General features: G+C 40.0%; 56 protein-coding genes and 1 other RNA gene (2 of these 57 running past the window's edge). 27 read left to right on the top strand and 30 right to left on the bottom strand.

The features are described 5' to 3' along the window. The 6 genes from SKC38_RS07050 to SKC38_RS07025 form a co-directional block, all read left to right on the top strand. Positions 1-679: the end of a DUF5916 domain-containing protein gene (locus SKC38_RS07050; RefSeq protein WP_377976370.1), read on the top strand. It extends 1,505 nt beyond the left edge of the window; only the last 679 of its 2,184 coding nucleotides appear in the window; its start codon lies beyond the left edge, outside the window; it ends in the stop codon at positions 677-679. Position 680: 1 nt separating this feature from the next. Further along, entirely contained in the window at positions 681-1,694 is a 1,014-nt protein-coding gene (locus SKC38_RS07045) for a threonine aldolase family protein (protein WP_377976368.1), read from the top strand. Between the two features lie 39 nt (positions 1,695-1,733). After that, entirely contained in the window at positions 1,734-2,048 is a 315-nt protein-coding gene (gene rhaM, locus SKC38_RS07040) for an L-rhamnose mutarotase (protein ID WP_377976366.1), read from the top strand. A gap of 1 nt (position 2,049) precedes the next feature. Continuing rightward, positions 2,050-3,162 carry a glycoside hydrolase family 88/105 protein gene (locus SKC38_RS07035; protein ID WP_377976364.1) on the top strand — a complete coding sequence of 371 codons (1,113 nt, stop codon included), beginning with the start codon at positions 2,050-2,052 and terminating at the stop codon, positions 3,160-3,162. A 1-nt stretch (position 3,163) separates the two neighbouring features. Next, positions 3,164-5,185 (top strand): hypothetical protein, encoded by a 2,022-nt coding sequence (locus SKC38_RS07030; RefSeq protein ID WP_377976363.1) that lies wholly within the window; start codon positions 3,164-3,166, stop codon positions 5,183-5,185. A gap of 126 nt (positions 5,186-5,311) precedes the next feature. Further along, complete coding sequence (locus SKC38_RS07025) at positions 5,312-5,860, top strand: hypothetical protein (protein WP_377976361.1); 549 nt, start codon at positions 5,312-5,314, stop codon at positions 5,858-5,860. A 32-nt stretch (positions 5,861-5,892) separates the two neighbouring features. On the opposite strand, the gene ssrA is transcribed toward SKC38_RS07025, so the two are convergent. Next, positions 5,893-6,262, bottom strand: a transfer-messenger RNA (tmRNA) gene (gene ssrA, locus SKC38_RS07020). 21 nt (positions 6,263-6,283) lie between these two features. After that, on the bottom strand, positions 6,284-6,757 hold the full coding sequence (locus SKC38_RS07015; protein WP_377976359.1) for an Lrp/AsnC family transcriptional regulator: 474 nt from the start codon (positions 6,755-6,757) through the stop codon (positions 6,284-6,286). A 204-nt stretch (positions 6,758-6,961) separates the two neighbouring features. Here SKC38_RS07015 and ald point away from each other — a divergent pair, with 204 nt between their 5' ends. Next, the gene (gene ald / locus SKC38_RS07010; protein ID WP_377976357.1) at positions 6,962-8,047 is read left to right on the top strand and encodes an alanine dehydrogenase; all 1,086 of its coding nucleotides are present in this window, start codon (positions 6,962-6,964) and stop codon (positions 8,045-8,047) included. Here the strand turns inward: ald and SKC38_RS07005 are convergent. The 3 genes from SKC38_RS07005 to SKC38_RS06995 are packed head-to-tail and all read right to left on the bottom strand — an operon-like array spanning position 8,042 to position 11,961. Then, positions 8,042-9,331 carry a TolC family protein gene (locus SKC38_RS07005; protein WP_377976355.1) on the bottom strand — a complete coding sequence of 430 codons (1,290 nt, stop codon included), beginning with the start codon at positions 9,329-9,331 and terminating at the stop codon, positions 8,042-8,044. The genes ald and SKC38_RS07005 overlap by 6 nt on opposite strands. A 4-nt stretch (positions 9,332-9,335) precedes the next feature. Further along, positions 9,336-10,919 (bottom strand): DHA2 family efflux MFS transporter permease subunit, encoded by a 1,584-nt coding sequence (locus SKC38_RS07000; RefSeq protein WP_377976353.1) that lies wholly within the window; start codon positions 10,917-10,919, stop codon positions 9,336-9,338. Positions 10,920-10,923: 4 nt separating this feature from the next. Beyond that, complete coding sequence (locus tag SKC38_RS06995) at positions 10,924-11,961, bottom strand: HlyD family secretion protein (RefSeq protein ID WP_377976351.1); 1,038 nt, start codon at positions 11,959-11,961, stop codon at positions 10,924-10,926. 82 nt (positions 11,962-12,043) lie between these two features. On the opposite strand from SKC38_RS06995, the gene SKC38_RS06990 reads away from it, so the two are divergent. Then, a complete protein-coding gene (locus SKC38_RS06990) occupies positions 12,044-12,538 on the top strand; it encodes a MarR family winged helix-turn-helix transcriptional regulator (protein ID WP_377976349.1) in 495 nt (164 codons plus the stop codon). Here SKC38_RS06990 and SKC38_RS06985 read toward each other — a convergent pair. From SKC38_RS06985 to alaS, 4 genes are read right to left on the bottom strand one after another with little or no spacing between them, the layout of a single operon-like run. Next, positions 12,531-13,964 carry an ATP-dependent DNA helicase gene (locus tag SKC38_RS06985; protein WP_377976347.1) on the bottom strand — a complete coding sequence of 478 codons (1,434 nt, stop codon included), beginning with the start codon at positions 13,962-13,964 and terminating at the stop codon, positions 12,531-12,533. The genes SKC38_RS06990 and SKC38_RS06985 overlap by 8 nt on opposite strands. Positions 13,965-13,973: 9 nt before the next feature. Continuing rightward, complete coding sequence (locus SKC38_RS06980) at positions 13,974-14,573, bottom strand: aminotransferase class IV (protein ID WP_377976345.1); 600 nt, start codon at positions 14,571-14,573, stop codon at positions 13,974-13,976. Between the two features lie 2 nt (positions 14,574-14,575). Continuing rightward, positions 14,576-15,547, bottom strand: a complete 972-nt coding sequence (locus SKC38_RS06975) for an aminodeoxychorismate synthase component I (protein WP_377976343.1) — start codon at positions 15,545-15,547, stop codon at positions 14,576-14,578. Position 15,548: 1 nt separating this feature from the next. Continuing rightward, positions 15,549-18,176, bottom strand: a complete 2,628-nt coding sequence (gene alaS, locus SKC38_RS06970; RefSeq protein ID WP_377976341.1) for an alanine--tRNA ligase — start codon at positions 18,174-18,176, stop codon at positions 15,549-15,551. A 113-nt stretch (positions 18,177-18,289) separates the two neighbouring features. On the opposite strand from alaS, the gene SKC38_RS06965 reads away from it, so the two are divergent. Then, complete coding sequence (locus SKC38_RS06965) at positions 18,290-18,613, top strand: MerR family transcriptional regulator (RefSeq protein ID WP_377976339.1); 324 nt, start codon at positions 18,290-18,292, stop codon at positions 18,611-18,613. A 32-nt stretch (positions 18,614-18,645) separates the two neighbouring features. Continuing rightward, the gene (dprA, locus tag SKC38_RS06960) at positions 18,646-19,749 is read left to right on the top strand and encodes a DNA-processing protein DprA (RefSeq protein ID WP_377976337.1); all 1,104 of its coding nucleotides are present in this window, start codon (positions 18,646-18,648) and stop codon (positions 19,747-19,749) included. Here the strand turns inward: dprA and pyrE are convergent. Further along, positions 19,746-20,384: an orotate phosphoribosyltransferase gene (pyrE, locus tag SKC38_RS06955; RefSeq protein WP_377976335.1), complete on the bottom strand. Its 639-nt coding sequence runs from the start codon at positions 20,382-20,384 to the stop codon at positions 19,746-19,748. The genes dprA and pyrE overlap by 4 nt on opposite strands. 94 nt (positions 20,385-20,478) lie before the next feature. On the opposite strand from pyrE, the gene SKC38_RS06950 reads away from it, so the two are divergent. Continuing rightward, positions 20,479-21,174 carry an NUDIX hydrolase gene (locus SKC38_RS06950; protein ID WP_377976334.1) on the top strand — a complete coding sequence of 232 codons (696 nt, stop codon included), beginning with the start codon at positions 20,479-20,481 and terminating at the stop codon, positions 21,172-21,174. Here the strand turns inward: SKC38_RS06950 and coaD are convergent. Together coaD and SKC38_RS06940 are read right to left on the bottom strand one after the other, a co-directional pair. Then, on the bottom strand, positions 21,153-21,611 hold the full coding sequence (gene coaD, locus SKC38_RS06945) for a pantetheine-phosphate adenylyltransferase (protein WP_377976332.1): 459 nt from the start codon (positions 21,609-21,611) through the stop codon (positions 21,153-21,155). The genes SKC38_RS06950 and coaD overlap by 22 nt on opposite strands. Then, on the bottom strand, positions 21,608-22,300 hold the full coding sequence (locus SKC38_RS06940; RefSeq protein ID WP_377976330.1) for a DUF3822 family protein: 693 nt from the start codon (positions 22,298-22,300) through the stop codon (positions 21,608-21,610). Before SKC38_RS06940 ends, coaD begins: the two co-directional genes overlap by 4 nt. Positions 22,301-22,416: 116 nt before the next feature. Here SKC38_RS06940 and SKC38_RS06935 point away from each other — a divergent pair, with 116 nt between their 5' ends. Continuing rightward, a complete protein-coding gene (locus SKC38_RS06935; protein ID WP_377976328.1) occupies positions 22,417-24,030 on the top strand; it encodes an ABC-F family ATP-binding cassette domain-containing protein in 1,614 nt (537 codons plus the stop codon). A 149-nt stretch (positions 24,031-24,179) separates the two neighbouring features. On the opposite strand, the gene SKC38_RS06930 is transcribed toward SKC38_RS06935, so the two are convergent. The 6 genes from SKC38_RS06930 to queA form a co-directional block, all read right to left on the bottom strand. Beyond that, positions 24,180-25,802: an NADP-dependent glyceraldehyde-3-phosphate dehydrogenase gene (locus SKC38_RS06930; protein ID WP_377976326.1), complete on the bottom strand. Its 1,623-nt coding sequence runs from the start codon at positions 25,800-25,802 to the stop codon at positions 24,180-24,182. A gap of 119 nt (positions 25,803-25,921) precedes the next feature. Continuing rightward, positions 25,922-26,107: a hypothetical protein gene (locus SKC38_RS06925; RefSeq protein ID WP_377976324.1), complete on the bottom strand. Its 186-nt coding sequence runs from the start codon at positions 26,105-26,107 to the stop codon at positions 25,922-25,924. Then, positions 26,097-27,278, bottom strand: coding sequence for an MFS transporter (locus SKC38_RS06920; protein ID WP_377976322.1), 1,182 nt, complete (start codon positions 27,276-27,278; stop codon positions 26,097-26,099). Before SKC38_RS06920 ends, SKC38_RS06925 begins: the two co-directional genes overlap by 11 nt. After that, the gene (locus tag SKC38_RS06915; protein WP_377976321.1) at positions 27,278-29,647 is read right to left on the bottom strand and encodes an efflux RND transporter permease subunit; all 2,370 of its coding nucleotides are present in this window, start codon (positions 29,645-29,647) and stop codon (positions 27,278-27,280) included. Before SKC38_RS06915 ends, SKC38_RS06920 begins: the two co-directional genes overlap by 1 nt. Positions 29,648-29,651: 4 nt before the next feature. Further along, positions 29,652-30,344, bottom strand: a complete 693-nt coding sequence (locus SKC38_RS06910; RefSeq protein WP_377976319.1) for a 2-C-methyl-D-erythritol 4-phosphate cytidylyltransferase — start codon at positions 30,342-30,344, stop codon at positions 29,652-29,654. Positions 30,345-30,363: 19 nt separating this feature from the next. Continuing rightward, complete coding sequence (queA, locus tag SKC38_RS06905; RefSeq protein ID WP_377976317.1) at positions 30,364-31,416, bottom strand: tRNA preQ1(34) S-adenosylmethionine ribosyltransferase-isomerase QueA; 1,053 nt, start codon at positions 31,414-31,416, stop codon at positions 30,364-30,366. A 152-nt stretch (positions 31,417-31,568) separates the two neighbouring features. Here queA and SKC38_RS06900 point away from each other — a divergent pair, with 152 nt between their 5' ends. After that, the gene (locus tag SKC38_RS06900; protein ID WP_377976315.1) at positions 31,569-32,870 is read left to right on the top strand and encodes a cryptochrome/photolyase family protein; all 1,302 of its coding nucleotides are present in this window, start codon (positions 31,569-31,571) and stop codon (positions 32,868-32,870) included. Here SKC38_RS06900 and SKC38_RS06895 read toward each other — a convergent pair. Further along, a complete protein-coding gene (locus SKC38_RS06895; RefSeq protein WP_377976313.1) occupies positions 32,867-33,607 on the bottom strand; it encodes a DUF3108 domain-containing protein in 741 nt (246 codons plus the stop codon). The genes SKC38_RS06900 and SKC38_RS06895 overlap by 4 nt on opposite strands. 230 nt (positions 33,608-33,837) lie before the next feature. Here SKC38_RS06895 and recA point away from each other — a divergent pair, with 230 nt between their 5' ends. Beyond that, positions 33,838-34,899: a recombinase RecA gene (gene recA, locus SKC38_RS06890; RefSeq protein WP_377976311.1), complete on the top strand. Its 1,062-nt coding sequence runs from the start codon at positions 33,838-33,840 to the stop codon at positions 34,897-34,899. A 46-nt stretch (positions 34,900-34,945) separates the two neighbouring features. On the opposite strand, the gene dnaA is transcribed toward recA, so the two are convergent. Together dnaA and SKC38_RS06880 are read right to left on the bottom strand one after the other, a co-directional pair. Next, entirely contained in the window at positions 34,946-36,382 is a 1,437-nt protein-coding gene (gene dnaA, locus SKC38_RS06885) for a chromosomal replication initiator protein DnaA (protein WP_377976309.1), read from the bottom strand. A 408-nt stretch (positions 36,383-36,790) separates the two neighbouring features. Continuing rightward, positions 36,791-37,645 carry a diacylglycerol/lipid kinase family protein gene (locus SKC38_RS06880; protein WP_377976307.1) on the bottom strand — a complete coding sequence of 285 codons (855 nt, stop codon included), beginning with the start codon at positions 37,643-37,645 and terminating at the stop codon, positions 36,791-36,793. Positions 37,646-37,697: 52 nt separating this feature from the next. Here SKC38_RS06880 and SKC38_RS06875 point away from each other — a divergent pair, with 52 nt between their 5' ends. After that, a complete protein-coding gene (locus SKC38_RS06875) occupies positions 37,698-38,102 on the top strand; it encodes a MaoC family dehydratase (RefSeq protein WP_377976306.1) in 405 nt (134 codons plus the stop codon). Positions 38,103-38,167: 65 nt separating this feature from the next. On the opposite strand, the gene SKC38_RS06870 is transcribed toward SKC38_RS06875, so the two are convergent. Continuing rightward, positions 38,168-38,347, bottom strand: a complete 180-nt coding sequence (locus SKC38_RS06870; RefSeq protein ID WP_315575309.1) for a histone H1 — start codon at positions 38,345-38,347, stop codon at positions 38,168-38,170. Positions 38,348-38,521: 174 nt separating this feature from the next. Beyond that, a complete protein-coding gene (locus SKC38_RS06865) occupies positions 38,522-39,760 on the bottom strand; it encodes an aminotransferase class I/II-fold pyridoxal phosphate-dependent enzyme (RefSeq protein WP_377976304.1) in 1,239 nt (412 codons plus the stop codon). 160 nt (positions 39,761-39,920) lie between these two features. On the opposite strand from SKC38_RS06865, the gene ggt reads away from it, so the two are divergent. Then, entirely contained in the window at positions 39,921-41,609 is a 1,689-nt protein-coding gene (gene ggt / locus SKC38_RS06860) for a gamma-glutamyltransferase (RefSeq protein ID WP_377976302.1), read from the top strand. Here ggt and SKC38_RS06855 read toward each other — a convergent pair. Together SKC38_RS06855 and SKC38_RS06850 are read right to left on the bottom strand one after the other, a co-directional pair. After that, entirely contained in the window at positions 41,603-42,241 is a 639-nt protein-coding gene (locus SKC38_RS06855; protein ID WP_377976300.1) for a VIT1/CCC1 transporter family protein, read from the bottom strand. The two genes, ggt and SKC38_RS06855, sit on opposite strands and share 7 nt — an antisense overlap. A 67-nt stretch (positions 42,242-42,308) precedes the next feature. After that, positions 42,309-43,892, bottom strand: a complete 1,584-nt coding sequence (locus SKC38_RS06850) for a peptide MFS transporter (protein ID WP_377976298.1) — start codon at positions 43,890-43,892, stop codon at positions 42,309-42,311. Between the two features lie 171 nt (positions 43,893-44,063). Between SKC38_RS06850 and SKC38_RS06845 the strand changes: the two genes are divergently transcribed. Genes SKC38_RS06845 through lepB form a run of 6 tightly spaced genes read left to right on the top strand, consistent with a single transcriptional unit; the run spans position 44,064 to position 49,050 of the window. Continuing rightward, positions 44,064-44,843, top strand: a complete 780-nt coding sequence (locus SKC38_RS06845) for a ParA family protein (protein ID WP_377976296.1) — start codon at positions 44,064-44,066, stop codon at positions 44,841-44,843. An 11-nt stretch (positions 44,844-44,854) separates the two neighbouring features. Then, on the top strand, positions 44,855-45,778 hold the full coding sequence (locus SKC38_RS06840; protein WP_377976294.1) for a ParB/RepB/Spo0J family partition protein: 924 nt from the start codon (positions 44,855-44,857) through the stop codon (positions 45,776-45,778). Between the two features lie 3 nt (positions 45,779-45,781). Then, positions 45,782-46,399, top strand: a complete 618-nt coding sequence (locus tag SKC38_RS06835) for a DUF5683 domain-containing protein (protein ID WP_377976293.1) — start codon at positions 45,782-45,784, stop codon at positions 46,397-46,399. A 4-nt stretch (positions 46,400-46,403) separates the two neighbouring features. Continuing rightward, on the top strand, positions 46,404-47,117 hold the full coding sequence (dapB, locus tag SKC38_RS06830; protein ID WP_377976291.1) for a 4-hydroxy-tetrahydrodipicolinate reductase: 714 nt from the start codon (positions 46,404-46,406) through the stop codon (positions 47,115-47,117). 5 nt (positions 47,118-47,122) lie between these two features. Beyond that, positions 47,123-47,905 (top strand): phytanoyl-CoA dioxygenase family protein, encoded by a 783-nt coding sequence (locus tag SKC38_RS06825; RefSeq protein ID WP_377976289.1) that lies wholly within the window; start codon positions 47,123-47,125, stop codon positions 47,903-47,905. Continuing rightward, positions 47,902-49,050, top strand: coding sequence for a signal peptidase I (gene lepB / locus SKC38_RS06820; RefSeq protein ID WP_377976287.1), 1,149 nt, complete (start codon positions 47,902-47,904; stop codon positions 49,048-49,050). The genes SKC38_RS06825 and lepB overlap by 4 nt, the downstream gene beginning before the upstream one ends. Before the next feature lie 38 nt (positions 49,051-49,088). Here lepB and SKC38_RS06815 read toward each other — a convergent pair whose 3' ends face one another. Together SKC38_RS06815 and SKC38_RS06810 are read right to left on the bottom strand one after the other, a co-directional pair. Then, positions 49,089-50,270 carry a class I SAM-dependent rRNA methyltransferase gene (locus SKC38_RS06815; RefSeq protein ID WP_377976285.1) on the bottom strand — a complete coding sequence of 394 codons (1,182 nt, stop codon included), beginning with the start codon at positions 50,268-50,270 and terminating at the stop codon, positions 49,089-49,091. A gap of 19 nt (positions 50,271-50,289) precedes the next feature. Continuing rightward, positions 50,290-51,147 carry a zinc dependent phospholipase C family protein gene (locus SKC38_RS06810; RefSeq protein ID WP_377976283.1) on the bottom strand — a complete coding sequence of 286 codons (858 nt, stop codon included), beginning with the start codon at positions 51,145-51,147 and terminating at the stop codon, positions 50,290-50,292. Between the two features lie 90 nt (positions 51,148-51,237). Between SKC38_RS06810 and rpsT the strand changes: the two genes are divergently transcribed. Beyond that, complete coding sequence (rpsT, locus tag SKC38_RS06805; RefSeq protein WP_315575331.1) at positions 51,238-51,495, top strand: 30S ribosomal protein S20; 258 nt, start codon at positions 51,238-51,240, stop codon at positions 51,493-51,495. Between the two features lie 73 nt (positions 51,496-51,568). Beyond that, positions 51,569-52,258, top strand: a complete 690-nt coding sequence (radC, locus tag SKC38_RS06800; RefSeq protein ID WP_377976281.1) for a RadC family protein — start codon at positions 51,569-51,571, stop codon at positions 52,256-52,258. Between the two features lie 149 nt (positions 52,259-52,407). Here radC and hisB read toward each other — a convergent pair whose 3' ends face one another. Then, positions 52,408-53,520, bottom strand: a complete 1,113-nt coding sequence (hisB, locus tag SKC38_RS06795) for a bifunctional histidinol-phosphatase/imidazoleglycerol-phosphate dehydratase HisB (RefSeq protein WP_377976279.1) — start codon at positions 53,518-53,520, stop codon at positions 52,408-52,410. A 92-nt stretch (positions 53,521-53,612) separates the two neighbouring features. Between hisB and SKC38_RS06790 the strand changes: the two genes are divergently transcribed. Then, positions 53,613-54,836, top strand: a complete 1,224-nt coding sequence (locus tag SKC38_RS06790; RefSeq protein WP_377976278.1) for a hypothetical protein — start codon at positions 53,613-53,615, stop codon at positions 54,834-54,836. A 170-nt stretch (positions 54,837-55,006) separates the two neighbouring features. After that, positions 55,007-56,794: a DEAD/DEAH box helicase gene (locus SKC38_RS06785; RefSeq protein ID WP_377976276.1), complete on the top strand. Its 1,788-nt coding sequence runs from the start codon at positions 55,007-55,009 to the stop codon at positions 56,792-56,794. A gap of 50 nt (positions 56,795-56,844) precedes the next feature. Here the strand turns inward: SKC38_RS06785 and SKC38_RS06780 are convergent, their stop codons facing one another. Together SKC38_RS06780 and apaG are read right to left on the bottom strand one after the other, a co-directional pair. Further along, positions 56,845-57,264: a hypothetical protein gene (locus tag SKC38_RS06780; protein ID WP_377976274.1), complete on the bottom strand. Its 420-nt coding sequence runs from the start codon at positions 57,262-57,264 to the stop codon at positions 56,845-56,847. After that, positions 57,264-57,590, bottom strand: coding sequence for a Co2+/Mg2+ efflux protein ApaG (apaG, locus tag SKC38_RS06775; protein WP_377976272.1), 327 nt, complete (start codon positions 57,588-57,590; stop codon positions 57,264-57,266). Before apaG ends, SKC38_RS06780 begins: the two co-directional genes overlap by 1 nt. Between apaG and SKC38_RS06770 the strand changes: the two genes are divergently transcribed. Continuing rightward, positions 57,579-57,671 carry the 5' portion of a uracil-DNA glycosylase gene (locus SKC38_RS06770; protein WP_377976270.1) on the top strand. 678 nt of this gene lie beyond the right edge of the window, so only the first 93 of its 771 coding nucleotides appear in the window; it begins with the start codon at positions 57,579-57,581; the stop codon falls past the right edge of the window. The genes apaG and SKC38_RS06770 overlap by 12 nt on opposite strands.

Below are 57,671 nucleotides of genomic sequence, written 5' to 3'. Positions count from 1 at the left end.
CCGGAAACCCTGGATGCCTTCGATGATTCGGTTTTGGGCTCCAGGAATTTATACCGAATTCTACCATAGTTTGAAAACCGGTAACTTGGTCGAACGGCGGATTATGGGTAGTCCCATGTGGCTAGGTTTGCAAAATGGAGGTGCCATCGGGATTTATGCAGAAGTCGCACAGCAACATTTGGAAGAAAACTTTACCCCGGTTGGTATTACCATTTTGCCCGGGAATTATTCTTATGTTCGGAAAGGGATTTTGCTTGCGAGCGATCCAAGTGCTAAATATTCAGGTTCGGCCGAATATGGTTGGGGTGGCTATTATAATGGGTCGTTGCAATCGTTGGATTCTAAAGTTCGCATTGCACCTATTCCACATATCAACCTTGGGTTATCTTGGAATTGGAGCAAATTTGAGCAAATGGGGGTAGCTCGTGAAACCAAAGAAGTGAATTTGTTGATGTTGGAAACGCGTCTAGCGATTAATCCCCGCGTCCAATTGATTGGATTTTACCAAAAGAATACCACCGATGATTTGAATGCCTTGAACTTGCGTTTTGCTTGGGAATACCAGCCTTTGTCTTATGTTTATTTGGTGTTTAATCAATTGAATTATACGGGTGCCGACTTGAGCAAGCAGCACGAGCAAACATTTTTGACTAAATTGTCTTTCCTTAAACAGTTTTAAGATGGAAATCGAATTACGCAGTGATACATTTACTTTACCTACACCAGGCATGCGGGAAGCTATGTTTCAGGCACCGCTTGGGGATGATGTTTTTGGGGAGGACCCAACTGTAAATGCGTTGGAGGAAAAGGTGGCCAAGATGTTTGGCAAAGAAGCTGCCTTATTTTGCGTTTCAGGAACTCAGAGTAATCAAATTGCCATTTCAGTTCATGTGAGCAAAGGGCAAGAAGTAATTTGCGATGAATTGTCTCACATTTATTTGTACGAAGGTGGAGGAATTATGGCGAATGCGGGAGCTTCTGTAAAATTGCTTAAAGGTGATTTAGGTCGATTAACCGTTCCCCAAATTGCTGCTTCGATTTCCCCAGATGATATTCATGCATGTGAGAGTCGCCTAATAAGTTTAGAAAATACGGTTAATAAGGGCGGAGGAAGTGTCTACAGTTCAGATGACTTGCAAGCGATATCGGATTTTTGTCGGCAAACGCAAATCCCTTTACACCTTGACGGCGCACGTATCTTTAATGCCATGGCTGTGACGGGTCAAACGCCTTTGCAGTTCGGTGCCTGGTTTGATACCATTTCGATTTGTTTGTCCAAAGGATTAGGTGCCCCCATAGGCTCCGTGTTAATAGGTTCGAAGGATTTTATCAAAAAAGCGCGCCGAGTTCGTAAGCGCTTAGGTGGCGGTTGGCGTCAAGCCGGTTTGTTAGCCGCGGCTGGAATCTTTGCTTTGGATCACCAAGTAGAACGTTTAAAGGAAGATCATGCACGTGCGGCAGCTGTCGCAAAGATTTGTGCGGATTTACCTTGGGTTGATAGCATTTTGCCGGTGGTGACAAATATTGTGATTGTTCGCTTAAAAGAAGGAATTCAAGCAAATGAGCAGGTGGCTGTTTTGAGGACTAAAGGAATTCGTTGTGCACCTTTCGGGCCGCAATACATCCGATTTGTGACACATTTGAATTTTGACGATGCGGCAATGGCTGCCTTTGAAACCCAAATTAATCAGTAAAATTTCTTCGGCTTAGCCTTTATTGGAAAATGATATTCCATGCAAAGAAAAGCCTTTAAAATGTTCTTGCTTCCGGGTTTCGAAGCGGAATACAAAAAAAGACATGATGAAATTTGGCCTGATTTGGCCAAACTCCTGAAATCCGTCGGTATTCAGCACTATTCTATTTTCTTGGATGAAAAGACCTTGACGCTTTTTGCCTATTTGGAAGCGCCTGATTTAGCTTTGTTGGACTCCTTACCTGAGCATCCCGTGATGCAAAAATGGTGGAAATTCATGCGGGATATCATGTTGACGAACCCGGATAATTCACCCGTGGCCATCGACATTCCATCCGTTTTTTACTTTGATTAAGATGTACAAAAAACTTTTTATATTGATTTTATTGCCTCTAGGCATGGTGTTTGCCAAACCGAGTAAAAAGGAGGTCTTGCAAAAGATGCATTTGGCGAATCGTTATTTCCAACAAAAATGGCCGGATGTGGGACAGCCCATCGTGAGTCCCGATAAGACCCGACCATCCAATATTTGGACGCGCGCGGTGTATTATGAAGGATTGATGGAACTATATAAATTGGATCCTAAAGCTTCCGACTTGAAATACATGGTCGACTGGGGGAATTTTCATCAGTGGAGTTTACGCAATGGTGCTAAAACGCGTAATGCGGATGATCAAGCCTGTGGCCAAGTGTATATGGACTTGTTCTTGATGCAACGCGATTCAGCTCGTATCAAGCCGATCAAAGAGAATATTGATAACATGGTGGCAACGACAAAAGCAGACGATTGGTCATGGATTGATTGTTTACAAATGAGTATGCCTGTTTACACAAGATTAGGGGTGATTTACAATGATCCGCGCTACTTCCAAAAGATGTATGATTTGTATGCCTACACCAAATACAAACATGGCGGCAAGGGTTTATATAATCCTGCGGAGAAATTGTGGTGGCGCGATAAAGACTTTGTTCCGCCTTATAAGGAACCCAATGGGGCTAATTGTTATTGGTCCAGAGGAAGTGCTTGGGTCTATGCGGCATTGGTACGAACCCTGGATTTATTGCCACAAAATGATCCACATCGGGCGGAATATTTAGCTGATTTTATCGCACTTTCGCAAGCTTTGCCTGCTTTGCAACGTCAAGATGGGTTTTGGAATGTGAGTTTAAAGGATCCAACGGATTTCGGTGGTCCTGAATTAACAGGGACTTCTTTGTTTGTTTATGGAATGGCATGGGGCGTTAGAAAGGGGATACTTCCGGCTCAAAAATATCAAGCAGTCATTGATAAAGCTTGGAAAGGAATGTCAACCAGTGTGCATCCGAGTGGGTTTTTAGGGTATGTACAAGGGACAGGAAAAGAGCCTAAAGATTCCCAACCGGTGACTTTTGATCATGTGCCCAATTTCGAGGATTTTGGTTTAGGTTGTTTTCTGTTGGCAGGATCTGAGTTAATCCGCGCGAAATAAGATGCGATGGCTGCCACTCATTCTCCTTTCTTTTGCTTGTTTTGGGCAGAAGATCGACCGACGAAAAGTGGTGGAGCGGCATGTGGTTCATTTAAATTCTTCTGATACTTTAGCGTCATTATCCGTTGGTAATGGATCTTTTGCATTTACGGTGGATATCACGGGTTTGCAATCTTTTCCTACAGCGTATGCCAAAGGAATTCCATTAGGAACGCAAAGTACTTGGGGCTGGCATGCTTTTCCCAATACATCACATTTTAAGCGATCAGAGACCTATCGAAATGCCTTATATGCAGGCAGAAATGTATCCTATGCTTTGCAGGGGCATCAAAATGCTCGTAAAGATTCTGCAACAGAATATTTTCGGCAAAATCCACATCGTGTTCATTTGGGTCATGTCGGTTTTCGCATATTTTCAAAAGCAGGAAAGCTACTCGGATTAAAAGATTTACAAGGTATTTCACAGCAATTGAATCCCTATACAGGTGAAATTTTGTCTCATTTTGAGGTGGAAGGTGTACCTGTGGATGTCATTACATTTTCATCTCAAAATGCCGACGATGTACATGTACGAGTGAAATCAAGTTTGTTGGCCTCAGGACAATTACGCTTTTACCTAGATTTTCCATTTCCAAGCCAACAATTTTTAGATGAAGGTGTTCAATATCAAGCGGCAGGTCATGCGAGTCAAATACATAGATTAAATTCCAATCAATATGCTTTTAAGCATGTCTTAGATAAACTAACTTATTCAACGTATATCCGATCAAATGTTGGTTTGAAAGCAGCTAGGATTTCACCGCATTATTTTGAAGTTGTTTCAAATGCACAAAATGAAGTTGATTTACAAGTAGGCTTTGGTCAAAATACATCTGTCAGTTTTGCGCAGGCTCGTGAAACAAATCGTAAGGCCTATGTTAATTATTGGAATTCAGGTGGTATGATTGATTTTGGAAATGTGAAAGATCCCCGCGCGAAGGAATTAGAGCGTCGGATGATCTTATCCATGTATTTGACTAAGATTCAATCGACCGACACGGAACCGCCTCAAGAGACAGGTTTGACTTATAATTCTTGGTACGGCCGACCGCATTTGGAAATGACTTGGTGGCATGTGATGCATTTTGGTTATTGGGGAAAGGCTGATTTATTGGCGAAATCTTTGCCATGGTATATGAAGAATTTTAAGGAGGCTAAGGCTTTAGCTCGCCGACAGGGTTTTTCGGGAGTTCGTTGGCAGAAGATGACGGATCCCGATGGGGGAGAGTCACCCTCTTCGGTCGGCTCATTTTTATTATGGCAGCAACCGCATATAATTGATATGTTGGATTTAATCGCAAAAGATAAACCATTGGCTTTTCAGAAACGGTATTTCAAATTAGTGAATGAAACGGCCCAAGGCATGTATGCATTGTTGGTTTGGAATAAGGGAAATCAGGAATATCAATTAGGACCAGGTTTTATTCCCGCGCAAGAATCATTGCCTTATGCAAGCACGTATAATGCACCTTTGGAATTGGCTTCTTGGTATCAAGGCTTGAAAAAGGCCCAAGCTTGGAGGCTACGATTGGGATTAAAGGCAGATAAGAATTGGGATCATGTTTTAGCGCACTTTCCTGCATTGCCAGAACAGGATGGTATTTATCAAGCCGCAGCAGGAATAGGTGATGGTTTTCAGAATCCACGTTTTGTATCGGATCATCCGGCTGTTTTAGGTGCTATGGGGATGCTTGAACCCTTGCCAACAACAGATGCATTAAAAATGCGAAATACTCTGGCCAAAGTATTGAAAACTTGGAATTGGCCAAGTACTTGGGGCTGGGATTATCCCTTGATGGCGATGTCGGCGATTCGTTTGAAGGATGCCGACTTGGCCATTAATTTATTGCTCGCGCCACAAGAAAAGAATACGTATTTAGTGAATGGCCATAATTATCAGGATAAGCGTCTTCGCTTGTATTTGCCTGGAAATGGGGGGGGGGTTGACAAGTTTAGCTTTCTTAGCTCGAGGTCAAATGGGTGATAATCAATTTGTTGGCTTTCCTGCCAACTGGCCTGTTCGAGTCGAGGGTTTTGGCAAATAATTGGATATTTTGTAGTTAAAGTAGAACTTATATTCTAATTTCGCCGATAACTAACATTAATTCACATGAAAAAGAATTTACTAGGAGCTTTTGTGGGTGGTTTGATTCTGTTCGTTTGGCAGGCATTGTCCCACATGGCATTTAATTTACACGAGCCAAATCAGAAATATTCTGCAGGTCAAGATTCTGTATTGGCAGCTATAAAAACACATATTAAGGAACCAGGTGGGTATATATTACCTCGGATGCAAGATGAATTATCTATGGATCAAATGGAGTCTTTTACAAAGTCGATTCAAGGTAAACCCTGGGCGATGGTTCGTTACTATCAAGCCTATGAGACGGATATGAATTTAAATATGCTCCGTGGATTAGTGGTGAATATTTTGTTGGCCTTTTTGTTGATTTGGATTATCAATCGACTGAAGGTGCCAAGTAAACAAACGATTTTAAGTTTAAGCATTGTAGTTGGATTTATCGCATTCAGCAATATTTCCTACACGGAACACATTTGGTATCCTGTTTTTGATTTGCGCGCACAATTGATTGATGCGATTGTGGGTTGGGGACTTACCGGAATATGGCTCGGCTATTGGATGACCAAACGAAATTAAATTAAAAAAAGCCCCTGACATTGGGGCTTTTTTTGTGGAATCGGAGGGATTCGAACCCTCGTCCAAACCTAGAAACCTGAAGCTTTCTACACGTTTAGATTTGATCAATTTTCGATGCCCAACAGGTTCAGATCAGACCTTATTGAACACTTATCCGCTGGATACTAATGAACGCTTAGCGAAATCGCATTCATCGACTCTGCATGGTCGACGCTCCAGATTCCCTAGCGGCAGAGTTTGGCCGGGGTGGAACGATGGCAATTGGTTAGTCTATCAGACTAAGCAGCCATGGCATACGAAGTATTGCCAGCTATAATTTGAAGGTTTTTTTAACAGGAAATGCCTCCAACTCCCGACGTGCTTACAACCGATCTACTTAAGCTGTCAAAACCGGTCGATCCCATTGAATTGCAAAGATACAAATTAAATTAACGGTAATGCGGTCGTCGACTTAATTTCATCCATGACAAATAAACTACTGATGTGTGCTACTGATGGCAAAACCGCTAATTTTTCTTGGTAAAAACGGTTATAACTTTCCACATCAGCACTTAGAACATTTAAATAATAATCAAAGTTCCCAGAAACCAAATGGCAGGAAATAACCTCAGGAAAGGCCTTAATGGCTGCTTCAAATTCACTAAAGTTCTGACTCGTTTGTTTTTCTAAGGTTACCTGGCAATGAACGAGTAAACCCAAATTAAGCTTTTTGCGATTTAATAATCCCACGTATCCTTTGATGTATCCGTCTGATTCTAAGCGTTTTACTCGATCGTGTGTCGGACTTAAAGAAAGGTTTACCTGTTCAGCAATTTCTTTGAGCGTTTTTTGGCTATTTTCTTGAATTATTTTTAATATTTTAATATCAAGATCATCCAGTTGTTGATTTTTTGCCATAAAGTTTTCGGTTTATCAGTAATAAATTACTAAGTAAAAGTAATATTTTTTGTGTTATTATTTTTTGTCCGTATTAATTTCTTATTTATTGGTTAATGTCCAAAATATTTGTTGCTTGTGCTATATTTGTATCGTATTATACTTCATCAAAGGTAACGGCCAGCGGATTCTTCTGTTGGCCGTTCTTTTTTTAATCAACATCCTATGAATATTGCAGTCCCAAAAGAAATTAAGATTCAAGAGTTTCGCGTAGGTTTAACACCTGCCGGTGCACAAAGTTTAGTCCAAGCTGGACATTCTGTTTTTGTGGAAACCCAAGCTGGTTTAGGTTCAGGATTTGCTGACGAAGCATACGTTCAAGTAGGTGCAAAAATTTTACCAACGGCCGCTGCCATCTATGCGATAGCGGATATGATTATTAAAGTAAAAGAGCCGCTTGCTGCTGAATTCCCTTTAATTAAATCTGGTCAGATCTTATTTACCTATTTCCACTTCGCGGCCTCTCGTGAACTTACGGAAGCAATGATCCAATCAAAAGCAATTTGTATTGCCTATGAGACAGTTGAGCTAGCGGACCGAAGCCTTCCATTATTAACACCCATGTCGGAAGTCGCAGGTCGGATGGCCATTCAAGTAGGAGCCTATTTTTTAGGAAAACCGCAAGGTGGCAAGGGGAAAATGTTGGGTGGTGTTCCCGGAGTTAAGCCTGCAAATGTGTTGATTTTAGGTGGTGGTGTCGTAGGTACGCAAGCTGCAAAAATGGCTGCAGGATTAGGGGCAAATGTGACGATCATGGATACTAATTTGGCTCGTTTACGTTATTTGAGCGATGTCATGCCAGCGAATGTTGCAACCCAATATTCTACGGAATTCGCCATTCAAGAGCATTTACCACAAGTGGATTTAGTGATTGGTGCAGTTTTATTACATGGCGCTAAAGCTCCACATCTCATCAAAAAAAGTGATTTGTCACGTATGCAGCCTGGAACTGTTTTGGTGGATGTAGCTGTGGATCAAGGAGGTTGTATTGAAACATGCCAACCAACTACGCATGAAAATCCGGTTTATTTGGTTGATGGGATTCAACATTATTGTGTAGCGAATATGCCAGGAGCCGTTCCTCAAACCTCTACGCAAGCTTTAACGCAAGCAACCTTGCCATATGCCTTATTGATTGCCAATGAAGGCTGGGAAAATGCTTGTAACAAAAATGAGGCCCTGAATAAAGGCCTCACAATGAAAAATGGTCAATTATTTGATTCGGGTTTAAAATCCCTTTTTAACTTATAATTCCCAGAATTTAACACCCTTGGTTTTTAACAAGTCCAATTGTTGGAGGTTCAATTGCAATTTGAAATTTTCCTCTTGCAATTGGGCTTCTTCCAAGGTGTTTTGAATTTGATCTAATTCCAACTGCTTAATCGTTCCTTCTTTGTAGCGCGCTTCGCCTAATTGGTAAGCATATTTAGCTTGCTCGATCAATTGGTGTTGGGTTGCCAACTTCGCTAAGATCGTTTTCGTATTCGCTTCCCCTTGTCGTTGTTCGTAAGCTAATTTCGTACTCACATCCTCTTTTTGTAAAGCTATACGCTCTTGTTGAATTTGGGCGATATTTTTCTGCAATGAAGCACGTTTTCCTGAATAGATGGGCACATTTAATTTTAAACCGACCATCGTGTTGATTTTGAAATCATCTGAAAATGCGGGCACCTCGCCATTAATACGTGGCAAATAACCATTGCGTAAACCTAAGCTTGCCGCACCTGAAAGGGTAGGTGCACTCGCCTTTTCTTGCAAATTGATTTCTTGTTGGAGAATAGCATGTTCCGCATTCAATGATGCAAATATCGGATTGTTACTGATTTTCTCAGTCGATTGAATGCTACCCTGAATGGGTTTAATGAGATCTTTTACGGATTGACCTGTTTGAGTTTCCAGGTAATCTGTCAATTTGTTCAATTGCGTATCTGTCTCGCCAATCTTCGTTTCTTGATTTTGAATGCGAATGCGAAGGCTCATGGCATCCAATTGCAAAGCCTCGCCTAATTTCAATTGCTGCTCAACAATAGCTGATTGAGATTTAATACGAACCAATTCCGATTGCTGGATGCGCAATACATTTTGCAAGAATAGAATTTGATGGTAAATCGTTGCGATTTGGTAAGCGATACCGAATGCGCTTTGGTCTATTTGTGTTTTGCTTAATTGGGTTTCTAACAAGCTTTTTTCAATGGCTATTTTGTTCTTTCCCCAATCATATAGCGTCTGGCTGGCCACGAAATTCGTATTGTAATTCATGTTGGGCTGAAACTGCAAAACCGCCGGCGCTCCGCCCATCGCAAAGGTCGCTTTGGAAACAGGGTCTACGCGTGTGATCCCCGCCTCATAGGCAATCGTAGGTTTGTCCAAGGATTGTTGGATTTGTGTCTTCGTGTCACCGATTCGTAACTGTGTTTTTTGCGCCTTTAACGCAGGTGCATAGTCTAAAGCCTTTTTCACCAAAGCGGATAAATCTGCATTGGTTTGGGCTTGTAAACTAAATGTTGCAAAAATTAATAAGGCAATTTTCTTCATAGCATTAATGAGCCTCTTCACTGGCTTTTAATATTTTTTCAATTTCTTTTTTGTCTTTCTTAGGCGTTTTTATCAAGAATACGAATGGGAATATCAAGATAAAAATGATCGATACTAAACGGAATGTATCCAAATAGGCTAAATAATAAGCTTGCTTGGTCACCATCAAATCAATCTGCTTGTAGGCCATTTCACTCGCACGTTGAATTTCTCCTGTCTTCTGAGCAAGTGTCTGGCTAATGCCTTGAAAACGCTGTTGGAATAATGGATTCTCTGCTGTTACATTGGCTAATAAATCACTCCGATGCTGTGCCGCTCGCGTTGTTGCATAATTATTGGCAACTGCGATACCAAAGGCTCCGCCGAGTTGGCGAATCATATTCGTCAAGGATATTCCTGATGCATATTCATTAGGTTTTAATCCAGCAACAGCTTGATTAATCAAGGGCATTTGCAAACAAGAAACCCCGATCACACGCAGCATCTGCATGGGGAAAAAGTCCCAACGTCCCATGTCACTCGTTGATTCCCCCCCAATAAATCCAAATACAATGTAGATTAATATGCCAAAAACCATGAAGGGAAGTGGTTTGGCGCCTTTAGAAAGGGCTCGACCAATCACCGGGAATAAGAATACCCCTAAGAACGTCGGCACCATTAAGGACAAACCAGTTTCTGTAGGCGTTAATCCATTGATTCGTTGGACCATGATCGGATAAACGAATACCGACGTAAATAATCCAAATCCACCTACGAGCGTAAATATCGAGCTCATGGTAAAGGTTTGGTTTTGGAAGATATGTAAGTTGACAACGGGGTGTTTCGTTTTCAACTCGCGGTAAATGAAAGCCGCAAGGCCACCGACAAATAGAAAAGCACAGATGTTGATTAATTTGGAGTCAAACCAGCCTTCGGATTCGCCTTTTTCCAACATGAATTGTAGTCCACCTACGGCAACCATCAGGAATAGAATTCCAGGATAGTCGATTTTCATGTTTCGTCGATTAGCCCCTTCGCCTTCCTTCCGATCAATGTAAACGACCGTTAAAACGACCGCGATGATACAGATGGGAATATTGACAAGGAAAATGTCCGACCAGTGGAAATTGTCCACTAAATATCCACCTAAAACGGGACCTAATGAGGGCCCTAAAATAATTCCCATGCCGAAAAATCCGGATGCCATGGGACGCTCCTCGGGTTCAAACGCATCAAATAAGATTGCTTGAGAGGTGGACAACAAGGCTCCACCACCGATTCCTTGAATAAATCGCCAGAATACAAGCTCCCACAATCCTTCGCTCATGCCACAGAAATATGAGGCAATCCCAAAGAGAATCATGGATCCTAAGTAGTAATTTTTTCGACCAAAATATTCGCCTAGGAATCCGGTCATAGGAATAATCACCACGTTCGCAATCGCATAACTAGTAATTACCCATGCGATATCTTCGATGGTTGCCCCTAATGCCCCTGATATTTGATTCAGGGCCACATTGACAATGGTCGTGTCCAATAACTCCATCACGGCAGCCGTAATGGTGGTTATGACGATAATAAATTTGGCAAATCCTTTCGGGCGCTCCATAGAATTAGTTCAATGGGATAGAAACTTCCAAAGACATCCCAGCACGTAACATCGCTTTGTATTTCGCTAAATCAGTAATCTCGATTTTAACAGGAATGCGTTGGGTTACTTTTACAAAGTTTCCTGAAGCATTGTCTGGAGGCAATAAAGAAGTTTTTGCACCTGTAGATTCAGAGATAGATACGACTTTTCCTTTGATCTTCTCTTTCGGGAACGCATCGATCGTTAAATCAGCCTCCATGCCCGCACGCAAATGCTGAACTTGTGTTTCCTTGAAATTAGCTACAACCCAGAATGTATTGTTATCGACAATCGTCATCAAAGGTTGTGATACTTGAATGAATTGTCCTGGCTCAATAGCTTTTTTGCCAATTTTACCTGAAACTGGGGCTAATACTTGGTAATAACCTAATTTTAATTTTTGTTGGGCGATTTTTACCTCTTTGTTTTTGACCAAATTCTCCGCACGCTTCACAGCAGATTCTTGAATCGCTAATTTGGATTTTGTACTCGTGATTTCATCGATAGCACCATAATACTTGATGTTGGCTAACTCCGCTTGATCTTTCGAATCGATGTATTGTTGGTGCGTAATTGCTTTTGCTTTCTCTAATTCACTATTGCGATTTAAATCACGCTCCGCTTTTGACTTTAAATAGTCTGCCGTTTTCACTTGTGCTTGCTGTGCTGTAATCGCTTTTTGCAGACTTAGTAAATTAGCCTTTGCACTAGTTACATCAATGCGCGCCTGTTCTAAATCTACTTCCATTTCGGATAAAGCCAATTTAGCTTCCTCCGAATCTATCTCTACCAATACCGTTCCTTGCTTCACTTGCTCGTAATCGTGAACATTCACCGCTTTTACGAATCCAGCCACACGGGGCAAAATAGGCACAAAATAGGTTTCAATCTGTGCATTGTCAGTTTCTTCGTGTGTAGTCGCATGGCGATATTTCGTATAGCCGTAAAATGCACCTACAAGGACAATTGTACCTAAAATGATTTTAGGTAAGTTTTTTTTTGGTTTCGGAGTGTCAGTCATCTTGTCTAATTTGTTGCAAAGCTACATGAATTTTCAATAAAGTCAATTTGGTTGACTAATTTTTATCAGTTAAATTTGTGTTATGAATGAAGCGCGTGAGGATTCACAAATTTTTCTTTCCCGACTATTTGCCAAGTCTTATCGTATAATAAAGGCTTTGAACGCCCGTTATTTGGAAGAATTAGGCTATAATGATTTCAAGGTGGGGCATATCATGGTCATGATGAACCTAAAGGAAGAGGGGACGACTGCGGCTGAAATTGCTAAAAAAGTGCGTGTTTCTAAGCAAGCCATGAGTAAATTGGTGCAAGAATTGATTGAAAAAGGATTTTTGCAAAGCATCAAACATCCGACGGATCAACGGGCAAGTTTAATTCAAAATACATCACAAGGTGCTGCGTTCATCGCAGCCTTACATGTTTGTCGGACGAAAGTCGATCAAGAAATTTCAACCATAATTGGGGATGAAAAATTAAGTCAACTCCATGCAATCTTGGGAGATTTGATGCATTATTTTGAATCGGATAGTTTATTGGATTCTGAAAATGATTCCTTAGCGACGTCTAAACTTAATTAAAGAAGCGTTCGTGGAAGTTGACTAGAAACAATTCATGCGTGGCACGCGTGATGGCTGTATAGAGCCAACGGATATATTCTGCATCAATTTGGTCATCTTTTAAATAACCTTGTTCCACAAATACTGCTTTCCATTGACCACCTTGTGATTTGTGCGTGGTCAAGGCATACGCAAATTTGACCTGAAGCGCATTCAAATACGGGTCCTTACGAATCGCTTCTAATCGTTCTTTTTTCTTCGTAATGTGGGAATAATCCTCACATACGGAGTCGTAAAGCTTTTTGTTTCCTTCTTTTCCTAGGGCTGATTCAGCTGAATGCAAGGTATCGAGTAGTATTTTTGCCTCGATTTCTGGATGTTCCTCATAATCGCATAAACGCAAAGCAACATTCATGAATCTGAATCCATGCATTTCCTCTTCTTTCTTGATCTTAAGCACCTCCACAAAATCGCCATTGGCCAAAAATCCTGCCGGCGAATCTTCGTCCAACCAGTGATAATTGTTGCGCACAATCATAAGTAAATCACCAGATGATATTTCGTCTTCTTGATACAAAATTGTCCTTCGGACAAATTCGTTGAACTGAACGGCACTTTTATTCGAACGCGTTAACACGATGGTATCTTCTTTGCCAAATTTACGATAGGCATAATGCATCCCATCTTCCATCTTTTCGCCAGTCATGCGAAAAAAGTCTTTGAATGATGCGGTATTAAACTGTATCGCTGTGAAATTATGCGCTAATAAGCCACGTAAGTTGGTCGCATTATATAATATCCCCGAATGAATGTCTTGCCGCATGACGTCAATTAATTCATGATCCATGACATCCATGTGGAATTCGCCGGATATATAATCTTTGGAGAGGGCAGGAGATAGGCTTTTTCCAACGGGCGGTAACTGAGCCGTATCACCTACAAAGATCAATTTATTGCCTGTATGCCCATTTTCTGGATTTGTGAAAACGTATTCAATTAAATCTGTCAATAAACTGTTTTGGCCAAATTCCGATTCATCCGTAATCATCGAGGCCTCATCCACGATAAAAACCGTGTTTGTGGCATAATTATTCATTCGTTGAAATACCAAAGCTCCTGAATTCGGACTACTAACTTGTCGGTAAATCTTCTTATGGATCGTCGAAGCCTTCTTTTTAGAGTAATTAGCCATGACTTTCGCTGCCCGACCGGTGGGAGCCAACAATTGTGTTTTGTACGAAAAGCTACCTAGAATCTTGATGAGCGTAGATATGACCGTTGTTTTACCCGTTCCTGCATAACCACGTATAATGAATGTCAACGGAGCCCATTCGTCCTCATTTAGAATGAAGGTGCTTAATTTATTGAATAATTCCGCCTGCGAAGGTGTCGGTTCAAAGGGGAATTTTTGATGCAATAAAAAAGCGGGACTTTTGGTGCTACTCATAATGTGAAATTACACAATTGCATCGGCGATGGCAATCGAGTTTTCGATAGATAGAGGACGAAATACATTAATCAGGCAAATTCGTTCGTATTGGTCTAATTCATCGACTAAAATATCAGTTTCTTCAACTTGGTCTTCGACCAATAAGCGCGCACGCGTTGTGCCCCAATGCATTGGTGCTTCTGGCGTGTACCAAATACCTTCTTTTAGGAAGGCTAAATTCGCGAATGTACAATCCTGAATAATGCCATCTTTATGGAAAATCACTTCGTCTGCTTCCGGATGCGCATCTAAAATACTTTGGAAAAATCCACGCTCCGCCCATTTGAATCCATAATCGATTTCGCCGCTATCCACCAACGCGAATGTCTTAACGATTTTGGCTACATAAGGTAATACTTCGATGCTTTGCGGATCTTCATTATAGGTGATGCGCAGTCGGTGAATACCCTCCTTAGGTAATTCGATTTTCTCGATTTCCTCCTGAACATCGAATGGTTCCCATTCTGGAAAAAAGGCATCAAAGGTTTCATTAACACGCATTTGATGGTAGTCAACATGCTGGGCTTGTCCGTTCGAAATGCAAATGGTTTCTAAAAATGAGAACATAGCTAAAAGGGGAGATAAACTTTTTGAATTAATTCTTCGTATTCTTTTCGCGGATCAGATTTGATGGTAATTCCTCCTCCACTTTTAAATATCTTTTGTTGGCCTCGCTGTTCGATAAATCGAATCATGACACCTGAATCTAGATTTTTACCATCAAATTGACCCATGATTCCTGTGTAAAATCCTCGATCATAGGCTTCCGCATCCTTGATGATTTGCATCGTTGATGCCTTCGGGGCCCCAGTAATAGAACCTGCGGGTAAAAGTGCTTGTAAAATTTGGCCTAATTTACTCTGGAATTTGGGCATGATATCACCTGAAATGACTGATGACATTTGCCAGAGATTCCCCTCGTGAGTCTTAATTTCTTCAACGTATTTGTAACGATCTACATGTATGGGAAAGGCAACCTGGCTTAGGTCATTTCGAATTAAATCCACGATTGTCGCATGCTCTGCTTGTTCCTTCGGGTCATTTTGTAACATTTCAGGTCCTTGTTCCGTCGCAGATGAAGTGCCTTTCATCGGATAAGAATATATTTTTTGGTCGCGAATTTGAACAAAACATTCAGGGGAGAAAACAACAAATGCGTCTTGTACTTGAAGCTTATATAATGCGTTGGCGTTTTGAAAGATTTGAGCTAAACTCGCATCGGTTTCAATGGGCGTTTCTGCTGTTAAATTGACAAGAAAACTGTCTCCACGTTTTAATCCGGCTTGAACAAGATTGAATTTCGATTCGTATGATTCAAACGAAATGGGACTTTTAGAAAGATTGAATGAACCAGCATGCAAGGGATTTTCTTGACGAATCGAAAAATGAATTCCTAAAGCTTTGGCCTCTTCTTCCGTACCAGCCCAGGCCTGCGAGCCGTCGTAATTGATATAAAATACGAAGGGTATACCTAAGATTCCCCATGTATCCAATTGTTCAGATACTTCTGCCAAGGATACATAGGGAATGGATGGATACATCCTATAAGTAGTTTTGAGCTAATTCAAGTACTTTATTTAATCCTGCAGGATTTTGTCCACCGGCTGTTGCTAAGAACGCTTGACCACCGCCGCCGCCTTGAACTTCCTTCGCTAATTCGCGAACGATTGTACCTGCGTTTAACGATTTGGCTTCCACCAAATCTTTGGAAATAGCCAAAGCTAAACTCGCTTTGCCTTCAATTTCAGCCACCAATAAACAAAATAAAGATTCTGCCTCTGTCTGTAAATCAAATGCTAAATTCTTCAAAGCATCTGCCGTAGGAACTGATACCTGTTGGATTAGTGCCGGGATACCCGATTTTGTATCGATTTGCTTCATTAATTCCGTTTTCAAACCTCCAATTTCTTTGGCTTGATAGTTGGCAACCGTTTTTTGTAGACTATTTGCCTGTTCAATTAAACTAGCCACCGCTTTCACTAAATCCTTTGGTGCCTTTAGTAAGGCATTTAATTCCGAAATAATAGCTTCTTGTTCGCTCAAAAGCGCATAAGCTTGTTGGGACGTGATTGCCTCAATCCGACGAACTCCCGTCGCCACGGAAGTTTCTGTAATGATTTTACAAAGTCCAATTTCACCCGTTGCAGGTACGTGCGTCCCTCCACAAAGTTCAACGGAATAATTCTTGTCAAAGGTGATTACGCGAACAAAATCACCGTATTTTTCTCCAAACAAAGCCATCGCACCTTTCTCCTTCGCTTGCGCGATAGGAACATTACGTTCTTCCATTAATGGAATGTTCTCCGCAATTTTGGCATTTACGATTTGCTCGATTTTTTGAATTTCTTCGTCGGTCACTTTTTGAAAGTGCGAAAAGTCGAAACGCAATAAGGCTTCATTCACCAATGAACCTTTTTGTGCCACATGATTTCCTAAGACTTCTTGTAAAGCTGCTTGTAATAAGTGTGTTGCGGTATGATTTTGGGTGATTGTTCTCCGACGACTTACTTCGATCGATGCAATTACTTCCGCATCCGCAGCTACCTGCTCTATGCGGGCATCACTAACGAAATGAACAATAAGGTCATTTTCCTTTTTCGTATCTAAGACTTGAAGCGTAATACCTGAAGGTTTGAAGGTTAATGTTCCTGTATCGCCAACTTGCCCACCTGATTCAGCATAGAATGGTGTGGTTTCAAGAACAACTTTGTATTGTACGCCACCTTTGTTCTGTACTTTTTGGTATTTTAATACTTGAGTTACAGTTTGTGTTTCATCATATCCCACGAATGAAACTTCCTCGCCTTCGCGAACGATCATCCAGTCTTCTGCGCTTGCTCCTGCATCTTTCCGTGAACGGTCTTTCTGCGCCTGAAGTGCTTTGTTGAAGCCTGCCTCATCAATATCCAACCCTTTTTCACGCGCAATTAAGGCGGTTAAGTCAATCGGGAAGCCATAGGTATCGTTCAATTCAAACACATCATCACCTGAAAGAACTTTGCCTTTGCAATCTTCCATCAATTTGTCAAGGCGAATTAAGCCTGTCGACAAGGTGCGAAGGAAGGAAACTTCTTCTTCATAAATCACTTTAGCAACAAAAGCTTCTTGAGCAATTAATTCATCGAAAACGCCAGCGAATTGCTTGGCCAACAAAGGCACTAATTCGTGCATGAATGGCTCTTTGAAGCCTAAATAGGTGTAACCGTAACGAACGGCCCGACGTAAAATACGACGAATCACATAGCCTGCTTTTGCATTTGATGGCAATTGGCCATCTGCAATACAGAAAGCAATAGCACGAATATGGTCGGCAATAACGCGCATCGCAATATCAGCCCATTTTTCATCACCGTATTGTTTACCAGCTTTTTGTGCTAGGTATTGAATCGTTCCTTGGAAGACATCCGTATCGTAGTTGGACTGCTTTCCTTGAATCGCCATACAAAGGCGCTCAAAGCCCATTCCGGTGTCCACATGTTTATTGGGCAATGGGACCAAAGATCCATCTGCCATACGCTCAAATTGCATAAACACGTTGTTCCAAATCTCCACGACCTGAGGATGGTCTGCATTCACCAAGGATTTTCCTGACACTTTGGCAACTTCATCTGCATCACGTAAATCGATGTGAATTTCCGAGCAAGGACCACACGGACCCGTTTCACCCATTTCCCAGAAATTATCTTTCTTGTTACCGTAGATGATACGATCTTCACCAACAATCGCTTTCCAAATATCAAAAGCTTCCTGATCGAACGGAACGCCATCTTTTTTATCACCTTCAAATACCGACACATAAATGCGGTCTTTGGGTAATTTAAATACCTCAGTTAATAATTCCCATGACCATGTTAAAGCCTCTTGCTTGAAATAATCGCCAAATGACCAGTTGCCCAACATCTCAAACATCGTGTGGTGATAGGTATCGAATCCTACATCTTCGAGGTCATTATGCTTACCAGAAACGCGTAAACACTTTTGAGTATCCGCTATGCGCTTCGATGGGGGAGTTCCGTTGCCTAAGAAAAAGTCCTTAAACTGAGCCATTCCTGAGTTGTTGAACAAAAGAGTGGGGTCATTTTTTGCCACTAATGGGGCAGAAGGGACGATTAAGTGACCTTTGGATTTGAAGAAATCTAAAAATTGTTGGCGGATCTCCGGTGAAGTCATGCGCTTATTTTGGTAATGGGTTGGTTTAATTCTCGCGCTTGTTTATTTTTGTTTAAACAAGAATCGCAAAATTAGTTTTTTTTGCTGAATTTTTGAATCAAATAAGGGCTTTTATGAATTTAGACAAGCAATATTATTCCATTTCCGAAGTTGCTAGCCTTTTCAAGGTCAATACGTCTAAATTACGCTATTGGGAAACGCAATTCCCCCATTTATTGCCCAAAAGAACGGGAAAAGGCATTCGAAAATACACGCCGGTCGACATAGAAAAGATTGCAATTTTAGTGGATCTCATCGATAAGCAAGGTTTGACTATTGAAGGTGCGAAGTTGGCCATCAAGAAAAACGGAAGCCCGAAAAATCCGAATCAAGCGGTGATTGACCAACTACTTGATATTCGTCAATTTTTACAAGTTATTTCGGAGGGTTTGAATTAAAACGTCTGTTACTTGGCTCGAAATAGAAATCGATGCAAACAGAATTGTTTTACCAAATTGCTTTATCGCGTATTCCACAGATTGGTGTTGTGAATGCCCGCCGACTGATGTCTTATTTCGATTTGGCATCCTCGATATTTTCTGCTAATCGTTCAGATTTATTAAAGATTCCACATATCGGCCCAGTCTTAGCCGAATCGATTTTTCAAACACATATCCTTAAGGAGGCGGAACAGATTTTAAAAACGAGTGAACAGTCGAATGTTCGGGTTTTATTTTATCAAGATGTGGACTACCCGGACCGCTTGAAACAAATTTATGATGCTCCGATTATCTTATACCAACAAGGAAATGTTGATTTAAACGTCGAATGTTTATTGGCCGTTGTAGGAACCCGTAAAGCGACTGATTACGGCAGGCGTGTTACCACAAAACTCGTAGAAGAATCAATGGGTGCTCAGGTAACATTTGTCAGTGGTTTGGCATATGGGATTGATGTAGAAGTTCATAAAGCTTGCATTGAACACCATATACCCAACATCGCTGTATTGGCGGGAGGATTTAATCACATTTACCCAGCTAAACATAAGAAATACCTCGATCGAATGCTATTGAACGGAGGGATCATTTCTGAATATCCCTTGCATGAAAAGCCGGATCCCCGGTTTTTCCCTTTGCGTAATCGGATCATTGCGGGAATGACGGATGCGACTTTGGTGGTGGAAGCTGCGGAAAAGGGTGGGGCACTAATTACCGCCGACTATGCGAATAATTACCATCGGGAGGTATTCGCTGTTCCAGGGAATTTGGATAAACTGTTTTCGGAAGGATGTAATCGGCTAATTCAGAAGAATAAAGCGATTATTTATACGGATTTTAATCAATTGTGTGAGCAAATGAACTGGGGAAATATTCCGAATAAAATTAAACCGAGTAAAAAGCTGGGTTGGTCCCGTTTGACGGAACCAGAAACGGAATTGATGGCATTGTTGTCGAAAAATGGGGAAATGCCTTTGGATGAGTTGGCCTGGAAACTACAAAAAAAGGTGACCGAAATTGCGATCACCTTGATAAATTTAGAATTCCAAGGCATGGTTAAAGCTTTACCTGGATATGTTTATCGAATTAAAGATTAAACGCCCCAAGTGCTAGGGTTCACACGCCAATCTTGTAAAGTCACTAATTGAGTGTCTGAAATGTAATCTAATTTGATTGCTTCCTCTACGAGCACATCGTAATTGGATAAAGTAACCAAAGGAATGCCTGCATTTTGGAAATTCTCATCTGCGATTCCAAAACCATAGGTGAAAATAGCTGCCATTCCCAATACTTCTACGCCGGCTTGTTGGAGTGCTTCCGCCGCCTTCAACGAACTACCACCCGTAGAAATTAAGTCTTCGATTAAAACGGCTTTTTGGCCAGCTTTGACAAAGCCTTCAATTTGATTTCCCATGCCATGTTTTTTAGGCTCAGGACGTACATAGCAGAAAGGTAAATCTAGGAAATCAGCTACAAGTGCACCTTGTGCAATACCCGCAGTTGCAACGCCAGCGATGACATCTACATCTTTAAAATAGCCTTTAATAACGGCAGAAAGGCTGTTTTTGATGTAAGTTCTAGCTTCTGGATCGGATAAGGAGATTCGATTATCGCAGTAAATCGGTGATTTCCAGCCGGATGCCCATGTAAACGGTTGGTCTGGACGTAATTGTATGGCTTTGATGCGTAATAAATGCTGGGCAACTTCTTGTGAAATGGTCAAATTGGACATGCGATATCGTTTCTAGTATATAATTACAAAAATAGTTTTTTCGGCTTATCTTATCGTTATTTAATTCTATTTTTGCCAAAATTAAATTTCCCCAATGGTCATTTTTATCGACGATCGCCCGATCAAATTAATTAATCGAAAGAAAAAACATAGCTATCCCCCGATGGAGGATTTTGATGTGATCATCGATGCGCGATTAAAGCCTGTGAAAATTTCAGATTTCAAAGGTCATACCTGTCTTTTGAATGTGAGCGTAGATGAAATGGGGAAAATTATCGAGGACTTGCATGGGAAAAAGCCTTTTGATTTTCATTCCTTATACATCTTAACGGGCATTAAGAAGGCGCTAAAAGAAAAGATTTGTTCATTGTATACAGTCATTGAAGCTGCTGGTGGAGTTGTACAAAATGAAGCAGATGAGGTTTTGTGGATTTACCGATTAGGTAAATGGGATTTGCCGAAAGGGAAATTGGAGAAAAATGAAAAGTTTAAGAAAGCGGCTGTTCGGGAAGTAGAGGAGGAATGTAATGTGAAAGCTACCTTAGTCGACAAAGTTTGTACGACTTTTCATACCTATTCACATAAAAACCAACGCATCTTAAAGAAGACCAAATGGTATGCAATGCGCAGCAAACATACAGGGAAATTAATTCCACAAGCAGAAGAGAATATCGAAAAAGTTGAATGGTTGGGCCCCATTGCCATGAATAAGGCTGTTTCGGATACGTATTCCTCAATACGCTACGTCATGATTAAGTTTCAAGAAACTCAAATTCCATCTAAGGTATAAGGCAGGTATTGATCAATTTTGCTTCCGTAACGATGTAAGTCTCGGATAATTGTCGAGCTTATGGGGGCCAAGTGAGGTGATGTAATCAAAAATACGGTTTCTAATTCCTCGTTGATATGTCGGTTTACCTGCGAAATCGAGTTTTCATATTCAAAGTCTGTTGTATTACGTAATCCACGAATGATGAATTTGGCGCCCACTTCCTTCGCAACATTGGCCGTTAAATTCTGATACGTTACCACTCGAACGGGTTTTCCATGAAAGGTTTGTTCAATGTAACCTTTCATTTTTTCCAAATTGAAATAGCGATTTTTGTTCGAGTTTTGGCCGATACCAATCACGATTTCGTCGAACAAGGTCAATGCTCTCAAGACAATGTCTTCGTGTCCTTTGGTAAATGGATCAAAGGAACCAGGGAAAAATGCCGTTCTTTTCATGATAGGGGGATATTCAATCGGATTAAATCTGCAATAAGTTTTGCATCGCTTGCTTCTGGACCATGCATTCGGATGCTTTCTTGATTCCAAGGAATGTCAAAAGTGTCGCGGATGGAATGTAAGTAATAGGCTAAAGCCAACTCGTGTTCGTATGGAAATACATTGATCAACTGAAGTCTGCCATGTTGGAAATAGGTCACATAAGCATGTTGCTCCTGTAAATACACTTGAATGCGAGGATGAATATATAATTTTGATTTCGCTATTTCATTGCCCAATAAATGCGTGTATTGAATGTTTGCCAAAGGAAATAGAATGGCTAATTGATCTTTCCAATAACTCGGAATTAAATATAAAAGTGCGGATTCAACATTAGAACAAGCTTGTTCATGCAACTCCTGGCCATCCATACAATGTTCGCCTAAGGCTTTTTCTAAAAATGCGATTCGATAAAGCGGATCGTTATAGGCATCAGGAAGCATTAAAAAAGACGGATGAATAATCTCAATGATAAGTTTTTGCACCTGACTTGCTTGTAGGTCGATACTTTTCAGGTAGTCGGACACTTGCTTGCTTGTTTGTTTCCAACTAATTAGTTCTGCATCTTGAAACCGAATACCTTGCTCACTTACTTGCAAAGGCAAGCTAATGCTAGTTTGTATTGGGTTCGTATGTAAATCAGTTTGCAAAGCTATTTTTATTCAAAGTGCCCGAAATTGCAAAAAAAATAGGACAATAGATAAAAAATAGAATTTTTTTCTAGCCTCAAAATGCGTAATTTTGCGCCTTATTTAATCCAATTCGTATGTTATCAGTATCGAATGTTTCCCTTCGCTTTGGGAAAAGAGTCTTGTTTGAAGAAGTTAATATTAAGTTTACCGAGGGCAACTGTTATGGTTTGATTGGTGCCAATGGAGCTGGTAAATCTACTTTTTTGAAGATTTTATCTGGTGAGATTGAGTCTCAAACTGGAAGTGTTTCCATGAATCCGGGTGAACGTATGTCGATTTTGAAACAGAATCATTTCGAATTCGAAGAATTTCCTGTACTTCAAACAGTCATCATGGGAAATAAGCGTCTGTATGACATCATGCAAGAGAAAGATGCTATTTACATGAAGGAAGATTTCACCGAAGCTGATGGTAACAAGGCTGCGGATTTGGAAGCGGAATTTGCTGAATTGAATGGCTGGGAAGCAGAATCAGAAGCTGCTACCTTATTAAGTGGTTTAGGTATCAAAGAGGATATTCATTATACTTTATTGCGTGATTTGAATGGCTCCGAGAAAGTGAAGGTTCTTTTGGCCCAAGCGCTTTTTGGAAATCCTGATATTTTATTGTTGGATGAGCCAACGAATAACTTGGACATCGATTCGATACTTTGGTTAGAAGGCTTCTTGCAAAACTTTAAAAATACGGTTATTGTCGTGTCTCACGATCGTCACTTCTTAGATAATGTGTGTACGCACATCGCCGATTTAGATTTCGGTAAAATTCAATTGTATGGGGGAACTTATACATTTTGGTATGAATCGTCTCAATTAGCCGCACGTCAACGTCAAGATCAGAATAAGAAAACAGATGAAAAACGGAAGGAATTAGAAGAGTTTATCCGTCGGTTCTCGGCCAATGTTGCGAAGTCGAAACAAGCGACATCTCGTCAAAAGATGTTGGATAAATTGCAAGTGGATGATATCAAGCCATCATCGCGTAAATATCCTTTCATTAACTTCAAGCCTGAGCGTGAAGCTGGAGATCAATTATTAAGTGTAGAAAACTTATCAGCTACGACAGAGGAAGGTGTGCCATTATTTTCGAATGTTTCATTTACTATCAATAAAGGCGATAAAGTAGCATTCTTAGCCAAAGATTCCTTAGCTATCACAGCTTTGTTTGATATCCTAATGGGAGAAGCGAAACCTACATCGGGTGAATTTAAGTGGGGTGTTACGACGACTCAAACCTATTTACCTAATGACAATGCGTCCTATTTCAAGGATGATTCCATGAATTTGGTGGACTGGTTGCGTCAATATTCAGTGGAAAAAGACGAAAGCTTTATTCGTGGATTCTTAGGTCGTATGTTATTTTCAGGCGAAGAAGCCTTGAAAAAATCTACGGTGATTTCAGGAGGGGAGAAGCAGCGTTGCATGTTTTCTCGCATGATGCTATCAGGTGCCAATGTTTGTATTTTCGATGAGCCTACCAATCACTTGGATTTGGAATCGATTACAGCCTTGAATAATGGAATGGTTGAATTTACAGGAACTATTTTATTCACTTGCCATGATCACCAATTGACTGATACTGTTGCCAACCGCGTAATCGAATTAGGCGCAAATGGCTATTTAGACAAATTGATGACCTACGATGAATTCATCACTGATCCAACAGTGAAAGCTCAGCGAGCTAAATTGTAGTGTTACTTATTGAATATAAAAAAAGCCTCGATGAAAATCGAGGCTTTTTTGTTAGTTAAATATTAAGAATTTTACGTTCAATTTTCGCGAAATGAAGACTAAAGACCATTCACTCTTCACTCTTCGTTCTTAACTCTTAACTCTTAACTCTAAAGGATAAACCTTGTAGAAAGGAAATTAGACTGTTGGTTCTCTACAATCTGATTTACCAAATCCTTGTTTAATTGGTTTGCTTTTGTAGCAACCACCGTGCGGATTGAGAATGAACGCAATGCGGCAGTTACCGACAAAGTTCCTTCAGCAGAATCCTTACGTCCCGTGAATGGGAATGAATCCGGTCCTCGTTGGCATTGTGCATTAATATTCACACGCGAAACTTGGTTCACGGTTTCATCAATTAAAGCAGAGATTTGATTGACATCCGTTCCGAAAATGGCAACTTGTTGGCCATGTGACGATTCGTGAATGTAATCGATCGGCGTTGAGATATCCTCAAAAGGCACAACTGGAACCACGGGGCCAAACTGTTCTTCATGCCAAACTTTCATTTTATTGTTAACTGGATATAACATCGCTGGGAAGAATAAGGACTTGAAGTTTTCGCCACCATGCTTATTAATGACTTTAGCACCATGTAATTTGGCATCTTCAATTAACTCTTTCAAATATGCTGGCTTGTTCGGCTCAGGAAGTGGTGTGATTTGTACACCTGGTTCCCACATCATGCCAATTTTCAAGGCTTCGATTTTCTCAGCTAAACCTTTGTTGAAGGCTTCTGCTAAAGATTTGTGTACGAAGATGATTTTCACCGCAGTACAACGTTGGCCGTTAAACGAAAGAGAACCTAATAAACATTCATTGATTGCAACATCCAATTGTGCGCTTTCGGTTACGATGGCAGCATTTTTGGCATCAAGACCTAAAATGGCACGCAAGCGATTTACTTTCGGGTGCATTTTTTTCAATTTATCGGCAACTTTAGAAGATCCAATCAATGTTAACACATCAATTTTACCTGACTCCATCAATTGTGGAATGATTGAATTTCCACGTCCGTACAAGGTATTAATTACTCCTGCAGGGAACGAATCTTTGAATGCCTCCAATAATGGATAATGTAATAAAGTACCGTGTTTCGGGGGTTTGAAAAGAACCGTATTACCCATGATTAACGCTGGAATCAAGGTAGTAAAGGTTTCATTCAAGGGATAGTTGAAGGGTCCCATGCACAAAACGACTCCTAGCGGTGAACGACGCACTTGGCCAATAATTCCTTCTTCAATTAAGAAGGTAGAGGAAGTACGATCAATGTCTTTCAATGCACCAATCGTATCATAAATGTATTGGACGGTACGATCAAATTCTTTTTGAGAATCTCCTAAAGACTTCCCGATTTCCCACATGAGAAGTTTGACAACCTCATCACGCTTTTGAATCATCTTTTGGGTGAATTTTTCCACGCATTCGATGCGTTGGCTTACCGACATCGATGGCCATTCGCCACGACCGTTGGAATATGCTTTTACACCTGCGTATAAAACTTCCATGGCATCTGTAGCATCTGTAATTGGGTAGGAACCAATGCGCTTTTGTTCAAAACCATTAGCTGTTTGAACATAAATAGGGGACCAAACATCTTGTGTCTTTCCAGCCCATTTACGCATTTCGCCATTGACTAAGTACTCACGTTGTTCAATGGGTTGAGTTAAATCAAATTCTTTGGGGATATCTGCCGCCTTGGGAAACAGATTTTCTAAATCACTCGCTTGCATATCGTTTGTTAAAAAATTTCTGAATGCAAATTTCTGAGATTTGCATCTTTCAAATAAACCTATGTACTAATTATTTGAATATTACAGCGATAAATTAGAAAAGCACAATATTTAAACGCTTAAAATTCAGTTTTTAAGGGGTATTTGCGGCGGATTTTATTTAATTGGAATTTATATTGCTCAGTAAAACTGTTCTCATGCATCTGCTTAAACGCACTTTCCCAGACAGCATATAAATTGCTTTCTATATTATGAAAGGCATCAGGGGCTATGTTTTTACTGATTAAATATTGATCAAATTCCATTTTTTTGCCAGTTTTTATGATAGTTCAATAATAGGAAAAAAGAGATAATGGCCAAAACACCTGATATCGCAAAGGGGATGGGGATGCGTTCTTGCAGACCTTTGTAAATTATTCCCGCAAAAAAAGCGCCTAAACCAATGCCCACTTCTAAGGCGATATACATGGTTGCCATCGCCCGACCCATGTGATTTTTGTTGGCCAAATCTGTTGTCCAAGCTGCTAATGTGGGCGTATTAAATCCCCACGCAAAACCGAACAAAATCGCTGATAAAATGACCGTATAACTATTGAGGTGGATGAGCATCACGCCCATGGAAGCGGCTAAAACAGCAGACGAAACCAAAAGAACGGGAATGCGACCATAGCGGTCAGATGTTTTAGAAAAGAAGATTCGAACTACGATGGAGGAAATGGTATAAATGGTGAAGTATAGCCCTTTATTATGCCAACCGATGTTTTTAGATATGTCGGGCAATAGCGTAATCACAACACCGGAAGAAAATGACACAAACAGCATTACCCAAAAGACGGGTAGGATATGTGGCTCAAAAACGTCAGACCAAGATATTTTAAATAATTTCCAAGAGAATTTTGATTTCATGGCCGGAGGAAGGGTTTCCTTCATACGCATCAAAATCAAGATTGAAAACAATGCAAATAGGGATGAAATCCAAAACATCTCTCGAAGTCCATAGGTGGATGCCAAATAACTTCCGATGGCCGGACCCATAGACATTCCTGTTGCTGTAAAGATACCTAGCCCACCTTGTGCTTCGCCACGTCGATTTTCGGGGATTATATCGGCTACATAAGCAGCAGTCGCTGTAGGCTTTGTTCCTGTCGACATGCCATGCAAGAAACGCAAGAATAGAAATCCCTGCACCGTATGAATCAAGGGATAAAGTCCTCCACAAATAAAACAAACAATGGATCCAAAGGCCATGACGGGCACCCGACCAATGTGGTCGGTGAGTTTCCCGGAAAATGGCCGACTTAAGCCTGCTGTCAGTGTAAAGAGTGCAATGGTATAGCCAATGTATTCTTTGCCTCCCATGCTTGCCAAATAATCAGGCAATTCGGGGATGATCATCGAGAAACTAGCAGAGAACAAGAAATTACTGAGGCTTAAAAGCCAAAATTGAAGCGTGTATATGGATTTTTGTTCCTCCATTATACTTCTTCGATTAATTCCTCAACGGCTTTTTTATTCATTCCCATTAAAAATGCTGGCAATAAAATCAAATTACAAATCATGGCCATGAGTAAAGTGATGGACACCAAAACTCCCAAAGCTTGCGTTCCTTTAAACGTGGAAGCTGTGAAAATAAAGAAGCCAAAGAACAGAATCATCGCCGTGTAAAACATGGAGACTCCCGTTTTTTGAATAGTAATTTGAACAGCTAGTTTTACGTTTTTGGCATTCTTCAACCATTCCTCTTTGTAACGTGTTAGGAAATAAATGGTTCCATCACTCGAAATACCAAAGGCAATAGAGAAGATCAAAATCGTACTGGGTTTCAAGGCAATGTGGAAATAGCCCATCAATCCGGCTGTGATGATTAAAGGAATTAAACTGGGTAGGGTGGAGATGATGATCATTTTCCAACTCCTAAATAAGAATCCCATCAAAACACAAATCAGGAAAATAGCCGTTAACGTACTCTCAATTAGGTTCTTTTGCAGGTATTCTGTTTGGAAAGCATAGATTACTGAGTTACCAGTAACTTTCGCCTCGTATACGCGTTTGTCTGATGCAGGTAAGATTTCACCTGATTCAACATCGGTGCGGAAAATAGTATCAATCTTTGGTTGGATTTCATCAAATAGCTCTTTCGTTCGAACGGTTCCCACGTCAGCCATTTGGAAACTGATACGAGTAAAACGTTTTTCTGCATCGAGGAATCCATTAAACAGATTGTTTTTGCCATTTAAGCTACTGTTGAATTCTTTGAGTTTAGCTAATTCATCTATACCTGGCAAGGTAAAGTATTTAGCATCTCCACCGCGATAAACTTGATATAAGTACTTAGTCGCCGTTAATAGGGAAAGACCTTGTGTAAATTCAGGATATTTGGCAAGCAACTTCTCCGTACGTTTCATTTTGGCCAAAATCTCTGGTGTTAAAGCTCTTCCAGGTTCATGGGCATCAATGGAAACTTCAAATGGCATAACACCTTTGAAGTGCTTTTCAATAAACTTTAAATCGGTGTAGATGGCATTGTCTTGAGGTAAATCATCTACGATGTAACCAACAGCTTGAATTTTCGTCAGTCCATATACTGAGATTCCTAAAATAACAATAATGATGCTGTAGATGAACTTTCTGTGGCCAAATACCCAAGTTTCGATATTCGTTAAAAGCCTGTTCACCCTTTTGGATTCAAAATGCGCTAAATCCTTGGGTTTGGGAGGATTAAGGAAACTAAAGAAAATGGGAATTAAGAGCAATGAAAATAGGAATGTCAACATGACATTCAATGCAGCAACAATTCCAAATTCAACTAATAAGGCTGAACCTGTGAAGGCAAATACACCGAAACCAATGGATGTAGTTAGGTTGGCCAAAAACAAGGTTCTGCCCACCGTACTTGCACTCTCAATTAACGAGGCCTCTTTATTTTGTGTGATCAGGTAAGTTTCGTGGTATTTATTCAATAAGAAAATGGCATTGGGTACACCAATGACAACGATGAGTGGAGGAATCAATCCGGATAATAGTGTGATTTTAAAACCGAAAAGAACAATCGTAGCCAAAGAAGCAACGATACCAATTAAGATAACGATCAGCGCAAAGAATACAACTTGAATCGACCGGAAAAAATAGAAGAGAATCAGTGAGGTGACTAAAATCGCCAGACCTAGAAACAAGACAAGTTCGTTCGTTACCTGTGCCGTTAATTCCGTTCGGATATAAGGCATTCCTGAGAAATGTAAGGGATGTTTTGTTTGTTTAACATATGCATCCCCTAATTTCTTGACGTTTTTAACTAATTGAATTCGACCTTTATTGTTGATCGTTTTTTGGTCCAAGGTGATTAACATCATGTGAACCTTCAGGTCTTCCGTAAACAGGAAATTGCGGTAAATAGGCAAATTCGCTAATGTCGATTTCAAAGAATCAAGCGCAATCTGGGTGCTTGTCGAATCTCCTTCGTATGCCTTTTTTGATTTGAATTGATGTGCTGCACTATCTAAATATAGCACAGGAAGACTTGGTAGGGCTAAAATCGATTTTATTCCTGCTTGTTTTTTGACATCACGGTATAGTTTATTCCATGCATCAAATTCAGTTGGCGTGAATAAATCAGGATTTTCCAGGCCAATCACCATGATGTTACCATCTTCCCCGTACTTCTTTTTGAACGATTCATACAATTGGAAGCGTTCATCCGATTTTGGAAGAATTTTAGCTAGTTCATAGCTCAATTGAATTTGGCTAGCTTCATAGACCAAGGCAATTGTCAATGCGCTGAGTGCAATTAAAATAGCAATTTTATAGGCCAAAATTTGATTTGCAATCCAATTCCAGGTCTTATTCATAAGTTTACTTAGGTTGTTCTAATATCGACTCCGCCACCAGTAAATCTTCCGGTGTCGTAATTTTAATGTTGGTATATTCTCCTTCCATCAAATGAATGTTTTCACCATTCGCTTCAACGACACTGGCATCGTCGGTAAACTTCGGAGAATAAGGTTGATTGAATGCCTTTTTGAGCGTATTCAATTCGAAAATCTGAGGTGTTTGGATGATTTTTACATCATCTCGTATTACGGATTTGAAAGCATTTTTTGATGCATCCCACATCCGGATCGAATCCTTGCTCGACACAGAAACCACGCAATTGCCTTTTTCTTGGGCTAATTGATATGCTTGATTGATAGTTGAAGGAAGAATTAAGGGCCTAACACCATCGTGAATTGCGACCCAACAATCGTCTTGAGCTCCTATGGAATCAATTCCATTTTTACTTGAATGAAAACGTGTTTCTCCTCCATTTATTATTTCGTGGGGAGTTTCAAGTTTAATTTCAGGGTATTTTTCACAGAGTGACTTCCAATATTCAATTTGATTTTCAGGAAGAACGACGATTAGCTTTGTGATTGGATCTGCAGCTTTGAATGCTTGCAGCGTATGGAATAAAATGGGTTTGTTTTGAAGAAGCAAAAACTGTTTCGCGACGGCGCTGTTCATTCGCTGACCAGTACCTCCCGCTACAATGATTGCTATTTTTTTCAAAACAAACCCTTTAAAAATGTTAGATGATTAACATCACATCGCCATAACTGAAGAAACGGTATTTCTCTTTGATCGCTTGCTTATATGCTTCTTGAACCAATTCGTATCCACCAAATGCCGACGTCATCATTAATAAAATGGACTCCGGTAAATGAAAGTTCGTTAATAAGGCCGTAGGAATCTTGAATTCGTACGGAGGAAAAATGAATTTGTCTGTCCAACTATTAATCGGCTTTAAATGACCACTAGCAGAAACAGATGATTCCAAGGCTTTCATTACCGTAGTTCCGATCGCTAAAACTTGTTTTTTGTTATCGATGGCTGCATTGACAAAATCACATGTCTGTGGTTCGATCATAAAATGCTCCGAATCTGTTTTGTGTTTGGTCAAATCCTCCACATCAACTTGGCGGAAAGTACCTAAACCTACGTGTAAGGTAATTGGAGAGAATTGTACCCCATTTAATTCCATGCGCTTCATCACAATTTTAGAAAAGTGAAGTCCTGCTGTAGGTGCTGCAACAGCTCCTACATGTTCTGCATAAATGGTTTGGAAACGCTCCCGGTCATCTTCCGTAGCTGCACGTTTGAAACGAATTTCATCCGGTAGGGGAGTCTCGCCTAATTCGTGAATCGCTTGCATCAAGGCATCATGATCTCCATCGTAAAGGAAACGAATCGTCCGACCACGAGATGTGGTATTATCGATAACCTCAGCTACAAGGTCAGAATCACCAAAATATAATTTATTGCCCACACGTATTTTACGAGCTGGATCAACTAAAACATCCCAAAGGCGGTGTTCGCGATTCAATTCACGAAGTAAGAATACCTCAATTTGAGCGCCTGTCTTCTCTTTATTTCCATAAAGACGGGCTGGGAATACTTTTGTATTGTTTGTTACTAATACATCACCATCGCCAAAATAATCGACAATATCAGTAAATTTCTTATGTTCAATGGTTTTTTCTTTACGATTCACAACCATCATTCGTGCATCTTCACGGTTTTCGGTTGGATTTAAAGCGATTAAGCTTTGAGGTAAATCAAATCTGAATTCAGATAATTTCATTCGGATGGGTTTATGTTAAAGGCTGCCAAAAGGTTTTTTGCTTAGGGCAGAAAAATTGGAATTACAAATATACACTTTTCAAGGGGGGCTTGTCAAGACATATTTTTTAAACAATTAAGTTTGTGGCTTGTTAGCATTTTAAACAACGATAAATGAAGCAAAAAATATCAGTATTTTGGTTTAGACGCGATTTACGAATTGAAGATAATCATGGATTGTATGAGGCATTAAAAAGCCCTTGGCCCGTTTTGCCTATTTTTATATTCGATCCTGCTATTTTAACGAAGCTAACTACAAAGGCTGACGCTCGCGTTGAATTTATTTTGAATGCTATTAAGGATTTACAAGATAAATTGATTGCAATAGGTTCTTCCATTCAGGTTTTTCATGCTAGTCCTTTAGAAGCTTATGAACAATTATCGGAACAATTTGATATTCAATCGATTTATTGCAATCATGATTACGAGAAATATGCAGGTATACGCGATGGATTGATTCAATCATGGGCTGAGCTAAAAGGTATTCAATTTTCTACGTTTAAAGACCAAGTAATCTTTGAAAAGGATGAGGTGCTTAGTGGTCAAAACACCCCTTACACTGTTTTCACCCCTTATTCTAGAAAGTGGAAGGAAAAGCTTGCACAAAATCCCATTCAGGTTTATCCATCTGAAATTTTATCGAATTATTTAAGCGTTGAAACTCTGTTACCATCCTTAGAAAGCTTAGGTTTTGAAAAAGCCGGCTTATCATTTCCAGGTAAAGAAGTTGCGAATCCATTAATTCAAGCCTATCATGCACAACGAGATTTTCCTGCTAAAAATGCGACATCACGTTTGTCGGTACATTTACGTTTCGGTACGATATCCATACGTTCCTTGGTAAATCAAGCTGTTGGAATTTCAGAAACTTGGTTAAATGAATTGATTTGGCGCGATTTTTATTTTAATATTTTGTTTCACTTTCCGCATGTCTCTGAAGGACATGCTTTCCGAAAGGAGTATGATCGCATGGATTGGCGAAATAATGAGGCAGAATTTGAAGCATGGTGTTCCGGTCAAACGGGTTATCCGATTGTGGATGCTGGCATGCGCGAATTGAACACAACTGGTTTTATGCATAATCGGGTCCGCATGATTGTGGCAAGTTTTCTCGTTAAACATTTGTTGATCGATTGGCGCTGGGGTGAGGCCTATTTTGCTGCCAAATTGTTGGATTTCGACTTTGCTGCCAATAATGGCGGTTGGCAATGGGCAGCAGGCTGTGGTTGTGATGCTGCGCCTTATTTCCGTGTATTTAATCCAACTTTGCAAACACAAAAGTTTGATAAGGAATTGGCCTACATCCGCAAATGGGTACCTGAATTTCAGGAATTGACTTACCCACAGCCGATTGTCAATCATGAGTTTGCCCGAGCGAGAGTATTGGAGGCCTATAAAAAAGCTTTGGATCGTTAATAAATCTTTTTGCCTTGGATTTTGTAGTCTGTCAAATCGATCGATAAAAATCCAATTTTTAAGTTGACTTCCATTTTGAAGGGAATTTGGTATTTGTCTTTGCTAATCCACAGGCGGATTGCATCTTCGTCTTTGAATAGATTATTTTTAGGCAGGACAAGAGATGTTCGGATACATTTAACAGGCCCTAAATCACTGTTGACCGTTTCGAATCCCTTGACGATAAACCAAATTTCATAAATACTGCCATCTACGAGTACTTTGGCGCTTAGTTTTTCACCGATATTCATCGTGGCTAATTCTTTGTTACGCAAATAAAAATAGCCGCCTATGAGATCTAAGGTAGCAGGGCTAATGGGTAAAATTTTGTCAACGGGCGTATTTTGAGGAGAATGTATTTTGGCTAGTCCAGAATCTTGTGAAAAATATACTTGCTCTTGCTTACGGTAGCGTCCCTCTCGTTTGCGCATTTCGGTTTTGATGGGCATGAGGGTGTTGATGTCTAAATATGCCGACCAGTAATCTTCTACGGGTGAAAAGAACTTAAGCCAAGTGACAGTTTGTCCGAGTATTTCAACTTTTCGGCAAGGGTGATTATTAATCGTTGTAATCGCGTTGCTGCTTTTGACGGAAGCCGTTGCAGCCTCAATAAAGCCTAAATGTATGCGATAGTTTAGTAACTCGTTGCCTTGGAATAGGGGTGTTTCTTGTGCGCCAACTTGAAAGTTCAGTGACAAAATTATCCCAAAAGAAAGCAAAAAAATAGACAAGATTTTTTGAAAGGTTTTCAATGGGAGCGGGGATGATGTTTTTGGTTAAATCAGAGCTTAATTTTAGTGTCAAATCTCAAATGAGATTATCAACTTATTTGATTAAAGTTTAATGTCAATTAACTATTTTTGTTAGGATTTATCGCAGGGTAAATTTAGACATTTTTAGATTATTCAAAATTATCAATAAATATAACATGGCAAAACAATCGGATGGCGCACAAGGCTTAGCAGCTGAGAAATTAAAAGCGCTTCAGACTACGTTGGAAAAATTAGATAAAGCATACGGTAAAGGAACTGTAATGCGTTTATCAGACAGTAAAGTGATGGATGTGCCAGTTATATCCACGGGTTCTTTAGGTTTGGATTTAGCCTTAGGGATAGGTGGTGTGCCTCGTGGTCGTGTCGTTGAGATTTATGGTCCAGAATCATCAGGTAAAACAACCTTAACGTTACATTGTATAGCCGAAGCACAGAAGGCGGGAGGTATTGCTGCATTTGTAGATGCAGAGCATGCTTTTGATCGTTCTTATGCGGAGAAATTAGGAATTGATACGGAGAACTTGTTAATCTCCCAACCAGATAATGGTGAGCAAGCCTTAGAAATTGCTGAGCATTTAATTAGTTCAGGTGCCATTGATATTATCGTCATTGACTCTGTTGCTGCCTTGGTGCCAAAAGCTGAGATTGAAGGCGAAATGGGTGACTCAAAAATGGGTTTACAAGCTCGTTTAATGTCCCAGGCTTTACGTAAGTTGACAGGTACGATTAATAAAACTGGATGTTGCTGTATTTTCATCAACCAATTGCGTGATAAGATTGGTGTGATGTTTGGTAGCCCAGAAACGACTACGGGTGGTAATGCATTGAAGTTTTATGCGTCAGTTCGTTTAGATATTCGTAGAGCTGGTCAAATTAAAGAATCGGCAGATTCGATTACGGGTAACCGTACACGTGTTAAAGTGGTTAAAAACAAATTAGCACCTCCATTCAAAGTGGTTGAGTTTGACATCATGTATGGAGAAGGTATCTCGAAAGCTGGTGAAATCTTAGATTTAGGGGTTGATTTAGGTGTAATTGATAAATCAGGATCTTGGTTCTCTTATAATGGGAATCGTTTGGGACAAGGACGTGATGCAGTGAAAGATTTAATCAAAGATAATCCAGAATTGATGGATGAGATTGAGGCGAAGATAAAGGAAAAAGTGAAGGGAGATGAAAGCGCTTTGTTGGATAAAGATGCAGTTGCGGCTGAGTAATTAGCCATGAATTATTGTATAAAAAAAGAGGCCTCGGCCTCTTTTTTTAGTTTAATGCGATATTGAATCGATTAAATAATTTTCGAACTGTTTTTTCAACAGATTTATCCGTTTCCATGGCTTCGGAAATGGATTGTACAGCGTGGATAACCGTGCTATGGTCTCGACCTCCAAAATGATAGCCTATCGACTTCAAGGGTAGGTTTGTGAGTTCTTTCAACATATACATGGCCACTTGGCGAGGGAAAACGGTTTCCTTCTTACGGCATTTACCTGTTAATAATTCCATATCCACATCGAAATGTGATGTGATAGCTTCAAGGATATTATCTACGCTCAACTCTTTTTCTTGATCGTTTACGATACTTTTAAGGGTTGATTTAGCAAGTTCTAAATCAATCTCTTTACGTGTTAGCGATGCTTGTGCCATGAGTGAGATAATCACACCCTCTAATTCACGCACGTTGGTTTGTATTGAATGAGCTAAGTATTCAAGTACATCAAAATTGATTTGAATACCGTCGTCTTGTAATTTTTTCTGAATAATAGCAATACGAGTTTCAAAGTCAGGTTGTTGTAAATCTGCCGTTAAGCCCCATTTAAAACGACTTAATAGACGATCTTCCATTCCTGCTAAATCGCGTGGCGCTCTATCAGAAGACAAGATAATTTGTTTACCTGATTGATGTAAGTGATTAAAGATGTTGAAGAATGTTTCTTGCGTTTTCTCTTTTCCAGATAGGAATTGAACGTCATCAATAATTAATACGTCAACTTGCAGGTAGAAATTAGTAAAAGTCTCAATGGAATTATTACGAATTGCATTTACGAATTGATTCGTGAATTTCTCTGTAGAAACATAAAGCACAAATTTATCTGGAAACTGATTTTTGATTTCATTTCCAATGGCTTGAATGAGGTGCGTTTTACCCAATCCTACACCACCATAAATCATGAGCGGGTTGAATGACGTTAAACCTGGTTTATTCGCCACTGCCATACCTGCTGCACGGCCTAGACGATTACAGTCTCCCTCAATAAATTTATCAAAAGTATATTTAGGGATTAAATAAGAATCTAATTCTAAAGAATCTAAATCTTTGAATTGAAATGGATTACTTTGAGTTTGAGCCTGCGGTGTTACCGGATTACGATACGAATTTGTATTCGTAGGCTGTTGATTCGTTGTAGGTAAGTTGAAGGTCAACGGTGGATTCTTGCGATCACCAGTGTCAACAACGATTGAATACTCCAACATGCCTCGTTTTCCTACAGTCTGATCAATAGCTTTGCGTAAAGTACTTACAAAGTTTTCTTCGAGCCATTCATAGAAGAATTGAGAGGGTACTTGAATTGTTAGGGTATTGTTGACAAAACGAAGCGGAACAATCGGGCTAAACCAGGTCGAAAATTGCTGCTCGGAAATATCCCCCCGGATGATTTCCAAACATTTGTTCCACAATTCTTTTACCTCGTTATGCATCTAATTTGTACGCGTTATTATTTTTTTTGAGTCAACAATTTCTTGGGTGAAGCTATTCCATCATAGAATGGCTGGACCTTTTTTATCAATTTTAATCGTAATGGTTGGGTACTACTAAAAACTAAAAAGTTTTTATTGAGCGGGGAGACAAAAATAGTAAAATTCGGGGGCGTTGCAAATTCGAAAAAATATATTTTCTCGAAAATAGTCGGTGTAAAATTTGGACCTAAAAATTGTTCAACAATACAGCCTCTCTAAGGGCTTTCTGCTTGAAAAAGTCAAATAAAAAAAATCTAAAAAAATTTGAATAAAAATCGTATTTGAATTGTTGATATGTGGAATTGATATCTCAAATATACTTGTAACTTGCTGGTTGTTAGTTGATTGTATTGTTTTTGTGATAAATACTTATGGATGGATGACCAAAAGCCTTTCTGGCATAATTTCGATTTTGATCAAGTTTGTCTGCGTTTGTAAGCTTTCTCCATCTAAATGATAATATATACCCGCTTGACAGTGTATTTGGATTGATTTTTTCTGTTGTATTTCGACCAATGGGTGATGTTGAATTGACTTCGAAAATAGGCTAATTCCAAGTTGGGCTTTTTGCCATAAATTGCCTTTTTGAATTTTAACTATTTCAAAAAGAGCGTCTTGCAGATTAGAAAGTGGTGAAATGAAAGCATTATTTCCAAATTGATTTGCATTCGCCACAGTGAACGAAAATAGGTTTTGAACCTCTGCTTGATTGATGGATATTTCAGTATGAGAATAAGAGCCTAATGCTTGAAAAGTTGCCTTGATGTAATTGATCAATCCTCTGCCTTTGCCAGCATGAAACAGCGCAGCAACCTGTGCGTCAAATCCAATGCCTGCGGTACAAAAGAATGCACGCTGATTCCAAGCGAGCACATCGATGTAGTCGGCTTGTCCTTTCAATGCTATATTGATAGCTTTTTCCACTTGCATCGGAATATGTAAGTGTCTGGCTAAGCCATTACCGGAGCCTAAGGGTATAATGCCCATGGGAATATTAGTTCCCTTAAGTGCATTACCTATTTCATTGATCGTACCATCGCCTCCAATAGCAATAATTTTTTGTGGATGGTTGGGAATTAGCTTTTGGACAATTTCTTCCGCATGTTTCGGGTATTCAGTAAGTAATAGCTGCGTATTGGGAATCTTTTGCAGGGTATTTATCAACTTTTGTCGATATCTATTACTTTTGTTGCCGGCGTTGGGATTGTATATAAAATAAACCATGCGGTGATTTTTATGCAATTTACCCTCATTTTAGTAAATAACGTATAATAATATGATCAAAGTAGGCGATTGCTATGAAATTGAATTTTCATTTACACAAGAACAAGTAAATGATTTCTGTAAAATTTCGGGAGATTTTAACCCGCTGCATTGGGATGAAGCCTTTGCGGCTACGACACCCTTCAAGAAGCCTATTATTCATGGAGCTTTGATTGCGAGTGTATTCTCGCGTGTGATGGGAATGGAGTTTCCGGGTTCAGGGAGTGTTTATTTAAAGCAAGTATCTGAATTTAAACGCCCATTATATGTAGGGCAAAGCTATCAAGCTAAGTTTGAAGTGGAATCTGTAAATCAGGTAAAGCATACTGCTGAAATCAAAACACAAGTATTTGAAATGGAGCGTGGTAAATTGATGGTGGACGGTATTGCTTCCGTCATGCATGCCGAACTTTTTTAGAAATGTTTGAACATAAAAAAAAGCCCGATGTCGGGCTTTTTTTTATTGCTAAGAAATCTCGCAAATTATTTCGCTGCGTTCTTCTTCTCTTGAACTTCAGTACGGATTTCTTGAGCCAAAGTTTTCAATTGTTGAAGACCTCCTCTAACGCGTGTTCCAGCTGCCTGGTTTCCTTTGTCGTAGAATTTTTCGAAATCACCTTCTAATGATAAAATTAGGTCTTTTACTTGTGCAAATCTGCTCATAATAATTTGAATTTTTAGGTTGTAAAAAAATTAGATTGTCTTTATTCGCTGTTTGAAGCGTTTATAAGGCGAAATTTAGTAAAATTTGAATAGCTCGCAAATTATTCTGCATAAAAAAGCCAAAAAAAAGTTCAAAAAGTGAAAAAAATGCCAAAATTTAATATTCAAGCTGTCTTAATCTTTGTAATAGCCCGATTTTAAGCGTTTTTGAACCTCAGCAAAACATGTACATGTATAATCGATATCTTCGAGTGTATGCGAAGACGTTGGAATAATACGTAACATTATTTGTCCTTTAGGAACTACAGGATAAACAACGATACTACAGAAGATTCCCATGTTTTCACGCAGATCACGCACAAGTTTAGTTACCGCATTGATATCATAATCTCCATGCAAGAATACCGGTGTTACTGGAGAGGTAGTTTCTCCAATATCAAATCCTTTCTCGATCAATCCTTTTTGTAGTGCACGAACATTCGCCCACAACTGCTCCCGTAATTCAGGATGTTTTTTAATTAATTCCAAACGCTTCATGCCACCAATAACAAATGGCATTGGCAATGCTTTCGCATAAGTTTGCGAACGCATGTTATACTTCAAATACATGATAATATCTTTCGGAGCCGCAACAAATGCCCCAATAGCCGCCATAGACTTCGCGAAAGTGGAGAAATATAAATCAATTCCTTCCGTACAATTTAAATGCTCGCCTACACCACGTCCATTTGCACCCATGGTTCCAAATCCGTGCGCATCATCTACTAATAAGCGGAAATTGAAGTCTTTTTTCATTTCGACGATCTTGTCCAGGGAACCAACTTTCCCCGACATACCAAAAACACCTTCTGTGATAACTAAAATCCCACCTCCTGTTTCTTGTGTTTTCTTTGTTGCGCGTTCTAAGTTCTTACGCAATGAATCCATGTCATTGTGATTGAACTTATAATAATCACCCATTTTAGCTTTATGAAGACGAATACCATCAATCAAACAAGCATGTGACTCTGCATCATATACGATAATGTCACGGTGGTCAACCATACATTCGATGATAGACATGACACCTTGATATCCATAGTTTAAAAGAAATGCATCTTCTTTACCTACAAATTCAGCTAATTGTCTTTCAAACTCTTCGTGTTCGTCGGTATTACCCGACATCATTCGTGCTCCCATGGGATAAGCCAAGCCGTATTTTGCTGTTGCATCTGCGTCAGCTTTACGAACCTCTGGATGATTGGCTAATCCTAAATAGTTGTTCAATGACCAGTTTAACATTTCCTTACCCATGAAAGTCATGCGAGGGCCTAATTCGCCGGTCAACTTAGGAAATGAGAAATAATGGTGGGAATAATGTGCATGGGCTCCAATGGGTCCCATATTTTTGACAACTTTCTCGAAAATATCCACTTTAAATTGCGTTTTGGTTGGTAAATACTAAATACGTAAGACAAAGGTAATTTTAAATTTTTATTATCACAATGTAAATGAATTGAGGTTTTGAGGAAATAATTACTTTAATTCGCTTTGGCTTTATTATAATGCCTCTTCATCAATAATGCAATTTCTCATGAATCGAATTTTCTCATTTATTTTACTCGGCCTAACTATTTCAGCATTTGGTCAGCAAACGATCAAGCCGCTTGTAGAAGCAAAAAATGGAATGGTTGTAAGTACCCACCCAGCAGCTAGCCAAATTGGACTCGATGTACTCAAAAAAGGTGGTAATGCGATTGATGCTGCTGTTGCTGTGAATTTTGCATTAGCCGTTTGTCACCCAGCCGCAGGGAATATTGGTGGAGGAGGATTTTTGGTTTATCGATCTGCCAAAGGGAAAGCTTATACATTAGATTATCGTGAAATGGCACCTTTGGCTGGATCACGCGACATGTATCTAGATTCTACGGGCAAAGTGATTCCAGGGAAAAGCTTTGTGGGTATTCATTCAGTCGGGGTTCCTGGTGCGGTAGCCGGCATGCAAGCGATGCACAAACGATTTGGAAAGCTTTCTTGGGCGGAATTAGTTCAACCTTCGATTGATTTAGCCCGAAATGGTGTTGTACTTACGGAGAAAGAAGCGCGCGGACTCAATCGCAATCGAACAGATTTTATGCGTTATAATCCTGGACGCGCTTATATGGTCAAAGCGGATAGTACGCATTGGGTTCCCGGAGAATTATTTATCCAAACAGATTTAGCGAAAACATTAGAACGAATTTTAGCCAAAAAAGCGCGTGGGTTTTATCAAGGTGAAACAGCTGATTTGCTTGTAAACGAAATGCAACGTCAAGGTGGAATTATTACTCATCGTGATTTGAAATCCTATCGAGCGATTTGGCGTAAACCGCTTGTGAGTCAATTTAACCAATATTCGATCATCGGTATGCCGCCGCCGTCAAGTGGTGGATTAGCGATTGGGCAATTATTTACTATGATTAAGTCATATCCACTGGCTCGTTTAGGTGCGCAATCGGATTCAACGATTCAAATAATGATTGAAGCAGAACGTCGTGTGTATGCGGATCGGGCTAAATGGTTAGGGGATCCTGATTTTGTTAAAGTTCCAGTCAAACCCTTGTTGGATGAAGCATATTTGACTCAACGAATGAGTTCCATGCAATTCGTTCGGGCGACTAAAAGTTCGGATGTTGCTGCTGGTGAATTTCCGGCCTACGAAAGTCCTGAAACAACGCATTATTCCATTGTCGATCAAGATGGGAATGCGGTGTCAATAACTACAACTTTAAATAATTCTTACGGGAGTAAAGTCTTTGTAGGCGGTGCTGGTTTCTTGCTAAATGATGAAATGGACGATTTTAGTGCCAAAGCGGGTGTTCCTAATCTTTACGGTTTAGTTGGCACAAAGGCCAATGAAATCCAACCGCGTAAACGGATGTTGTCGAGTATGACGCCAACGATTGTTACGGAAGGGAATCGTTTAAAATTAGTTGTGGGAACTCCAGGCGGATCTACGATTATCACCAGTGTGTTTCAAGTGATGTTGAACAGCTTAGTATTTGGGATGAATATGCAGGCTGCGGTCGAATATCCACGTTTTCATCATCAATGGTTACCTGATTTGACACGGTACGAGGCGAAACGATTTGATGAGGCGCAAATAGGCCGATTGAAATCAAAAATGTATGAGTTGACGCCTTCCGGCAACATCGGCTTAGTAGAAGGGATCTTAGTCCTCCCTGATGGAAAATACCAGGGAGGAGCAGATTCAAGAGGAGATGATACCGCTTTGGGTTATTGAAATAATTTAGCAACTAAAAAGGCTGCGGTTGCTGCTGCAGCGCCAATCGAGGAGACTTTCAAGGATCCAATAACTGGATTTTGACCTGTTACCTTACTTTTAAAATATCCGAAAACCAACAAAGCTAAAATGGTAACTCCAGCAGAGTATTTCAATCCATCTACGGGCTGTTCTACATAGAAATAGGGAAGTAAAGGAATAAAACCGCCCACGATGTAGGAGATGCCGATAGTTAATGCTGAATTTCGTGCTCGATCAGGATGAGGTCTTTCAAGTCCTAGTTCAAAACGCATCATGAAATCAACCCATTTGTCTTTGTCTTTAGCAATAGCTTCCACTACTATTTCTTGTGCCTCAGGGCTTAAGCCATAATCTTCAAAGACCTCACGGATCTCTTCTTTTTCTCGTTCAGGGACCCGTTCAACTTCTTCGTATTCTCTTTTTAATTCAGCCTCATAATGTTCTTGTTCAGTTTGGCCTGCTAAATAACCGCCTAATCCCATAGCGATGGAACCGGCAACGATTTCAGCGACTCCTGCGGTCGTTACGATTGCTGCAGAATCCACTGCTCCCGATAAACCTGCGGCTAGGGCGAATGGAACTGTTAGGCCATCAGACATGCCTATAACCATGTCAGTTATAAAGTCAGAACTTTTTAAATGTTTTTCGTGTAAATGGTGATCAGGTCCGTGCATAGGTTTATTTGATGCCGTGCATCATTCGTTTTAAAGGTCCAGAAGCTAAAATATATAATAGGATAGAAGCCAAGCCTGCTAAGCTGACAAACACCATAAAGAATTCATATAAGTTGTGAATTTCAAATCCCAAGAAACTAGGTAAGGCTACGCCTGCTACAACTTCGGTGGGAGGTAATAACGCACCCAATGTTCCTGCAAGTGCATATCCAGCTGCATTGGCAATAAACCAAACGCCCATCAATAAAGATGAAAAGCGCTTGGGAGCTAATTTTGACACCAAAGAAAGACCAATCGGAGAGAGGCAAAGTTCACCCATCGTATGGAATAAGTACATGACGAAAAACCAACCCACGCCTAATTTATTGGCTCCTAAATCTTTTACTTGATTAGCTATGATGAAATATCCAATCGCCAAAAGTAATAATCCGATCGCTTGTTTTGTTGGCGAATTTGGGTCTATACCAATTTTTTGCAGTCGAACCCATAAATAGCTGAATGGGAGCGCTAAAAGAATAATGAATATGGAATTGGCATTTTGAACGGAACTTGGTGGTAATTCTATTCCAAGGAAATGTAAATCCGTTTGTTGGTCTGCAATGAACGTTAGTGACGATCCGGCTTGTTCGAAGGCCGACCAGAAAAACATGACAAAAAAGGCAATAATGTACATCACCCAGATTCGATCTCGTTCGATTTTGGTCAGGGTTTTATCTGTCATGATCAAAAAGGCAAGGCTGATTCCTGAGGCATAGATGATCGGATAAATCCAGTCTTTGATCGGATTAGCCTCAGCGGTTACGATGTAAAAATGTATACCTATAACAAGTGCGACAAATAATGCACATGCAGAAAGAATCGATTTAGTTGAAAATTCCGCCTTTTCAGATTCTTCTGTGTCGACTTGTGTTTGATTGAAAACGGGTTTAAGGCCAACAGGCTCCCCAGTGGGGGATACAATGTATTTGTCTTTGATAAAATAAAACAGAATTGTTCCAAAAAGCATGGCGGAGCCAGCGGCGAAGAAACCCCATTTAAATGCTTCTACGTTGCGAATACCATCAACTTTAATGTCGCCGACTAATGGGCAAATCAACATGCCTAGGAAAGCTCCTGTGTTGATCCCCATGTAAAATATGGTGAATGCTGAGTCTAAACGATTATCCCCTTTAGGATACAGCGAACCGACCATCGATGAAATATTCGGTTTAAAGAATCCATTTCCTACGATAAGAAACAATAAACCAATCCACATGAGTGAATTGGCGAGTGAAAAGTTGTCAAGAAAAGTGCTTGCTGACCCAAAAAGGAATAATTGGCCTACAGACATGACCAAACCGCCTAAAATAATGCAATTACGGTTACCCAAATAGCGGTCGGAAACATAACCGCCCAACATGGGCATCAAGTAACTTAGTCCCAAGAAGCCCCCATAAAGAATGGATGCCTCGTTTTGTTTGAAAGCTAATGCATTTACTAGGAAAAGGGAGAGTATGGCACGCATGCCATAGAAATTGAATCGTTCCCACATTTCCGTGGAGTAGAGAACATAAAGTCCTTTAGGATGTGAAGTAGAATTTTGTGTCATGAATAGGTTGTTGATATTCGGTGGGCAAGATAAAATATCTTTGTTTAAATCAAGCAATACTTGATTGATAAAATTTCAGCTGCTGTTGGTCAGATTTGAAAAAAGATGTGAAACCTTTTTCGTAATATTGTTGGTTCAATTCGTTAACGAAAAAATTAATTCAAATCATTCATGGGTAAGATTATCGCAATTGCAAATCAGAAGGGTGGTGTTGGAAAAACAACGACAGCTATTAATCTAGCTGCGAGTTTGGCTGCATTGGAATTTAAAACACTTTTGATTGATGCGGATCCTCAGGCGAATTCCACTTCTGGGCTTGGTTTTAATCCCAAAGAAGTTAGTCGGAGCATTTATGAGTGCATGGTTGGAATCGCGACGGTTGCTGAAAGTATATTAGCAACGGAGGTTCCTTTTTTGGACATTATTCCTTCGCACATTGATTTAGTGGGAGCAGAAATTGAAATGATTAATTTGACGAATCGTGAAGGGAAAATGAAGGAGGCTTTGGCAGGAATTAAAGATCAATATGATTTTATTATTATGGACTGTTCGCCTTCTTTGGGATTGATTACAATCAACAGCTTAACAGCTGCGGATTCTGTGATTATCCCGGTTCAATGCGAGTATTATGCCTTAGAAGGTTTGGGAAAATTATTGAATACGATTAAGATTATTCAATCGCGTTTGAACCCAGGTTTGGTGATTGAAGGGATCTTATTAACGATGTACGATTTGCGTTTACGCCTGTCGAATCAAGTTGTTAATGAAGTGAATTCCCATTTTAAAAACATGGTTTTTGAGACAATCATACCTCGGAATATTCGCTTATCAGAATCTCCAAGTTATGGCATACCGGCCATTCTGCATGATGCAGATAGCAAAGGCGCTATTAGTTATTTGAATTTAGCCAAGGAGATTATCCTGAAAAATGGCCTTTTACAAACCATTTGATTTAACATTACATGAGCAGCAAGCAAGAAGCAAATAAGAAGCGGATCGGATTAGGAAGAGGTTTAGGCGCTTTGTTGGAGGATTCTGAGAATCTCCAAAGTTCTGCGCGTCAAGGGGCTGATAGTCTCGGTGGTTTGGATGGTGTTAACTTGATGGAAGAGATTCCATTGGAATTTATTGAAACAAATCCATATCAGCCGCGGGAGCATTTTGAACAAGCTGCTTTACAAGATTTAGCTGAGTCCATTCGTGTGCAAGGTATCATTCAGCCGATTACCGTACGGAAAATAGCACCACGTAAATTTCAATTGATTTCTGGTGAGCGTCGTTTACAGGCTTCGAAAATTGCGGGTTTAACACGAATTCCGGCCTATGTACGGACGGCAGATGATCAGCAAATGATTGAAATGGCGTTGATTGAAAATATTCAACGTGAAAATTTAAATGCGATTGAGATTGCACTTTCCTACAAGCGATTGATGGAAGAATGTGATTTGCGTCAAGAAGATTTAGGTGCACGTGTTGGTAAAAATCGTTCTACGGTTACCAATTACATGCGTTTGTTGAAATTGCCGCCGCACATTCAAGTGGCGATTCGTGATAATAAAATTTCGATGGGTCATGCGCGTTGTTTGATTTCCGTTGAGAATATTGAAGTCCAACAGCAATTATTTTTAAAGACGATTTCGGAAGAATGGTCAGTGCGCCGCTTAGAAGATGCGGTTCGTCAATCGGCTACCCCAGCGGCGGATGTTCCATCGACAGGTACAACAAAAGTAGCAGTCAGTGAAATTTCACAATGGCAAAAGTCTTTGACGGATTTCTTTCATGCACCTGTTTCTTTGAAAATGAATGAGCAGGGAAAGGGTGAAATGAAAATTACATTCAAATCGAAAGAGGAATTATTGAAAGTGTTAGAAGCTATTCGTTCGTAAGCTATGCGTATTCGATTGATATGCTTTTTGTGTTTGATTTTGTGCGCTAGAACAAGCTTTGGTGCATCGTTGGATTCCTTGAAACAGGTCAAAAGAGATTCGGTGAAGGTGGTGAAAATGCCTTATAAAATCATTCCCCGACAAGCTACCTTGAAATCTTTGATGATTCCGGGATGGGGGCAGTTATACAATCGGCAATATTGGAAATTGCCTTTAGTAGCTGGAGCGTTTATTACATTGGGCATGATTGCGAATTATAACCAAGTGAGGTATGCCAAATATCGGGAGTACTATTACGTCGTGTCTGTTCATCCAGAAGATCCAACATATACTCCGCCTGCAACGGTGGCTGTACCCTATGAAGATGGGGTTACGCGTGATTTGGATGTAAATCAGTTGAAACGTATCAATGATGGTTTTCGTCGGAATCGTGATTATACTTACATTGGGATGGCTTTAGCTTGGGCCTTAAATATTGTGGATGCCAATGTAAGTGCGCATTTGAAAACTTTTGACGTATCGGATGATTTAAGTATGCGCGTGAAGCCAATCATGGAATTCGACCCTTTATCACAAGGTATGGTGTCTGGATTGAGCTTATCGTTTAATTTTAAAAAATGATTTTATGAGAATTGTATTAATTGGTTATGGGAAAATGGGGAAGGAGATCGAACGTCTTGCAGCAGGACGAGGTCATCACATCGTTGCACGCATCGATGTGGATAATCAAGCGGAATTGAGCCAATTAAGCAAACAAGCTGTTGATGTAGCTATTGAGTTTTCAAATCCGGCCTCTGCGTTTGCTAATATTATGACTTGTATAGAAAAGCAAATTCCGGTCGTTTGTGGTACTACAGGTTGGTTGGAACAAAAAGCAGCAGTAGAAGCTGCAACGGCCAAAAACCAATCGACTTTTTTCTATGCTTCAAATTATTCAATTGGTGTAAATCTATTCTTTAAACTGAATAAAATTTTGGCTGCATTGATGTCGGGGCATTCGGAATATGATATTTATACGAATGAAATACACCATTTAGAGAAAAAGGATTCACCTTCCGGAACAGCTATTACGATTGCAGAAGGCATTATTGATGCTTATGCTTCGAAAACCAAATGGGTGAATAATGAAATTCCGGCAGCGAATGAAGTCGCGATTTGGTCTCAAAGGGAATCTATTATTCCTGGAACACATACGGTTAAGTACATCTCAAAAGTTGACCAAATAGAAATTACCCACGAAGCATTTAGTCGGGAAGGTTTTGCCTTGGGTGCTGTAATTGCCGCCGAATGGGTAAAAGATAAGAAAGGTGTTTTGGGTATGGATGATATGTTAAAATAAGAAATATGGATCGTATAGCATTAAAAAAGCAATTGCAAGAGGAGGGATTAATCATTCTACCTGGTTTTTTTGATCCTGCTCTCATTGGTCAGATTCAAACAGCTGCGAAGGCTATTTTTGATATTCAATTCAACCGTTTCGGTATCACAGGCGATTATTTAAGCCAAATGCAGAGCTTATTCGAGAACCATTTAGAGGAGTTTATCGCTTGCGGGAAAATGATTCAAAGTGGCTTGATTGAACTCTATCAATTGGCTGTTAATCCAGAGTTAATGAGTTTATTGAAGGATTTGGGTCTTTCACATCCATTAATGTGTACGCGTCCTGTATTATTCTTCAACCATCCATCCTTGGCTAAATCAGAACATTTTTACAAAACTCCTTTGCACCAAGATTGGACATCGATGTTGGCCTCTGATGATTCTGTTGTTGTTTGGCTACCCTTGATGGATTTGGATATCGCTCACGGTCCTGTTGTTTTTTATCCAGGATCACATAAGCTGGGGCCATTAACCGATCGTATTGAAAACGGATTTGCGGAAGTAGATTTTGACCGAACATCTTATCCTCGTGTGCAAAAAGCAATGAAACTGGGGGATATTGCTATTTTTTCAACGTTACTTGTTCACGAATCTGGTGTTATCACGAATGATGAAATTCGGTGGTCATGTCATTTTCGCTATACCAACATGGAAGATCCTACTTTTATTAAAAATGGTTTTCCACATCCTTATATCTATAAGCCTTCACAAGAATTAATTGATAAATATTTACATAAGAATTCATGAAACCAACCGAAAATCAAAAGCCTAAGCAAAAATCACCATTTAGAGAATGGTTGGATTCTGTCGTGTTTGCCGTTGTAGCGGCTACATTAATACGCTTTTTCTTGTTTGAGGCCTATACCATTCCGACACCATCGATGGAGAGTTCTTTGATGGTAGGCGACTTTTTGTTTGTTAGCAAGATGCACTATGGTGTTCGTACGCCTAAAACACCTTTGCAATTGCCATTGACTCACCAAAAGATTTGGTTTACGAATTTGCCTTCCTATTTATCTTGGTTGCAATTGCCAACCTATCGTTTGCCGGGTTTTTCGAAAGTTAAACAAGGTGATGCCGTTGTATTCAATGTGCCTAATTTTGAGGAAGATGGAGATGCGCCTTTAGATTTACGGACATTTTACGTGAAGCGCTGTGTGGCAACTCCAGGGGATGTTTTGGAAGTTAGAGACCAACAAGTATTTGTCAATAATAAGGCGATGGAAAATCCAGAAAAGATGCAACATCCTGTATTTATGAAGACCAAAGAGAATTTAGATGATGCATTTTTTGCGGAATATGGTATTCGTAATTCACCGGATGCGAGTTATGATTCAGCGGATTGGTTGCCTTTGGCAGATTCTACAAATCAATTAGCCGGTTATAAATTGAATACCTCTAAGAAACATATTGATGAGATTAAGGCCTTGCCTTGGGCAAAATCATTCGATTTGGATGCATTTAAGGATCCTAAGGGACTGACATTTATTGATATGTTTCCGCATGATACGGTTGATTTTAAGTGGAATCGTGATTTTTACGGACCATTGAAAGTTCCTGCCAAAGGTTGGACAGTACAATTAGATCGTAAAAACGTAAAATTGTATCAAGAGGCTATTATCAAATATGAAGGTAATTCTGAAATCATTTTGGCGGGTGATAAATTGTTGAAGAACGGTCAAGCCATGACTTCATATACGTTTAAACAAGATTATTATTTCATGATGGGAGATAATCGCCATAATTCTGCGGATTCGCGTTTTTGGGGATTTGTCCCAGCCGACCACATTGTGGGTAAAGCTGTGTTTGTTTGGATGTCGATTGACCCGAATAAACCCTTGTTCTCTTTAGATAAGATTCGTTGGAATCGAATCTTCCGATTCGTAGATTAATCAAAAAAGGCGCTGAATCACTTTCAGCGCCTTTTTTGTTATAAAACCTTTAGTACAAACCCTTTCAAGTAATTGCTTTCTGGGTGGAATAGGTTGATTGGATGATCTGGTGATTGTGTCATTTGATGAATGACTTGAATCTCTCTTCCTACGGCTATTCCGGCAGCTACGAGCATGTTGTAGAATAAGTCCCTAGTAATGACTTGAGAACATGAATAGGTAAATAGAAGTCCGTTTTTCTTGATTTTGCGTAAAGCCAATTCGTTGATTTTTTGATAGCCTTGCAATGCTTTGTGTTTCGCATTCATCGATTTGGCAAATGCAGGAGGATCCAAAACAATGATGTCAAATTCGTCTTCATTGGCTTTCAAATAGGGGAGCGTTTCACCTACGATCGCCTGATGATTTAGTTCCTGCATCTTATTCAATTCAATATTAGCATTAACTAAGTCGATTGCTTTCGCTGAGGCGTCCAAGGAAATGACGGTTGCAGCTCCAGCTTTCAAGGCATAAAGTGAGAATCCACCTGAATAACAGAACGTATTTAAAACTGATTTGCCTTGCGCATATTGTGCTAATAAAGCCCGATTTTCTCTTTGGTCAATAAAGAAGCCTGTTTTTTGTCCCGTAATCCAGTTGATCGAAAAGGAAATCCCATTTTCTTTTACCGTATAGGGAACTTTCACTTCGCCAAAAACAAATGCGTTTGTGCAAGTTTGCGCATATTCTGTGGGCAAGGTTTCTTTACTCTTGTCGTAAATAGCTTTGATTTTTTTACCTAATACTTTTTTAACGGCCTCAACGATTTCATCTCGATCGCGGTGCATACCGATGGTATGTGCTTGGAATACGAGTATATCCTTGTATAAGTCCATGATAAGACCAGGGCAGCCATCTCCTTCGCCATGAATTAAGCGAAAAGCGTTTGTATCCTTTAAGGGCAATAAACTGCGTAAATCCCATGCATTTTGAATGCGCTTTTCCCAAAATGTTGTTTTGGATTCGATTTCTTGAAACGAAAGTATTTTAACCGCAATACTTCCATGGTGAAAATGTCCGGTACCTAAGAATTCTTCCCGACTGCTATATACATTAACCCAGTCACCATCTTGCAGGTTAGGGCTTTGTTTTACAATTGCACCTGAGAATACCCAAGGGTGAAATCGTTTAACCGGGGCGTCTTTCCCGTGCTTTAATTGGACAAATTTTGATGCATTCATGCTGCAAAATTGCACAAATTTATTTGAAATCAGGCTCTCCTGCTTCAAGCCATGCAGAATACCATAAACTTCCGATGTGTTTGATCGATGCTAAGTAGCGTTTTTCTACCTGATTATCAAGTTGTTTGTGATATGCCTCAATGTAATGTTCTGAATATATCTTTTCTAAATTCTTACCTTTTTGGCTGTGTTTGTATTTTTGGGAATTAGGAACTCGTGCGTTTATTATTTTTTCTCCATTGAATAAATCTGTTAGCATGCCATGCGATTCTAAAACCCAATCCCATGTGCTTGTGAGTACATTCGGGATATAGGCTGCCGGCCCTATCCAATCATCAAGCTTCTCTTGGAGTAGTTCGGGTATTTGGGACTCCCAAAAGCTATGAATACCCACCTGGTTCGTTTGTTGGCCATCATAGTTGGACGTTGTATGCAGCGGAACGTGTGCATCTGCTACATAATGTCCTAATTCCGCTGATATTTTGATGATTCGAATCGTGTCCCTTGCTAGAAAAGCATATTTCAGTTGGCGGAAATACGTTTGTATGTTCCAAGGCACAATTCCATGTTTTTGAAGGGAATCTTCGGAATATACTGTGATGGCATTTTCCCAGGTTTTGTATTGTATGTCTTTGATGGGGTAACGATCTAAGTCGATGTAATGTCGGGCTGCTTCTTGATCAAGGCTATGTCTTCGCTGATCGGGTAAAACCGCATAGTTGATTATTTCATCTAGGTGCCTTTTGTACAGATTAATGAGGGGTGGGGGTAATGTGAAAATAGCCAGTTTATTGATTTTTTTGTGTGCATAGAATCCCCAGTTGGCCATGAGGGAGGAATTTATATGCAGGAGTAGGGCTAAAATTAAATATTTCATTAGGTATTTTTTTAGTGGTTGTATTGTAAAATCTAAACCTTTTGTTTACTTTTGCAATTCAATTTTACAGAAAAGAGAATTTTTTTAAAGATGGCAAATCATAAATCAGCACTAAAGCGTATTCGGGCAAATGAATCAAAGCGTTTGCGCAATCGTTACCAACACAAATCTACACGTACTTTAATCAAGAAATTGAGATTGACTACTGACAAGGCAATCGTTTCTGACTTGTTCAAGCAAGTGTCTTCTGCGTTGGATAAATTAGCAAAGAAAAACATCATTCATAAAAATAAGGCAGCTAATCAAAAATCAAAATTAGCGAAGTTGGCGAACAAAATCGCAGCTTAATCCCTTATTATCAGGTACTTGATAAACCTCGCTTCGTGCGGGGTTTTCTTGTTTATAGGCAGTACATTCGTACATGACCTATCAGAAAATTCAAGATTTATTGGAATCAGACCGACCGCGGGAGATATTGTTCTCCAAAGGGCGCGAAACGCTTCGATTGGAAGAGATTTTGGCTATATTGATTGGCTCTGGGATTCGAGATCATTCTGCTTTGGATTTGGCAAGGGAAATGCTCCGTCAAGTAGATGGTGACTTAGCTATGCTTGGTCGCTGGGGATTACCAGAATATCGTAAAATCAAAGGAATTGGCGCGGCCAAAGCGGCAGTATTAGTTGCAGCGATGGAATTAGGGCGTAGGCGGATGGATTATACAGCTAATTCAACAGTTGACCGAGTTCGACAATCTGCTGATGCGTATGATTTGCTCAAATCCCATTTATCAGATTTAGTCCATGAAGAGTTTTGGGTGATTTACCTCAATCGTGCTGCTCGGATGATCAAGAAAGAATGTATCAGTCGGGGAGGAATTGCTGGAACGGTTGTCGATATTAAACTTATACTGAAGTCGGCGATTCATTTGCAAGCTAGTAGTCTAATCCTGGCACACAACCATCCATCTGGGCATTTACAGCCTAGTGAAGCGGATAAACAATTAACGAATCGAATGCTTGCTGCAGCAAAGAGCGTGGATATGCTCGTTTCAGACCACCTTATCATCAGTGCGAGTACCTATGTAAGTTTTGCCGATGAGGGCTGGTTGTAAAAAAAGAAAGAGGGATTATTTCCCTCTTTCTTTGTAGATCTTTTGAAGTTTTGCTCCAATAACGATTGAAATCGCGAACAAAATGATAAAGAATGCTGCTCCTGAATATCCCATAGTATTTAATTATTTGTGCAAAATTAAGAATTTGTTTAGAGTAATCCTTTGGTACTCGGTAAAGAATTTAAATTTTTTATGTCGCGTTCAACCGCCATGCGAATCGTTTTAGCAAAGGCCTTGAAAATAGCTTCAATTTTGTGGTGCTCATTTTCGCCGCTAGCTTGAATGTTTAGATTGCATTTTGCTGCATCTGAGAATGACTTGAAGAAGTGAGAGAACATTTCGGTTGGCATTTCACCAATCATCTCGCGTTTGAAGCTTGCTTCCCATACCAACCAATTACGTCCGGAAAAATCCAAAGCAACTTGTGCTAAACATTCATCCATAGGTAATAAAAAACCGTAGCGATTAATACCACGTTTGTCTCCTAATGCGATTGTGAATGCTTCTCCTAATGCGATACCCGTATCTTCGATGGTATGGTGCTCATCGATATGTAAATCGCCTTGTACAGTCACAGCTAAATCTACATTTGCGTGTTTGGCAATTTGATCCAACATGTGATCGAAAAAGCCTAATCCTGTTTGATTAGCTGCTTTTCCACTTCCATCGAGATTGAGTTCAATCTGGATTTTGGTTTCGTGAGTATTGCGTTGGTGGCTTACTTTACGTGCAGGTAGTTTTAAGAAGCGGTAGATTTCATCCCAACCTGTACAGGTTAAAGCAAGGCTTTCGCTAAGTTCAGTTGAAATAGTTTGCTCGCCGATGAAAATACCTTTGGCACCTAGATTTTTGGCCAATTGTACATCCGTTTCGCGGTCTCCTAAAACAAATGAATTAACTAAATCGTAAGATCCATTGAAATATTCCGAAAGCATCCCGATGCCCGGTTTACGAGTCGGAAGATTATCTGCAGGGAAACTACGGTCGATATGAATAGCCGTGAATTCGATGCCTTCACTCGCTAGGATTTCAAGCATTTTATTGTGTGCAGGCCAAAAAGTATCCTCAGGAAAGGATTGAGTTCCCAATCCATCTTGATTGGTTACCATCACCAATTCGTAATCCAATTCTTGAGCAATTTTCTTCAAATTGGAAATGGCATTTGGGAGAAATGCTAATTTCTCGTAGCTGTCAACTTGCTGGTCTGAGATAGGTTCGTGAATAATCGTTCCATCCCGGTCAATAAACAATACTTTTTTCATAAAACAAAGGTAATGAATGCCGCGTTAATAATTAAAAAATAAGCCGATACTTATTGTATGAAATCCGTTCAGTCCTTGTAATTTTGCACTCTATGAATCAATCGTTTTACGTAATTAGTGCAGAGGAAAAGTCGGTCATTTTAAATCGACTTTCAATCTACCTCAATGAGCCTGTTGAAAAAGTGGATGAGCTTTATCCTGTTTGGGAGGCCATTATTTTAGGCGGCTTGTTGAAGCTTGTACGTAATCGTATTCGTTTCAATGCGCTCTATAACTTTATTTTACAGAAGTCGGCGCCTATTAACGACATCGAGGCTTTCCTATCCGCTGATAAGCAGAAATATGACGAAGATTTAATTTTGCGTTACGGTGAGGGGATGATGGGTATTTTAATTCCCGACAAAAAAAGTGCGATCGCGATGTTATTGTCCCGTGAGATGGGGGCGAAGAGTTCCGCTATCTTGAAGGGCTTAACCTTGTTTTTCGGCTTATATGGCTATCGCTTAAAGCAAGAAGAATATGAGGCGCTGAAAGATTGGAAGGCTTATGGCGAATATTTTTTGAGCTTGAAGCAACAGTTTTACGTGTTATGTCCTGCTAGAATCCAATTAGGGGTTTCAGAAATTTTATTGTTGTCGGACATTTTGCGAGTGGATACTGGGGCATTATTGACTTACTCCGATGAGCAAGAGCCTTTGTCAGAAGGTGGATTGTTGCAGAATTTAACAGTTAACACCTTTGTTTACATGCTCATTATTTTGGTATTGGGTGGAGGTGTTATTTGGTATACAGCTTTCAGGTCAACTGAAGAAGAAGAAACGATCGCAGAAACTGAGGAAATTATTCCGATTGATAGTTTAAGTAAGTTGAACGATAGCCTAACTCGTGCTGTTTTGGATTCTACGAAATTGCGATCTGATTCGTTAACGAGTTTAATTTGGCCTAAAGGTACTGCATTTGATGTGCCTAAAAATTCAGTGATTGTAGCCTTGCATCAGTATTTGTCAGACTCTACTCAAACGGAACCTGTTGAGCTAGCCGCAAATGAGTTGGTTTTCAACGAGCAAACTGATTTGTTGGATAAACCTGCCGACTATGTTTTTAAGCGTATGGCGGAAGGTATGAATCGCTACAAAGAGGCGTCTCTAAAGATTTTGGTGAATTCAGGAAAAGATGAACGTACATCGTTGAAGCGCGGTTTTGTGATTAAAAATCGTTTAGTAGGAGAGGGTTTGTCGCCAGCACGAATCGAGGTTAAAGCATCCGATGATAAGGCTGTTATCTTTGCTCTTTCAAAGAAGCCTGTATTAAAATAATCCAATTCATTTGCTTTCTGTTGTAAGTATGCGTACTTTTGTGGCATATTAGTACAAATGCATCCGCATAAATCGATTACAAGTGATTGTAAATCCCTTCTGATTAACGACAAAGGGCTATTAGGTTTGATTACGGATGTGTTAGGGCATCATAATTAAACATAACAATCATGAGTGAAAAAATTCGCTTTGATAGTCTTCCTTTGTCGGAAGGTATCCAAGAAGCAGTAAAAGAAATGGGTTTTGAGTTTGCTTCCCCCATCCAATCAGAAGCAATTCCTTACGTTTTAGAAGGTCGCGATGTCATCGGACAAGCGCAAACGGGTACTGGTAAAACGGCCGCGTTTGGTATTCCAATGATCGAACATATCGTACCGTTCGAAAAATTTGTACAAGCAATTATTTTATGTCCTACACGTGAGTTAGCGGTTCAAGTTTCGGAAGAAATGAAGAAGCTTTCTAAGTTCACGAAAGGTGTTTGGGTTACGACTGTTTACGGTGGTGATTCAATCGATCGTCAGATTAAGTCATTGAAGGCAGGTGCCAACATCGTTGTAGGTACTCCAGGTCGTGTCATTGATTTAATTGAGCGTCGTGCGTTAAAACTACAGCAAGCATCCATGATCGTATTGGATGAGGCAGATGAGATGTTGGATATGGGTTTCCGTGAGGATATCGAAAGTATCTTACAAGAAATGCCAAACGAACGTCAAACCGTATTGTTCTCAGCAACGATGTCGAAGCCTATTATGGCCTTGACTAGTCGTTATTTGACTGAGCCGAAATTGGTGAAAGTTGTTAAAAATGAAATCACGAACGTCAACATCGAGCAATTGTATTTCGATGTAAAAGGACGTGCGAAGATGGAAGTTACAACTCGTTTGATCGACTTTTATGCCTTGAAATTGATGTTGATTTTCTGTAACCAGAAGAAACGTGTGGATGAGGTGGTAGAAGAATTGGTTTCTCGTGGCTATGCAGCAGAAGGTTTGCATGGTGATTTGCGCCAAAGCCAACGTACACAAGTTATGAATCGTTTCCGTAATGGAAATGTGACAATCTTAGTAGCGACGGATGTGGCAGCACGTGGATTGGACGTTGACAATGTGGATGCGGTAATCAATTACGATATTCCATTAGATGAAGAATATTATGTACACCGTATTGGTCGTACAGGCCGTGCTGGTAAATTTGGTAAGGCATTTACCTTGGTTGTAGGATCTGAGCGCAATCGATTGCGTGAAATCATGAACTATACCAAAGTTAAAATTGACAAAGGTGTAATTCCATCGTTTACCGATGTTGTGGGTATCAAGAAAGGCATGTTCATTGAGCGTGTGGCTGCTACGATCAACGAAGGTGATTTAGAGGTTTTCTCTGATTCATTGGAGAACTTACAACATGCAGGTTTCACAACGGAGCAAATAGTTGCTGCTTTAGTGAAGATGAACATGGGAATTCAGAAGAACGAATTCGGGGATGAAAATCTTGAAGGAGAATTAGAGCGTCAATCGCGTAAATATGGTCGTGAGGAGCGTGGCGGTGGATACCGTGATCGTGATTCTCGCGGTGGTGAGCGTCGTGGTGGCGGTCGTTTTGATCGTGATTCTCGCGGTGGTGGAGATCGTGGTGGTCGCTTCGAAAGAGGTGGAGAGCGTGATCGTGGACCTCGCGGACCTCGTATGGATCGTGAAGGAAAACCTTACCGTAACGATGAGAACATGGTTCGCATGTTTGTTAACATCGGATTTAATGAGAAAATTTCTCCTTCGAATATCGTGGGTGCTTTTGCAGGTGAGACAGGAATTCCTGGTAATGCCTTAGGTCAAATTCAGATCGAAAATAAGCACACATACGTAGATGTTCCGAAAGAATATGCTAAAGTTGTTTTGGATAAAATGGCCGGAGCTGCAATTAAAGGTAAACGAGTGTTGGTTGAAATTGCCAAGCCTGTTTAAATGTATTTTTTTTTTTTTGAGGGGGATGTCCGAATGGCATCTCCCTTTTTTTATGCCTTTTTAAGAAAGAAATGCTGTTTGGGTGCGATGGGATTTAGCGAGATAATGCCCATTTCATATAATTCAATGCTGTGGATTGCTTGTGGCATCGCTGCTATATATGACCATTTTTGTAAGGATTCATCCGAATCTCTAATGTTTAAACAAAAAAGTAAATGATCTTTTTCAAGCATTAATTCCTCAATGCTAGGCAAATCGCTATCAATTAATTTCTTAAAATCGATTACCTGAATTTTACCTGCCGCTAATTTCAGATGTTTACCGATACCATGAATCATCGCTTCTTGAATATCGCTAGGGTTTTGTTGATATACAGGATCGATCACCTGTGTATACAAGTCAAATACGAACGGTGAATGCAAGCCATGCGCGGTTTGTGCTTTCCAGTTAAATGCGAAGCGTTGTAACATTAGTTTTGAGCAAATATCGTGGTGAGAGAAAAGGCAGGGATTTCTACTTGAAAGGTTTCCTGAGAATTTAAATTAAGAAAAGTATAGTATCCGCTCATTTTACCAAATTCTGACATCAACGGGCAGCCCGAAGTATACGTAAAAGAGGTATTGGGTTCCAAGATGGGTTGTTGGCCTACCACCCCCAAACCTTTCACTGTTTCCTCATGCAAACCCCCATCCATAATGAGCCAATAGCGACTTACGAGCTGTACAGGTTGTGTGGACCGATTTAAGATTGTAATTTGGTAGCTAAAGAAGTATTGATACGGTTTTTGGATTTCCATATCTGGGATGTGGTTTACAATGACCTCGATGGAAATTTCAGGTGTATTCAAGGGAGATATGGGTTTGATGCTATGGTAAAT

The sequence above is a fragment of the Aquirufa echingensis genome (assembly GCF_042714525.1).
Taxonomy (GTDB): Bacteria; Bacteroidota; Bacteroidia; order Cytophagales; family Spirosomataceae; genus Aquirufa; species Aquirufa echingensis.
This window is presented reverse-complemented; position numbering and strand designations above follow the sequence as displayed.

Excerpts from the sequence above, each read along its gene's own strand:
- SKC38_RS07045 (WP_377976368.1), top strand. The coding sequence starts at position 681 with ATGGAAATCGAATTACGCAGTGATACATTTACTTTACCTACACCAGGC.
- rhaM (WP_377976366.1), top strand. The coding sequence starts at position 1,734 with ATGCAAAGAAAAGCCTTTAAAATGTTCTTGCTTCCGGGTTTCGAAGCG.
- SKC38_RS07035 (WP_377976364.1), top strand. The coding sequence starts at position 2,050 with ATGTACAAAAAACTTTTTATATTGATTTTATTGCCTCTAGGCATGGTG.
- SKC38_RS07030 (WP_377976363.1), top strand. The coding sequence starts at position 3,164 with ATGCGATGGCTGCCACTCATTCTCCTTTCTTTTGCTTGTTTTGGGCAG.
- SKC38_RS07025 (WP_377976361.1), top strand. The coding sequence starts at position 5,312 with ATGAAAAAGAATTTACTAGGAGCTTTTGTGGGTGGTTTGATTCTGTTC.
- SKC38_RS07015 (WP_377976359.1), bottom strand. The coding sequence starts at position 6,757 with ATGGCAAAAAATCAACAACTGGATGATCTTGATATTAAAATATTAAAA.
- ald (WP_377976357.1), top strand. The coding sequence starts at position 6,962 with ATGAATATTGCAGTCCCAAAAGAAATTAAGATTCAAGAGTTTCGCGTA.
- SKC38_RS07005 (WP_377976355.1), bottom strand. The coding sequence starts at position 9,331 with ATGAAGAAAATTGCCTTATTAATTTTTGCAACATTTAGTTTACAAGCC.
- SKC38_RS07000 (WP_377976353.1), bottom strand. The coding sequence starts at position 10,919 with ATGGAGCGCCCGAAAGGATTTGCCAAATTTATTATCGTCATAACCACC.
- SKC38_RS06995 (WP_377976351.1), bottom strand. The coding sequence starts at position 11,961 with ATGACTGACACTCCGAAACCAAAAAAAAACTTACCTAAAATCATTTTA.
- SKC38_RS06990 (WP_377976349.1), top strand. The coding sequence starts at position 12,044 with ATGAATGAAGCGCGTGAGGATTCACAAATTTTTCTTTCCCGACTATTT.
- SKC38_RS06985 (WP_377976347.1), bottom strand. The coding sequence starts at position 13,964 with ATGAGTAGCACCAAAAGTCCCGCTTTTTTATTGCATCAAAAATTCCCC.
- SKC38_RS06980 (WP_377976345.1), bottom strand. The coding sequence starts at position 14,573 with ATGTTCTCATTTTTAGAAACCATTTGCATTTCGAACGGACAAGCCCAG.
- SKC38_RS06975 (WP_377976343.1), bottom strand. The coding sequence starts at position 15,547 with ATGTATCCATCCATTCCCTATGTATCCTTGGCAGAAGTATCTGAACAA.
- alaS (WP_377976341.1), bottom strand. The coding sequence starts at position 18,176 with ATGACTTCACCGGAGATCCGCCAACAATTTTTAGATTTCTTCAAATCC.
- SKC38_RS06965 (WP_377976339.1), top strand. The coding sequence starts at position 18,290 with ATGAATTTAGACAAGCAATATTATTCCATTTCCGAAGTTGCTAGCCTT.
- dprA (WP_377976337.1), top strand. The coding sequence starts at position 18,646 with ATGCAAACAGAATTGTTTTACCAAATTGCTTTATCGCGTATTCCACAG.
- pyrE (WP_377976335.1), bottom strand. The coding sequence starts at position 20,384 with ATGTCCAATTTGACCATTTCACAAGAAGTTGCCCAGCATTTATTACGC.
- SKC38_RS06950 (WP_377976334.1), top strand. The coding sequence starts at position 20,479 with ATGGTCATTTTTATCGACGATCGCCCGATCAAATTAATTAATCGAAAG.
- coaD (WP_377976332.1), bottom strand. The coding sequence starts at position 21,611 with ATGAAAAGAACGGCATTTTTCCCTGGTTCCTTTGATCCATTTACCAAA.
- SKC38_RS06935 (WP_377976328.1), top strand. The coding sequence starts at position 22,417 with ATGTTATCAGTATCGAATGTTTCCCTTCGCTTTGGGAAAAGAGTCTTG.
- SKC38_RS06930 (WP_377976326.1), bottom strand. The coding sequence starts at position 25,802 with ATGCAAGCGAGTGATTTAGAAAATCTGTTTCCCAAGGCGGCAGATATC.
- SKC38_RS06925 (WP_377976324.1), bottom strand. The coding sequence starts at position 26,107 with ATGGAATTTGATCAATATTTAATCAGTAAAAACATAGCCCCTGATGCC.
- SKC38_RS06920 (WP_377976322.1), bottom strand. The coding sequence starts at position 27,278 with ATGGAGGAACAAAAATCCATATACACGCTTCAATTTTGGCTTTTAAGC.
- SKC38_RS06915 (WP_377976321.1), bottom strand. The coding sequence starts at position 29,647 with ATGAATAAGACCTGGAATTGGATTGCAAATCAAATTTTGGCCTATAAA.
- queA (WP_377976317.1), bottom strand. The coding sequence starts at position 31,416 with ATGAAATTATCTGAATTCAGATTTGATTTACCTCAAAGCTTAATCGCT.
- SKC38_RS06900 (WP_377976315.1), top strand. The coding sequence starts at position 31,569 with ATGAAGCAAAAAATATCAGTATTTTGGTTTAGACGCGATTTACGAATT.
- recA (WP_377976311.1), top strand. The coding sequence starts at position 33,838 with ATGGCAAAACAATCGGATGGCGCACAAGGCTTAGCAGCTGAGAAATTA.
- dnaA (WP_377976309.1), bottom strand. The coding sequence starts at position 36,382 with ATGCATAACGAGGTAAAAGAATTGTGGAACAAATGTTTGGAAATCATC.
- SKC38_RS06880 (WP_377976307.1), bottom strand. The coding sequence starts at position 37,645 with ATGGTTTATTTTATATACAATCCCAACGCCGGCAACAAAAGTAATAGA.
- SKC38_RS06875 (WP_377976306.1), top strand. The coding sequence starts at position 37,698 with ATGATCAAAGTAGGCGATTGCTATGAAATTGAATTTTCATTTACACAA.
- SKC38_RS06870 (WP_315575309.1), bottom strand. The coding sequence starts at position 38,347 with ATGAGCAGATTTGCACAAGTAAAAGACCTAATTTTATCATTAGAAGGT.
- ggt (WP_377976302.1), top strand. The coding sequence starts at position 39,921 with ATGAATCGAATTTTCTCATTTATTTTACTCGGCCTAACTATTTCAGCA.
- SKC38_RS06855 (WP_377976300.1), bottom strand. The coding sequence starts at position 42,241 with ATGGTTATAGGCATGTCTGATGGCCTAACAGTTCCATTCGCCCTAGCC.
- SKC38_RS06850 (WP_377976298.1), bottom strand. The coding sequence starts at position 43,892 with ATGACACAAAATTCTACTTCACATCCTAAAGGACTTTATGTTCTCTAC.
- SKC38_RS06845 (WP_377976296.1), top strand. The coding sequence starts at position 44,064 with ATGGGTAAGATTATCGCAATTGCAAATCAGAAGGGTGGTGTTGGAAAA.
- SKC38_RS06840 (WP_377976294.1), top strand. The coding sequence starts at position 44,855 with ATGAGCAGCAAGCAAGAAGCAAATAAGAAGCGGATCGGATTAGGAAGA.
- SKC38_RS06835 (WP_377976293.1), top strand. The coding sequence starts at position 45,782 with ATGCGTATTCGATTGATATGCTTTTTGTGTTTGATTTTGTGCGCTAGA.
- dapB (WP_377976291.1), top strand. The coding sequence starts at position 46,404 with ATGAGAATTGTATTAATTGGTTATGGGAAAATGGGGAAGGAGATCGAA.
- SKC38_RS06825 (WP_377976289.1), top strand. The coding sequence starts at position 47,123 with ATGGATCGTATAGCATTAAAAAAGCAATTGCAAGAGGAGGGATTAATC.
- lepB (WP_377976287.1), top strand. The coding sequence starts at position 47,902 with ATGAAACCAACCGAAAATCAAAAGCCTAAGCAAAAATCACCATTTAGA.
- SKC38_RS06815 (WP_377976285.1), bottom strand. The coding sequence starts at position 50,270 with ATGAATGCATCAAAATTTGTCCAATTAAAGCACGGGAAAGACGCCCCG.
- SKC38_RS06810 (WP_377976283.1), bottom strand. The coding sequence starts at position 51,147 with ATGAAATATTTAATTTTAGCCCTACTCCTGCATATAAATTCCTCCCTC.
- rpsT (WP_315575331.1), top strand. The coding sequence starts at position 51,238 with ATGGCAAATCATAAATCAGCACTAAAGCGTATTCGGGCAAATGAATCA.
- radC (WP_377976281.1), top strand. The coding sequence starts at position 51,569 with ATGACCTATCAGAAAATTCAAGATTTATTGGAATCAGACCGACCGCGG.
- hisB (WP_377976279.1), bottom strand. The coding sequence starts at position 53,520 with ATGAAAAAAGTATTGTTTATTGACCGGGATGGAACGATTATTCACGAA.
- SKC38_RS06790 (WP_377976278.1), top strand. The coding sequence starts at position 53,613 with ATGAATCAATCGTTTTACGTAATTAGTGCAGAGGAAAAGTCGGTCATT.
- SKC38_RS06785 (WP_377976276.1), top strand. The coding sequence starts at position 55,007 with ATGAGTGAAAAAATTCGCTTTGATAGTCTTCCTTTGTCGGAAGGTATC.
- SKC38_RS06780 (WP_377976274.1), bottom strand. The coding sequence starts at position 57,264 with ATGTTACAACGCTTCGCATTTAACTGGAAAGCACAAACCGCGCATGGC.
- apaG (WP_377976272.1), bottom strand. The coding sequence starts at position 57,590 with ATGGAAATCCAAAAACCGTATCAATACTTCTTTAGCTACCAAATTACA.